At 40.4% G+C, this 57,671-nt stretch carries 61 protein-coding genes and 1 pseudogene (1 of these 62 only partly in view); 58 read left to right on the top strand and 4 right to left on the bottom strand.

The features are described 5' to 3' along the window. The 38 genes and pseudogenes from ypeB to BMZ06_RS03190 form a co-directional block, all read left to right on the top strand. Positions 1-654, top strand: the end of a protein-coding gene (gene ypeB / locus BMZ06_RS03375) for a germination protein YpeB (protein ID WP_089750127.1). Its footprint begins 678 nt before the window's first position; 654 of the gene's 1,332 nt are visible here — the last part of the coding sequence; its start codon lies beyond the left edge, outside the window; its stop codon occupies positions 652-654. A gap of 120 nt (positions 655-774) precedes the next feature. After that, positions 775-1,437 (top strand): flagellar brake protein, encoded by a 663-nt coding sequence (locus tag BMZ06_RS03370; RefSeq protein WP_089750125.1) that lies wholly within the window; start codon positions 775-777, stop codon positions 1,435-1,437. Between the two features lie 160 nt (positions 1,438-1,597). Continuing rightward, positions 1,598-2,281 (top strand): (d)CMP kinase, encoded by a 684-nt coding sequence (gene cmk, locus BMZ06_RS03365; protein WP_089750124.1) that lies wholly within the window; start codon positions 1,598-1,600, stop codon positions 2,279-2,281. Then, the gene (locus BMZ06_RS03360) at positions 2,281-2,862 is read left to right on the top strand and encodes a lysophospholipid acyltransferase family protein (protein WP_089750122.1); all 582 of its coding nucleotides are present in this window, start codon (positions 2,281-2,283) and stop codon (positions 2,860-2,862) included. The genes cmk and BMZ06_RS03360 overlap by 1 nt, the downstream gene beginning before the upstream one ends. A gap of 101 nt (positions 2,863-2,963) precedes the next feature. Further along, positions 2,964-4,106, top strand: a complete 1,143-nt coding sequence (gene rpsA, locus BMZ06_RS03355) for a 30S ribosomal protein S1 (RefSeq protein ID WP_014643535.1) — start codon at positions 2,964-2,966, stop codon at positions 4,104-4,106. 17 nt (positions 4,107-4,123) lie between these two features. Next, positions 4,124-5,152, top strand: coding sequence for a type 2 isopentenyl-diphosphate Delta-isomerase (gene fni / locus BMZ06_RS03350; protein ID WP_089750120.1), 1,029 nt, complete (start codon positions 4,124-4,126; stop codon positions 5,150-5,152). A gap of 85 nt (positions 5,153-5,237) precedes the next feature. Continuing rightward, on the top strand, positions 5,238-5,834 hold the full coding sequence (locus BMZ06_RS03345; protein WP_089750118.1) for a YphA family membrane protein: 597 nt from the start codon (positions 5,238-5,240) through the stop codon (positions 5,832-5,834). Beyond that, a complete protein-coding gene (locus BMZ06_RS03340) occupies positions 5,831-6,712 on the top strand; it encodes a YIEGIA family protein (protein WP_089750116.1) in 882 nt (293 codons plus the stop codon). The genes BMZ06_RS03345 and BMZ06_RS03340 overlap by 4 nt, the downstream gene beginning before the upstream one ends. Positions 6,713-6,715: 3 nt before the next feature. Then, positions 6,716-6,901: a capping complex subunit for YIEGIA gene (locus tag BMZ06_RS03335; protein ID WP_089750113.1), complete on the top strand. Its 186-nt coding sequence runs from the start codon at positions 6,716-6,718 to the stop codon at positions 6,899-6,901. A 245-nt stretch (positions 6,902-7,146) separates the two neighbouring features. Next, on the top strand, positions 7,147-8,457 hold the full coding sequence (gene der, locus BMZ06_RS03330; protein WP_089750111.1) for a ribosome biogenesis GTPase Der: 1,311 nt from the start codon (positions 7,147-7,149) through the stop codon (positions 8,455-8,457). A 27-nt stretch (positions 8,458-8,484) separates the two neighbouring features. Next, complete coding sequence (locus BMZ06_RS03325; RefSeq protein ID WP_089750109.1) at positions 8,485-9,525, top strand: NAD(P)H-dependent glycerol-3-phosphate dehydrogenase; 1,041 nt, start codon at positions 8,485-8,487, stop codon at positions 9,523-9,525. A 61-nt stretch (positions 9,526-9,586) separates the two neighbouring features. Then, positions 9,587-9,847: a stage VI sporulation protein F gene (locus BMZ06_RS03320; RefSeq protein ID WP_089750107.1), complete on the top strand. Its 261-nt coding sequence runs from the start codon at positions 9,587-9,589 to the stop codon at positions 9,845-9,847. A gap of 272 nt (positions 9,848-10,119) precedes the next feature. Continuing rightward, positions 10,120-10,317, top strand: a complete 198-nt coding sequence (locus BMZ06_RS03315) for a DUF2768 domain-containing protein (protein WP_089750105.1) — start codon at positions 10,120-10,122, stop codon at positions 10,315-10,317. An 18-nt stretch (positions 10,318-10,335) separates the two neighbouring features. Next, positions 10,336-11,064 carry a hypothetical protein gene (locus BMZ06_RS03310; RefSeq protein ID WP_089750103.1) on the top strand — a complete coding sequence of 243 codons (729 nt, stop codon included), beginning with the start codon at positions 10,336-10,338 and terminating at the stop codon, positions 11,062-11,064. A 243-nt stretch (positions 11,065-11,307) separates the two neighbouring features. Continuing rightward, complete coding sequence (spoIVA, locus tag BMZ06_RS03305; protein ID WP_089750101.1) at positions 11,308-12,786, top strand: stage IV sporulation protein A; 1,479 nt, start codon at positions 11,308-11,310, stop codon at positions 12,784-12,786. 359 nt (positions 12,787-13,145) lie between these two features. Beyond that, complete coding sequence (locus tag BMZ06_RS03300; RefSeq protein ID WP_014643523.1) at positions 13,146-13,418, top strand: HU family DNA-binding protein; 273 nt, start codon at positions 13,146-13,148, stop codon at positions 13,416-13,418. A gap of 145 nt (positions 13,419-13,563) precedes the next feature. After that, positions 13,564-13,791 carry a trp RNA-binding attenuation protein MtrB gene (mtrB, locus tag BMZ06_RS03295; RefSeq protein WP_089750099.1) on the top strand — a complete coding sequence of 76 codons (228 nt, stop codon included), beginning with the start codon at positions 13,564-13,566 and terminating at the stop codon, positions 13,789-13,791. Between the two features lie 94 nt (positions 13,792-13,885). Further along, complete coding sequence (locus BMZ06_RS03290; protein ID WP_089750097.1) at positions 13,886-14,686, top strand: heptaprenyl diphosphate synthase component 1; 801 nt, start codon at positions 13,886-13,888, stop codon at positions 14,684-14,686. Positions 14,687-14,688: 2 nt separating this feature from the next. Continuing rightward, positions 14,689-15,396 carry a demethylmenaquinone methyltransferase gene (locus BMZ06_RS03285; protein ID WP_089750095.1) on the top strand — a complete coding sequence of 236 codons (708 nt, stop codon included), beginning with the start codon at positions 14,689-14,691 and terminating at the stop codon, positions 15,394-15,396. A 16-nt stretch (positions 15,397-15,412) separates the two neighbouring features. Continuing rightward, complete coding sequence (gene hepT, locus BMZ06_RS03280; protein ID WP_089750093.1) at positions 15,413-16,384, top strand: heptaprenyl diphosphate synthase component II; 972 nt, start codon at positions 15,413-15,415, stop codon at positions 16,382-16,384. Positions 16,385-16,474: 90 nt separating this feature from the next. After that, positions 16,475-16,921, top strand: a complete 447-nt coding sequence (gene ndk, locus BMZ06_RS03275; protein WP_089750091.1) for a nucleoside-diphosphate kinase — start codon at positions 16,475-16,477, stop codon at positions 16,919-16,921. A gap of 137 nt (positions 16,922-17,058) precedes the next feature. Continuing rightward, a pseudogene (locus BMZ06_RS03270) lies at positions 17,059-17,837 on the top strand (CheR family methyltransferase). Positions 17,838-17,974: 137 nt separating this feature from the next. Continuing rightward, a complete protein-coding gene (gene aroC / locus BMZ06_RS03265) occupies positions 17,975-19,141 on the top strand; it encodes a chorismate synthase (protein WP_089750089.1) in 1,167 nt (388 codons plus the stop codon). Further along, positions 19,142-20,221, top strand: a complete 1,080-nt coding sequence (aroB, locus tag BMZ06_RS03260) for a 3-dehydroquinate synthase (RefSeq protein ID WP_089750087.1) — start codon at positions 19,142-19,144, stop codon at positions 20,219-20,221. After that, positions 20,218-20,580 carry a chorismate mutase gene (gene aroH, locus BMZ06_RS03255; RefSeq protein ID WP_089750085.1) on the top strand — a complete coding sequence of 121 codons (363 nt, stop codon included), beginning with the start codon at positions 20,218-20,220 and terminating at the stop codon, positions 20,578-20,580. The genes aroB and aroH overlap by 4 nt, the downstream gene beginning before the upstream one ends. 15 nt (positions 20,581-20,595) lie before the next feature. Continuing rightward, entirely contained in the window at positions 20,596-21,690 is a 1,095-nt protein-coding gene (gene hisC, locus BMZ06_RS03250) for a histidinol-phosphate transaminase (RefSeq protein WP_089750083.1), read from the top strand. Further along, on the top strand, positions 21,690-22,790 hold the full coding sequence (locus tag BMZ06_RS03245; protein WP_089750081.1) for a prephenate dehydrogenase: 1,101 nt from the start codon (positions 21,690-21,692) through the stop codon (positions 22,788-22,790). The genes hisC and BMZ06_RS03245 overlap by 1 nt, the downstream gene beginning before the upstream one ends. Before the next feature lie 12 nt (positions 22,791-22,802). Then, positions 22,803-24,092, top strand: coding sequence for a 3-phosphoshikimate 1-carboxyvinyltransferase (gene aroA / locus BMZ06_RS03240; RefSeq protein ID WP_089750079.1), 1,290 nt, complete (start codon positions 22,803-22,805; stop codon positions 24,090-24,092). A 65-nt stretch (positions 24,093-24,157) separates the two neighbouring features. Continuing rightward, positions 24,158-25,030, top strand: a complete 873-nt coding sequence (locus BMZ06_RS03235) for a hypothetical protein (protein ID WP_089750077.1) — start codon at positions 24,158-24,160, stop codon at positions 25,028-25,030. Positions 25,031-25,048: 18 nt separating this feature from the next. Then, the gene (locus BMZ06_RS03230) at positions 25,049-26,305 is read left to right on the top strand and encodes a tetratricopeptide repeat protein (protein WP_089750074.1); all 1,257 of its coding nucleotides are present in this window, start codon (positions 25,049-25,051) and stop codon (positions 26,303-26,305) included. Between the two features lie 30 nt (positions 26,306-26,335). Continuing rightward, positions 26,336-26,896 carry a ReoY family proteolytic degradation factor gene (locus BMZ06_RS03225; RefSeq protein ID WP_014643508.1) on the top strand — a complete coding sequence of 187 codons (561 nt, stop codon included), beginning with the start codon at positions 26,336-26,338 and terminating at the stop codon, positions 26,894-26,896. A 95-nt stretch (positions 26,897-26,991) separates the two neighbouring features. Then, a complete protein-coding gene (locus tag BMZ06_RS03220; RefSeq protein WP_089750072.1) occupies positions 26,992-27,447 on the top strand; it encodes a YpiF family protein in 456 nt (151 codons plus the stop codon). A 130-nt stretch (positions 27,448-27,577) separates the two neighbouring features. Further along, positions 27,578-28,084: a QcrA and Rieske domain-containing protein gene (locus tag BMZ06_RS03215; protein ID WP_089750070.1), complete on the top strand. Its 507-nt coding sequence runs from the start codon at positions 27,578-27,580 to the stop codon at positions 28,082-28,084. A gap of 3 nt (positions 28,085-28,087) precedes the next feature. Beyond that, on the top strand, positions 28,088-28,762 hold the full coding sequence (gene qcrB / locus BMZ06_RS03210) for a menaquinol-cytochrome c reductase cytochrome b subunit (RefSeq protein ID WP_014643505.1): 675 nt from the start codon (positions 28,088-28,090) through the stop codon (positions 28,760-28,762). 28 nt (positions 28,763-28,790) lie between these two features. Then, positions 28,791-29,681, top strand: coding sequence for a menaquinol-cytochrome c reductase cytochrome b/c subunit (locus BMZ06_RS03205; RefSeq protein ID WP_089750068.1), 891 nt, complete (start codon positions 28,791-28,793; stop codon positions 29,679-29,681). 58 nt (positions 29,682-29,739) lie between these two features. Beyond that, entirely contained in the window at positions 29,740-30,321 is a 582-nt protein-coding gene (lhaT, locus tag BMZ06_RS03200; protein ID WP_089750066.1) for a lipoprotein heptaprenylglyceryl N-acetyltransferase LhaT, read from the top strand. Positions 30,322-30,379: 58 nt separating this feature from the next. Beyond that, positions 30,380-31,090 carry a sporulation protein YpjB gene (locus BMZ06_RS03195; protein WP_089750064.1) on the top strand — a complete coding sequence of 237 codons (711 nt, stop codon included), beginning with the start codon at positions 30,380-30,382 and terminating at the stop codon, positions 31,088-31,090. A gap of 71 nt (positions 31,091-31,161) precedes the next feature. Next, a complete protein-coding gene (locus BMZ06_RS03190) occupies positions 31,162-31,836 on the top strand; it encodes a zinc metallopeptidase (RefSeq protein ID WP_089750244.1) in 675 nt (224 codons plus the stop codon). 60 nt (positions 31,837-31,896) lie between these two features. Here the strand turns inward: BMZ06_RS03190 and BMZ06_RS03185 are convergent, their stop codons facing one another. Further along, entirely contained in the window at positions 31,897-32,766 is an 870-nt protein-coding gene (locus BMZ06_RS03185) for a YitT family protein (protein ID WP_089750061.1), read from the bottom strand. Between the two features lie 158 nt (positions 32,767-32,924). Here BMZ06_RS03185 and BMZ06_RS03180 point away from each other — a divergent pair, with 158 nt between their 5' ends. From BMZ06_RS03180 to nth, 16 genes are all read left to right on the top strand, one after another. Continuing rightward, on the top strand, positions 32,925-33,266 hold the full coding sequence (locus tag BMZ06_RS03180; RefSeq protein WP_089750059.1) for a nucleotide pyrophosphohydrolase: 342 nt from the start codon (positions 32,925-32,927) through the stop codon (positions 33,264-33,266). Then, complete coding sequence (gene dapB, locus BMZ06_RS03175; protein WP_089750058.1) at positions 33,259-34,062, top strand: 4-hydroxy-tetrahydrodipicolinate reductase; 804 nt, start codon at positions 33,259-33,261, stop codon at positions 34,060-34,062. The genes BMZ06_RS03180 and dapB overlap by 8 nt, the downstream gene beginning before the upstream one ends. 15 nt (positions 34,063-34,077) lie before the next feature. After that, a complete protein-coding gene (locus tag BMZ06_RS03170) occupies positions 34,078-34,494 on the top strand; it encodes a methylglyoxal synthase (RefSeq protein ID WP_089750056.1) in 417 nt (138 codons plus the stop codon). Positions 34,495-34,498: 4 nt separating this feature from the next. Next, on the top strand, positions 34,499-35,626 hold the full coding sequence (bshA, locus tag BMZ06_RS03165) for an N-acetyl-alpha-D-glucosaminyl L-malate synthase BshA (RefSeq protein WP_089750055.1): 1,128 nt from the start codon (positions 34,499-34,501) through the stop codon (positions 35,624-35,626). Then, on the top strand, positions 35,619-36,830 hold the full coding sequence (locus tag BMZ06_RS03160; protein ID WP_089750053.1) for a CCA tRNA nucleotidyltransferase: 1,212 nt from the start codon (positions 35,619-35,621) through the stop codon (positions 36,828-36,830). The genes bshA and BMZ06_RS03160 overlap by 8 nt, the downstream gene beginning before the upstream one ends. Then, positions 36,806-37,798 (top strand): biotin--[acetyl-CoA-carboxylase] ligase, encoded by a 993-nt coding sequence (locus BMZ06_RS03155; RefSeq protein ID WP_089750051.1) that lies wholly within the window; start codon positions 36,806-36,808, stop codon positions 37,796-37,798. Before BMZ06_RS03160 ends, BMZ06_RS03155 begins: the two co-directional genes overlap by 25 nt. Continuing rightward, positions 37,791-38,612: a 3-methyl-2-oxobutanoate hydroxymethyltransferase gene (gene panB / locus BMZ06_RS03150; protein ID WP_089750049.1), complete on the top strand. Its 822-nt coding sequence runs from the start codon at positions 37,791-37,793 to the stop codon at positions 38,610-38,612. Before BMZ06_RS03155 ends, panB begins: the two co-directional genes overlap by 8 nt. Positions 38,613-38,624: 12 nt before the next feature. Then, entirely contained in the window at positions 38,625-39,482 is an 858-nt protein-coding gene (gene panC / locus BMZ06_RS03145; RefSeq protein WP_089750047.1) for a pantoate--beta-alanine ligase, read from the top strand. Positions 39,483-39,507: 25 nt separating this feature from the next. After that, the gene (gene panD / locus BMZ06_RS03140; protein ID WP_014643491.1) at positions 39,508-39,897 is read left to right on the top strand and encodes an aspartate 1-decarboxylase; all 390 of its coding nucleotides are present in this window, start codon (positions 39,508-39,510) and stop codon (positions 39,895-39,897) included. A 106-nt stretch (positions 39,898-40,003) separates the two neighbouring features. Next, on the top strand, positions 40,004-42,796 hold the full coding sequence (gene dinG, locus BMZ06_RS03135) for an ATP-dependent DNA helicase DinG (RefSeq protein WP_089750046.1): 2,793 nt from the start codon (positions 40,004-40,006) through the stop codon (positions 42,794-42,796). 101 nt (positions 42,797-42,897) lie between these two features. Beyond that, entirely contained in the window at positions 42,898-43,068 is a 171-nt protein-coding gene (locus tag BMZ06_RS03130; RefSeq protein WP_065814010.1) for a YpmA family protein, read from the top strand. Continuing rightward, positions 43,034-43,555 carry a cell wall elongation regulator TseB-like domain-containing protein gene (locus BMZ06_RS03125; protein ID WP_245755940.1) on the top strand — a complete coding sequence of 174 codons (522 nt, stop codon included), beginning with the start codon at positions 43,034-43,036 and terminating at the stop codon, positions 43,553-43,555. The genes BMZ06_RS03130 and BMZ06_RS03125 overlap by 35 nt, the downstream gene beginning before the upstream one ends. A gap of 17 nt (positions 43,556-43,572) precedes the next feature. Continuing rightward, positions 43,573-44,757 carry a pyridoxal phosphate-dependent aminotransferase gene (locus tag BMZ06_RS03120; protein ID WP_089750042.1) on the top strand — a complete coding sequence of 395 codons (1,185 nt, stop codon included), beginning with the start codon at positions 43,573-43,575 and terminating at the stop codon, positions 44,755-44,757. 21 nt (positions 44,758-44,778) lie between these two features. Next, positions 44,779-46,071 carry an asparagine--tRNA ligase gene (gene asnS / locus BMZ06_RS03115; RefSeq protein ID WP_089750040.1) on the top strand — a complete coding sequence of 431 codons (1,293 nt, stop codon included), beginning with the start codon at positions 44,779-44,781 and terminating at the stop codon, positions 46,069-46,071. A 78-nt stretch (positions 46,072-46,149) separates the two neighbouring features. Next, the gene (locus BMZ06_RS03110; protein WP_089750038.1) at positions 46,150-46,854 is read left to right on the top strand and encodes a DnaD domain-containing protein; all 705 of its coding nucleotides are present in this window, start codon (positions 46,150-46,152) and stop codon (positions 46,852-46,854) included. A 10-nt stretch (positions 46,855-46,864) separates the two neighbouring features. Further along, on the top strand, positions 46,865-47,527 hold the full coding sequence (nth, locus tag BMZ06_RS03105; protein WP_089750036.1) for an endonuclease III: 663 nt from the start codon (positions 46,865-46,867) through the stop codon (positions 47,525-47,527). Between the two features lie 1,161 nt (positions 47,528-48,688). Here nth and BMZ06_RS03100 read toward each other — a convergent pair. Continuing rightward, a complete protein-coding gene (locus BMZ06_RS03100; RefSeq protein ID WP_089750033.1) occupies positions 48,689-51,385 on the bottom strand; it encodes a transglycosylase domain-containing protein in 2,697 nt (898 codons plus the stop codon). Then, positions 51,386-51,997: a Holliday junction resolvase RecU gene (gene recU / locus BMZ06_RS03095; protein WP_089750032.1), complete on the bottom strand. Its 612-nt coding sequence runs from the start codon at positions 51,995-51,997 to the stop codon at positions 51,386-51,388. Between the two features lie 485 nt (positions 51,998-52,482). Between recU and BMZ06_RS03090 the strand changes: the two genes are divergently transcribed. Beyond that, positions 52,483-52,743 carry a hypothetical protein gene (locus BMZ06_RS03090; protein ID WP_089750030.1) on the top strand — a complete coding sequence of 87 codons (261 nt, stop codon included), beginning with the start codon at positions 52,483-52,485 and terminating at the stop codon, positions 52,741-52,743. 58 nt (positions 52,744-52,801) lie between these two features. Beyond that, positions 52,802-53,158: a YppE family protein gene (locus tag BMZ06_RS03085; protein WP_089750029.1), complete on the top strand. Its 357-nt coding sequence runs from the start codon at positions 52,802-52,804 to the stop codon at positions 53,156-53,158. Between the two features lie 306 nt (positions 53,159-53,464). On the opposite strand, the gene BMZ06_RS03080 is transcribed toward BMZ06_RS03085, so the two are convergent. Next, a complete protein-coding gene (locus tag BMZ06_RS03080; RefSeq protein WP_089750027.1) occupies positions 53,465-56,539 on the bottom strand; it encodes an efflux RND transporter permease subunit in 3,075 nt (1,024 codons plus the stop codon). Positions 56,540-56,736: 197 nt separating this feature from the next. Between BMZ06_RS03080 and BMZ06_RS03075 the strand changes: the two genes are divergently transcribed. Continuing rightward, positions 56,737-57,144: a cytidine deaminase gene (locus BMZ06_RS03075; RefSeq protein WP_089750025.1), complete on the top strand. Its 408-nt coding sequence runs from the start codon at positions 56,737-56,739 to the stop codon at positions 57,142-57,144. 214 nt (positions 57,145-57,358) lie between these two features. Further along, a partial coding sequence (locus BMZ06_RS21020) for a CotD family spore coat protein (RefSeq protein WP_245755939.1) occupies positions 57,359-57,671 on the top strand: 313 nt, incomplete at its 3' end.

The following is a 57,671-nucleotide window of genomic DNA, read 5'->3' as shown; positions in this document are numbered from 1 at the left end:
GCCAGTCAATGGCTTGAGAAGGTTGATGTTAATAAACTTACTCTGACTAAATCAGGTAAGGGAGCTGATGTACCGACTTACACTGCATCGTTTGATAATGGGAAGCGTAATGGTTATATGGATTTAACTGTAAAGGGAGGGCACCCTTTAACCATTATGATCAGCCGTAAAATGGGGGAGGCGGAAATTAGTCTTCACGAAGCCTCCAAGAAAGCAGAGAAGTATATAGAAGGACTTGAGGCAGAAGGTTTAGAGCTGGCTGAAACGAACCAGTATAATAATATAGGGATCTTTCGTTATGTTTATACTAAGGATGACATTCGTTATTATCCGGAATCCGTAGTTGTAAAAGTAGGGTTAGATAATGGTGAAGTGCTTGGTTTATCCGCAAGAGATTACTACGATGATCACAAGGATCGTGAAATTGGAAAACCTGAGATAACAGAAGAAGAAGCACGCACCAAAGTAAACCCCGGTTTAGAAATACAGGATAACCGCCTGGCTGTTATTGAAAATGACTTAAAAGAGCTCGTATTATGTTACGAATTTTTAACTACTAAAGAAAATACTACGTATAGAATATTTATAAACGCTCAGAATGGACAGGAAGAAAAAGTGGAAACATTAAAAAAAGCTGAAATCAAATTTAATTAGTTTTGAAAAACCGCCATAGTCTGGCGGTTTTTTGATTCTCAAGACCTATATACTTTCCAAATTTATATAAAAATGAGATAATATAATTAATGCAAAAGTCATGTATCATTGGGGGATAATATGAAGAGCTTAAAAATAGGTATGCCATTCACCTTAGAAATTAACTCGAAGGATAATGAAGAACAAGAGAAATATAAGTGTAAACTTGTTGACCACGCGAAAGGGTATATCTATATTGATTATCCTATTAACGTAAAGACAGATAAAGCGGCTTTTATTATGGAAGGCACTGAAATCCAGGCGAGCTTTATTACTGAAGATCAATCTGTATATTGTTTTAAGACGGAGGTAGTAGCACGAAAAAAGTTAAACATTCCGGTGCTCGTACTGACATTTCCTCCTCAAAAAGATCTTATTCGGATACAGCGCAGAAAGTATGTGCGTGTAGACGCTTCCATAGATGTTGCGGTTCAGTTTGAAACCCAATCTTTTACGGCAGTGACCCAGGATATTAGTGGTGGCGGAGCGGCAATTTTAGAACCTTTTCATGTACAGATGTACAAGTACCAGCGCGTAAACTTAACGTTAGTTCTCCCTATGAATTCCGGCGAGAACCGGTACGTGGAGTCCGAGGGAATCGTAGTAAGAATAATTCAACAAGACAACGGAAAGAGAAATCAAGTATCCATACAATTTGAAAATATTTTTGAAAAACAGCGTCAGCTGATTATTCGATATTGTTTTGAACAACAGATGAACATGCGTCGAAAGGCACTAAAGTAGCTACATAATAATGGATTTTCTCCAATTAGGTATGTTATTCTGTACAGAGTAATTAAGAGTCTCTCATGGTGTGTTTAGCCATCTGAGGGCTCTTAGGCGCGCTTTCATTATTTAAGTGCGCTTTTTATATGTATAAGGTAAATTGGAGGAAACTGAATTCATGGATACTATGACAATTGCAATCGACGGTCCAGCTGCTGCCGGAAAAAGTACTGTAGCAAAAAGAGTAGCTGAAAAATTATCTTTAATATATGTAGATACAGGGGCAATGTATCGTGCATTAACATGGAAAGCCTTAAATAATGGTGTCTCACTTGAAGATGAATATGCTTTGGCACATTTATTGAGGGACACGGATTTACAATTAGTGCAGAGGGAGAATGGACAGAGAGTTCTTCTTGATGGTGAGGATGTTTCGGATGATATAAGGACAAGCGATGTTACGAACCAGGTATCTATTGCATCCAAACATAAAGACGTCCGGGAAGAAATGGTAAGCCGCCAGCAGGAACTTGTTAATCAACAAGGAGTAGTGATGGATGGCAGAGATATAGGGACTCATGTACTGCCTAATGCTGATGTAAAGATATTTATGATTGCCTCTGTGGATGAAAGAGCAGAAAGACGTCATAAAGAAAATCAGTCTAAAGGGTATGACTCAAACTTGGAAGACCTTAAGGAAGAGATCCGCAGGCGTGATGAAATAGATTCAAACCGTGAAGTCGCTCCGCTGGTAAAAGCTGACGATGCCGTTATTGTAGACACCACCTCTTTAACAATAGAAGAAGTAGTAGCGCAGATAATTAAAGTAGTTAATGAGAAGAAGGAGAGGGGGAATAAATAATGAGCTTGTATAAGCTGGGTAAATGGATTTGTGCTATCATCTTTTACCCTTTATATCGGATTAAAGTTATTGGTAAACACAATATTCCGAAAGAAGGTCCAGTTATTGTCTGTTCCAATCATATATCTAATGCAGATCCACCTGTAGTAGGTATTACAAACAGCAGGGATATCTACTTCCTTGCCAAAGAAGAATTGTTTAAAAACAGGCTAATTGGGGGAATTCTTAAAGGAGTCCATGCTTTTCCAATAAAAAGAGGCATGCGTGATCGTAATGCGCTCCGTCAAGGTCTGGAAATTCTTAATAATAATCATGTACTCGGTCTTTTTCCAGAAGGAAGAAGGCAAAAAAATGGCGAAATTGGAAAGGGCTTGGCTGGTGCAGGTTTCTTTGCTCTACGTTCAGAAGCCTATATTGTTCCCTGCGCTATAGTAGGACCTTATAAGAAGTTTCAGCGGTTAAAAGTCGTTTATGGTGAACCCATTGATATGAGTGGATACCGTGAGGAAAAAGCTTCTGCACAAGTCGTAACAGATCGAATTATGGAAGAAATCAGAAAACTGCATAAAATTCACAGCTGATGGAGCGTAATCACTTGACAAAAAGCTCTAAATATTAGAAGTTAGAAAAAAGGGCATTTCTGTTTCAAGGTTGTGTCGGAAATTGAAGGAGGTAGCTTGGTATGGATGAAATGAATCAAGAAGTATCTGGAATGCAAGAATTCTCTGCCGGGGACATTGTTACTGGTAAAGTTGTTAAAATTGAAGAAAAACAAGTCCTCGTAGATGTTGGATATAAAGTTGAGGGTATTGTACCTATTAGTGAATTATCCAGCCTTCATGTTGAAAAAGCTTCAGATGCAGTTAGTGAAGGGGACGAGTTGACCCTGCAAGTGAAAAAGGTAGAAGATGATGAAATCGTCCTATCTAAAAGAGCTGTTGATGCAGATAAAGCATGGCAGGACTTGGAAGACAAGTATGAGAGTGGAGAAATTTTTGAAGCTGAGGTTAAAGACGTTGTAAAAGGCGGTCTTGTAGTAGACATCGGTCTTCGAGGATTTATTCCTGCATCACTAGTAGAAACTTACTATGTTGAAGATTTTGAAAATTACAAAGGTAGAAACCTTTCTCTTAAAGTTGTTGAACTGGACCGAGAACAAAATCGTGTCATTCTTTCTCATCGGGCAGTAGTGGAAGAGGAAGAGTCAGCGAAAAAGCAGGAAGTACTGCACTCTCTTGAAGATGGCCAGGTGATTGAAGGCACTGTTCAAAGATTGACAGACTTCGGTGCGTTTGTAAACCTTGGAGGTATTGACGGATTAGTACATATCTCCCAACTATCTCATCAGCATGTAGAAAAAGCATCTGATGTAGTTGAAGAGGGGCAGACGGTTAAAGTTAAAGTACTATCTGTTGATCGCGATAATGAGAGAATATCACTATCCTTGAAAGCCACTCAGCCTGGTCCGTGGCATGATATCCAGGAAAAAGTGAAACAGGGAGAAGTGTTAGAAGGAACAGTTCGCCGTTTAGTAAGCTTCGGAGCATTTGTAGAAGTGTTCCCAGGTGTTGAAGGACTCGTTCACATTTCTCAAATCTCCAATCGCCACATTGGTACTCCTGGTGAAGTCCTGGAAGAGGGACAGCAGGTGCAAGTTAAAGTGTTAGACGTAGATGGAGAAGCTAAACGTCTTTCCTTAAGTATGAAAGAACTTGAAGCTGAACAAACTAGAGAAGAGTACCAGCAGTATGAGAAAGAAGAAGATAATTCCGGTTTCTCACTGAGTGATATGATTGGCGATAAACTGGATAAATACAAAAAATAATTGATTGGGTGTTGGATATGACAAGGTCTGAGAGGAAAATTGATCATATCCGCCATGCATTAGGTCACGAACGAGCTTCTCACAATCATTTTGACGATGTGGAAATCGTTCATCAAAGTCTGGCCCGTCTGGACTTTAATCAATTGAGTATAGAGACACAAGTAGGGGAACTTCATTTGAGTTCCCCTCTTTTTGTTAATGCAATGACCGGTGGTGGTGGAGAAGAAACTAAAGAAATTAATCGGAACCTCGCTTTAGCCGCAAGTAAAACCGGTATTGGGATGGCGGTAGGTTCACAAATGTCAGCCATTAAAAATCCCGAGGAGAGATCTACCTATGAAGTTGTGCGGGAAGTAAATCCTGAGGGAGTTATTTTTGCAAACGTGGGGAGTGAAGCGACCGTTCCTCAGGCAGAAGAAGCTGTCGATATGCTTAAAGCGGATGGGCTGCAAATTCATATTAATACACTTCAGGAATTAATAATGCCTGAAGGAGACAGAGACTTCTCCCACCGTCTTCGTCGAATAGAAGAAATTGTATCTAAATTATCTATTCCTGTCATAGTAAAAGAAGTAGGTTATGGAATGTCGAAAGAGACAGTAAAAACCTTATATTCTATGGGGGTTCGTTACATTGATGTAGGAGGCCAGGGGGGGACAAATTTCTCTAAAGTTGAGAATATGAGAAGAGACAACCCCCTATCATCATTTAATAACTGGGGAATCCCTACCCCTATTTCCATTTTGGAATCTTCTTCTGTGTCCCCGGATCTTCATATTATTGCATCCGGTGGCGTTCGCCACGGGCTGGATGGAGTGAAAGGACTCATTTTAGGAGGGAAGGCATTTGGAATGGCCGGAGGGTTGCTTCGTGTCCTGGTAGAAGAAGGTAAAGATGCTCTGGTCAATGAAATTTGTCATATCCATGAAGAGATTAAAATTGCGATGATGCTGGTGAATGCATCCAGTATTCACGACTTGTCCCATAACCCTTATATACTATTTGGCCGGACTAAAGAATGGTCAGACCAAAGACTTGACCCATGATTATTATCATGGGTTTTTTGTATGGGCAGATGTTTAAAGAAAGGGATAGTGATCCATAATAAAAAGAAGGAAGGGGTGGAAAAGTTTGGCGGCTATTTATTACTGGTATGCTTGGTTCCTTGCTCTCATCATCTTTTTTTTCATTCCACCTTCTAAATTGAGAAGTCGATTGTTACTTTTTATTTGGATCATAATGTGTACATATACACTCGGTGATAATCAGTTCATTAACTTTCAGCTTTACTTTGTTTTGCTATTAGGCATTTTTGGCACTTATTTATGGAAGATCACTCGTAAACATATGATCCAGCATTTCTGGCCAATTGTGCTTAGTATTGGTTATACAGCTGTGCAGCTTTTTCTGCTGGTGCAGCCAGTTTGGTCCAGACTCCCAGGTGTTTACCTGGGAGTAATGTTCTTCTTATTTGTTCTTCATAAAATGTTTCAGGACCTCCCTAGTTTAATGGGGGCTTGGCTGCTTATTAATGCGTTTGGTACATTATGGTCTTATTTGGTACTTTCCATTTACATATTGGAAGAACCCTTTTTCAATCAACAAACGATAATTTTTGTGTTAAAAGGTATGGTCGTTTTATTAATCATGTATGGGATTCACCGATTAAAGTACTCTTTGCAACAGAAGAAAATTAAAACAATTAAAAAACGAGGTGTGTATGTGTGAATGAATACACGTATCCAATTATTGCGGGCATTACGGTCGGTACGGCTTTAAGGGTCTTTATGCTTCGAACCGACTATCGTCAGTATCCTACCTATTTACACGGGAAAATTATTCATTTATCGCTGGGTTTTATAGCTGCTTCCCTCGGGACTATAGCCATTCCCTCAATAATGGAAAAAGAATTTACAGCTGTTACCTTTTTAACGCTAGCTGCTTCCCAGTTTAGAGAAGTTCGTAACATGGAAAGAAATACGTTAACAGAAATGGATTCTTTTGAACTTGTACCACGCGGAAACACTTATATTGAAGGAATTGCTGTCGCATTTGAAAGTCGAAACTACCTCGTTATATTTACTTCCTTCGTTGTTACGCTGTGCTATTTAGCAATAAATGGCTGGGCAGCTGTTGGCGCTGCTTTAGTGTGTTTTATTATTTCTTCCCTGTTAATGAGTGGTTCCAAGCTTTCCGATATCGTAACGGTAGAACTCTCAGAACTTAGCTTTGAAGGGGCGGGTTTGTATGTAGATAACATTTATATCATGAACATAGGACTTCCTGAACGTCAGGACGAAATATTAAAGTATGGGATGGGATTCATACTAACTCCTAAGTCTTTTAGTGTTCGCTCTACTATAGCTAATCTTGGCCAGCGTCAAGCAATTTTACATGATGTCTCCGTCACCCTTGGAGTTTTTAGAGACTCTGGAACCCCTGCACTTGTTCCGTTAATTAAACGTGATCTTAACGATGGGAGAATTGGGGTTTTTATATTACCTCAGGAAAAAGACCCTGTTAGAGCCAAAGAAATTATTTCTTCTGTGCCGGTACTGGAAAATGCCATACAAATGCCGTCAAGGAAAAGAAACAGGGAGGGCTAAAATATGAAGATGGAAAAAGCAATTCTAGCAGCGATTACAACTCAATCAGAAAAAGTAACCGGGAGCACGGCCGTTTTTCATTGTGACACCAAAGAAGAAATGGAAGCCGTAGCTGCTAATCTTGAGGCTATCCTTGATGGAATTGCTCACGCCCTGAGTGATCGATTATATATCATTGTAAAGCATTGATGAAAGCGGATCAGTAATTGTTTATTTTATGAATGTCTGCTAAAATATTAGAGTTAAAGGATTTCTGCTGTTCTGCGGGAGGAAAGCTGCGCATCGGCTATCCGCGGAAGAGCAGTATTTTTATGTTGCGTGGTACAGATGAATAGAAAACTTAGGTAGAATTCTGTTTCTTGTACCTCGGTATTTTAAAGTTGAAGAAAACGTGGAATAAGTAAAAATAGAAAAGAAGAAAGGAAGATCCTTTCATGAGAAAATCTGTCATGGCTATTGTTGGACGGCCGAATGTGGGGAAATCAACCATATTTAATAGGCTTGTCGGGGAAAGAATTTCGATCGTAGAAGATACACCTGGAGTGACGAGAGATCGTATTTATGCAGAGGGAGAGTGGTTGAACGAACGGTTTAATGTCATTGACACGGGCGGCATAGAACTTGGTGATGAGCCTTTACTTGTTCAAATGAGAGAGCAGGCTCAAGTAGCTATCGATGAAGCGGATGTTATTGTTTTTATGGTTAACGGCCGTGATGGAATTACGGGTGCTGATGAAGAAGTTGCGAAGATACTTTACAAATCAAACAAACCTGTGGTGCTCGCCGTAAATAAAGTTGATAATCCAGAAATGAGAGAAAACATCTATGAATTTTATTCTCTTGGGTTTGGAGAACCTCACCCTATATCCGGTACGCATGGTTTAGGGCTTGGGGACATGCTGGATGAAGTGGTAAAACACTTCCCGGATAAAATGATAGAAGAAATCGACGACGATATTATTCGTTTTAGTGTCATTGGCCGTCCTAATGTTGGGAAATCTTCATTAGTAAATACTCTTTTGGGACAAGAGCGAGTCATTGTAAGCGATATAGCTGGAACTACTAGAGATGCTATAGATACCCCGTTTTCAAAAGATGACCGAGATTACGTTATAATTGACACGGCAGGTATGAGAAAGCGTGGAAAGATTTATGAGGCTACTGAAAAATACAGTATAATGAGAGCGCTGAAAGCTATAGAGCGATCCGATGTGGTTTTATCCTTGATTGATGCAGATACAGGTATTCAGGAACAGGATAAAAAGATAGCCGGCTATGCTCACGAAGCCGGTAAAGCTGTTATCATTGTGGTAAATAAATGGGATACAGTAGAAGTGGAAGAGAAAACGATGAAAGAATTCGAAGACAAGGTTCGTTCCAACTTTCGCTTTTTGGATTATGCTCCTGTTGTATTTTTATCAGCAAAGACTAAAAAGCGTGTTCATACCTTACTTCCAAGAATACTGGAGGCAAGTGAGAATCATGCCAAACGTGTTCAAACAAATATATTAAATGAAGTGATTATGGATGCTTTGGCTATGAATCCATCACCTTCCATAAAAGGGCAAAAGTTAAAAATCTTTTATGCCACGCAGGTATCTGTGAAACCACCAAGCTTCGTAGTATTTGTAAACGAACCGGAACTGATGCACTTCACTTATGAGCGTTTTCTTGAAAATCGAATTCGCGAAGCTTTCGGTTTTGAAGGTACGCCTATTAAAATCTTCGCCAGAAAGCGGAGTTAAGGGAATTTCAAGAAGGGAGCAGGTATCATGGGGAAAGTAGCCGTTTTAGGGGCAGGAAGCTGGGGAACAGCTCTTGCCATCGTCCTTGCAGATAATGGTCATGAAGTAGCTCTTTGGGCTCACCGTAAAGAGCATGCAGATGAGATAAACGAAACACGTGCAAATGAGAAATATTTAAAGGGTGTTACCATACCTGAACGGATAGTCGCTGATAGTCAGTTGGATCGGGTTGTGGGTGGAGCTGACCACATCCTGCTTGTTGTACCAACGAAAGCTATGCGTGAGGTATGCCAGAACCTTAGAGAGCTCATCGACCATAAAGTAACCATCACACATGCATCGAAAGGGATTGAACCTGAGACTTTTAAACGAGTTTCAGAAGTCATTCATGAAGAGATCCCTGAAGAATTATATGAGGATATTGTTGTATTATCAGGACCTAGTCACGCTGAAGAAGTAAGCTTACGACAGCCGACAACAGTGACGATCTCCTCGAAAAAGCTAGAGGTAGCAGAAAAGGTCCAGGACCTTTTCATGAATCGCCAATTCCGTGTTTATACTTCTCCTGACCTCATCGGTGTGGAGCTGGGTGGCGCCCTGAAAAACATTATAGCTTTGGGGGCTGGAATATCAGACGGTTTAGGTTATGGTGATAACGCTAAAGCTGCTTTAATTACAAGAGGGTTGGCTGAAATTGCACGTTTAGGAACGTCTATGGGAGCTAACCCCCTCACATTTTCCGGTCTTACGGGCGTGGGGGATTTAATTGTTACGTGTACCAGTTCTCACAGCCGTAATTGGCGTGCCGGATACAAATTAGGACAGGGAAATGATTTGGATGAGGTACTTGAAGAAATGGGAATGGTGGTAGAAGGAGTCCGAACAACGAAAGCGGCTTATCAGCTTTCCCAGACGCAGGATGTAGAAATGCCTATAACTTCTGGTATTTACAGAATATTATTTGAAAAAGCCCATGCAAGAGACGTAGTGGACCAGTTAATGACCAGGATCCGTCGTCATGAAATGGAGGATCTCACAAATATTCTTGATGAACAAATGAATGACTGACACATATAGAACCTCGTGCATATACTATCCAGAACCTAACGCACGAGGAGGTCAATTGTTTATGAGTGATTTTCAAAAGAATATCTTTGATCATTTGAAAAAGAAAGCTAATATTGACGCAGAAGATGTTTTTAACGTGGCAAATTCTGTTCAAAATGCTGATTTTAAAGATGAGAAAACGGTGCGGCGTTTAGTGCGTCAATTGGCAAAAATAGCAAACAAACCGGTTTCTAAGCAAAAAGAAGATAAAATTGTTGAAGCTATTACGAAGCAGAATATGCCTTTGGATATGAATACTTTAGGTAAGTTTTTAAAAGGATAGTTAACGAGTGGGCGTCTGAGGAGGCGGCCCTTCGAAAAAATGCATATGATAACACGCAGCAATTATTTCACATGAGCGGGATAGGGAATTATTTAGTCAAACCGGAGCATAGCTGCTCCGGTTATTTTCTTTGAAAAAATGGAAATTAATGAACCTTACATAAATTCTGGTTAGGATATTTTCTTGTGCTCGAAATAGGAAGGCGTGTTTCCGCTTAATGGCAAGCGTGTGGTATAATATCAAAAGCAATTTGTGTACAAAGGAGGACAACCATGTCTGAATCAATGCTCAATATGTACATCTCCTTTGCTGGGATTTTATTCTTGTTTCTGGCGATTGGATTGATTTTATTAAGCAGGTATAAATTAAAAGGTGTGCTCTCTGGGATTGTGGCCTTTTTAGCCTATGTGTTTATGATTCTAGGAGGTTTTATTATATTTTACATCGTATTTAGTGGACCGACAGCTTAAGGGAATGGAGGGCTCAACATGAAAATGCTAAAACTATGGACTGTGCCATTTCTTCTTGTAATTTTGACGGGCTGTCTTTATCCAAGCAACGAGCTGCAGAAGAACCAGGTACCTAATCAGGTACAGTTAGACTCTATCCAAAATGCCGTGGAGACCTATCAGGAAAATACTAACGGACTCTTACCCATTAAGACTAAACCTCAGGAAACACCTATTTTTCAGAAATATCAGCTGGATTTTGAAAAGTTGAAGCAGCAAAACCTAATTGGCGAACCTCCTGGTACGGCTTTTGAGAACGGAGGATATTATCAGTATGTTATCATTCATCCAGAGGACAACCCTACAGTAAAAGTTCTCGATTTAAGAACGACCGAAACACTTCGCTCGTTACAGGTGAAAGTAAAATTTTTCAGGGATAATAATCGTTATCCACCATTTGGAGATCAAATTGCTAAAGGTGTCTACGCCCTTGATTACGAAAAAATAGGTCTAGATGAACCTCCTATGATTGATAGTCCTTATTCTCAGCAAATGCTGCCCGTTTATTTAAATTCAGAAGGAAAACTGTTTATAGATTATCGAAAAGACTTATATGAATATCTTAACAATAAGGATCATTCCTATGAATCTGGTGAAGATATCCGCTATTTACTTACAGACCATGCCCCGTTTGTACCAGGTTATTCTGAACCCTACACCATACGGGATGGTGAACCCATATTTATGAGCGAATATAAGTCATCTTGAAAAGAGCCGTTCCCGGATAAGGGAGCGGTTTTTTTGCGTGCTGAATGTGCTTAAAAGGATGAAGAATGATCTGTCCCCGTGCTCATAAGCTTTAAAGAGCTAGTTCAGAACGTTTACAGAAGCACGGTTCATTTAATTATATTACGAAGTTATTAATTTCTGGCATATTTCACTTAGATGATGTCATAGAATTAGATTGTCTAGGCTTGTATGATGGTGAAATTTTATTTGGGAGGGGATCCTTTGGAAAAGGTAGATATCTTTAATGATATTTCCAAACGGACGAATGGTGATATTTATCTGGGAGTAGTGGGGGCTGTACGGACTGGTAAATCTACATTTATAAAGAAGTTTATGGAATTAGTAGTCTTACCGAACATGGAAGAGGAGTCTGAAAGGGAACGTGCGTTAGATGAGCTTCCGCAAAGTTCAGCTGGAAAAACTATCATGACCACAGAACCGAAATTTGTTCCTAACCATGCAGCTACAATTAATATTGATGACCATCTGGATATACGTGTCCGTATGGTGGACTGCGTCGGCTATGCTGTAAAAGGCGCTGTTGGTTATGAGGACGAACATGGTCCGCGTATGATCCATACACCATGGTATGAAGAAGCCATTCCTTTTCAAGAAGCAGCGGAAATCGGTACTCAAAAAGTTATCCAGGAACATTCAACCATTGGAATTGTAGTAACTACTGATGGGACGATTGGAGAAATCGCACGTGCCGACTACGTAGAGGCTGAAGAAAAAGTAGTCGAAGAGCTCAGAGAAGTTGGTAAACCTTTTATCATGATAGTTAATTCAGCTCAACCTCATGCCGATAGTACAGAGCGACTGAGAAGTGAACTATCCGAGAAATATGATATCCCAGTTTTGGCGCTGTCGGTCGAAAGTATGAGAGAGCAAGATGTACAAAGTGTTCTTAGAGAGGCATTGTTTGAGTTTCCTGTGCTTGAGGTCAATGTAAACCTGCCGAGCTGGGTAATGGTGCTTGATTCTAGACACTGGTTAAGAAACAATTTGCAAAATGCTATTGAAGACACAGTGAAAGACATTAAACGGCTTCGTGACGTAGATACGGTCATAGGAAACTTTGATCACTATGAATATATTACTGGAGCCCATATTTCTGGAATGGATCTTGGAGAAGGCGTGGCAGAAATTGACCTGCAGGCTCCTGAACATCTTTATGACCACGTGCTGAAAGAGATTGTGGGCGAGGAAATTCGGGGCAAAGATCATCTTTTGGAAATTATGCAGGATTTCGCCATCGCCAAAAGAGAGTATGACCAAGTAGCGGATGCTTTGCAGATGGTGAAACAAACCGGCTATGGCATAGCAGCTCCATCTTTAGAAGATATGTCTCTGGAAGAGCCTGAAATAATCCGTCAGGGTTCAAGATTCGGCGTTCGGTTAAAAGCAGTCGCCCCTTCCATTCATATGGTGAAAGTCGATGTACAGTCTGAGTTCTCGCCAATTATAGGTACAGAGAAACAAAGCGAGGAACTTGTGAGGTATTTGATGCAGGATTTTGAAGAGGACCCATTATCTATTTGGAACTCAGATATATTTGGACGTTCGTTAAGCTCAATTGTTCGCGAAGGCATTCAGGCTAAACTTGCTTTAATGCCAGAAAATGCAAGATATAAATTGCAAGAAACGCTGGGGAGGATTATTAATGAAGGCTCCGGCGGCATGATAGCCATCATCCTATAACGGCTCCCAGTGGGCCGTTTTAATTTTTTTGTACAAATTTTTTTATATAATAAAGGGATTTCTTGCTCCTGTGTCGTAATAACTCGTATGGAATGTTTGAGATAGAGCAAAACCCCTTCACATCAGTGGTTTAGGCTTCTTGCACCTGTGTCAGGTTTATGGTAAGCTACTCTTGAACTGAAGTGGAATTCACTCCTGTAAATCGCTTTGTAACGCGATTGTTAAAGGATTCTCTATTGAATTTCGTTGGAAACTCGTTTAGTATAAGGCTTGTCATCATTTGATGACTGCTACATCAACATTTATAGTGGTTCTTTCCACTTGAATGAGATTAACCCTCTTGAGAGGAGGTGAATGTCATGAACAAAACAGATCTAATCAACGCTGTATCTGAAAAAACAGATCTTTCTAAGAAAGATGCTACACAAGCTGTCGACTCTGTATTCGAATCTATCATGGATTCACTTAAAGATGGTGAGAAAGTTCAGCTTATTGGATTCGGTAACTTTGAAGTTCGTGAGCGTGCGGCACGTAAAGGTCGTAATCCACAAACTGGTGAAGAGATCGAAATCTCTGCTAGCAAAGTTCCTGCTTTCAAACCAGGAAAAGCCCTTAAAGACGCGGTAAAATAAAAAGCTACATAGGGCTTTGGAAAAGGGTGCATTGTGCACCCTTTTTTTCTTATTAACAAACGTTATGTTTAAAAAAGATTTGAATGTTTTGACAACAAAATACTTCTAAGAGATAGTAGTAATTAAAGAAAGGAGATTGTTGCAAATGACAACTTCTAGTAATGACTTTTTTGTTATTAAAGCTTTAGAAGACGGTGTAAATGTTATAGGATTAACGCGAGGAACAGACACAAGATTCCATCATTCTGAAAAACTTGATCAGGGTGAAGTAATGATAGCCCAATTTACTGAACATACTTCTGCCGTTAAAGTTCGTGGCAAAGCCGTCATCCAGACAAGTCATGGTGAAATGACGAACGAAGGGGAAGAATAGGCTCTCAATGCGTATAGAGAAGCTACATAAAAAGCGTTTGAAGGTGAATTGTGCTATAATGGGTATGGTTTATTAGTGTTCACGAAGGGACCAGGTGATCAAGTTGAATTCCTCAGATCATTACATCAAACAACTGAAACAAAAAATTGAATCAAAAGTTCGCCATCCTTTTTTGGCGCGTTTTATACCGGAACCTGCTGTTGATGAGGATAAGCTGGTAATTTTATCTTCGATTATGGATCATACCAGTCTTTCTTCCGTAAAGAAGGAACAGTATATTATTACCACTATGCTGGTTCAAATAGCTTTGGACACACATGATCTTGTAACACTTACAGAAGATGAAGATGACCAGGAAACCATCAGGAACCGACAGTTAACTGTTTTAGCAGGGGACTATTACAGTGGACTCTATTATTACTTATTGTCTCAACTTGAGGATATACCCATGATTCAAACGCTTGCAGGTGCTATTAAAGAAATTAACGAATTAAAAATGGAGCTATACTATAAAGATGTAGAGTCATTTCAAGAGTTTCTTAACGGTCTAAAGAAAATAGAATCGTTACTCATTCAAAGAGTGGCTTCTTATGTTCAAAGGACAACAATAAATGATATGGCAGGAGAATGGCTCCTGGCAAAAAAACTTCTTGAAGAGAAGAAAAGTTATCAGGAAGGTAAATTTTCTCCACTCATCGATGTATTAGTTAAGCGGCCGGGTATTCTGGGGAATAGTGGACAAGTAATCGTAAACATTGAGCAAATACTCCAGAGTCACGTGCATCGGCTGGAAGCAACGGCCTCTCAGCTGCCGATTCATTTTAACTGGCTCAAAACCCATGTCCACTCTGCTATTCATCAATTCAATCAGAGACAGATTGCGGAAGAAGGTTAAATATGGGCTCACAAACTAAAGAAGAACGTGTTCATCATGTATTTGAACAAATATATAATCGATACGATCAGATGAATTCCATTATTTCTTTTCAACAGCATCGTTTATGGCGAAGAGATGTGATGAAAAGAATGAATGTAAGCGAAGGAGACCGAACGCTTGATTTGTGTTGCGGTACGGGAGATTGGACAATGGCTTTAGCAAAAGAGGTCGGTCCAACCGGAAAAGTAGTAGGGCTGGACTTTAGCGTCAATATGCTTTCAGTGGCCATTAAAAAGAAAATGGCGTTAAAAATGAGACAAGTAGAATTTGAGCACGGCAACGCTATGGAATTGCCTTTTGAAGATGATCAATTTGATTACGTTACGATTGGATTCGGTTTAAGAAACGTTCCGGATTATAGGCAGGTTCTTTCAGAGATGCTACGGGTGGTAAAGCCTGGCGGAAAGGTTGTCTGCCTGGAAACCTCGCAGCCGGAAAATCCTGTTTTTAAATCTATTTATTATTTCTATTTTAGAAATATCATGCCTTTATTTGGAAAGCTTTTCGCTAAAAGTTATCAAGAATATAGCTGGCTCCATGAATCGGCTAAAGATTTTCCCGGGAAAAACGAATTAAAAGATCTGTTTGAGGATATCGGTTTTAAAAACGTAATAGTCAAATCCTATACGGGTGGCGTTGCGGCCATGCATATGGGTGAAAAGCAATAATTAAGGATGAAGCACAATGAAATTAGCCATGATCTACTCATTTCTGAAAAACGATTTATCTTCTATAGAAACTGCTGTAAATGAGACCATACAGTCAGATAACCCGGTGCTACGTGAAGCTTCGAGCCAACTGCTCCAGGCTGGTGGAAAGCGTATAAGACCAGTATTTGTTCTGTTAGCCGGTAAATTTGGCAATTATGATATTGAACGTATGAAGGCTGTAGCAGTGTCATTAGAACTTATCCATACTGCTTCTCTCGTTCACGATGATGTAATTGACGAATCAGAACTCCGAAGAGGAGAGCCTACAATAAAGTCACGATGGGATAACCGAATCGCTATGTATACAGGCGATTATATTTTTGCGCGCTCTCTTGAAAACCTATCTACTCTTGAAAACCCGCGGGCGCATCAGATTTTAGCTAACACCATGGTTGAACTTTGTTTAGGTGAAATTGAGCAAATCAGGGATAAATACAATGTTGATCAGAATTTACGTACATATCTTCGTAGAATAAAAAGAAAAACGGCTCTTCTGATTGCAGCTAGCTGCCGTTTGGGAGCTATTGCAGCCAACGTTACCCCCCGTGAAGAAAAAGCCTTATATCAATACGGATATTATGTGGGTATGTCTTATCAGATCATCGACGATGTTCTTGATTTTACATCATCCGAAGAAGAACTTGGCAAGCCAGCGGGGAGTGATCTTCTGCAGGGGAATATTACATTGCCTGTTCTATATTCTATGGAAGAAACCGATTATAGGGAGCGTCTGGAAGAATTATTTAATAGAAAAGATCAATTAACTCCAGAAGATATTAAACCATTGCTCGAGCGAATTAAAGCGAATGATTCTATCCCCCGGGCTCTGCAATTAAGTGACCGGTATTTAAAAAAAGCTTACGAATCCTTGGATAAGCTTCCACCAAATCGCGCTAAACAGACTTTAAAAGGGATTGCTAAATACATTGGAAAAAGAAGGGCATAATGTATTGCCTTCCCTTCCAAACTTTGATAGAATTTGCTATGGCACTTATTAAAAGCGCTTTCACACTATACATAAACTGAGGTGGATGACATGGAAAAGACTTTTTTAATGGTTAAGCCTGATGGAGTTCAACGTAATTTAATTGGTGAAATTACTTCCAGATTTGAAAAAAAGGGGTATAAATTAGCAGGTGCTAAACTCATGGTTATTTCAAATTCGTTGGCAGAGGAACATTATGGCGAACATAAAGACAAACCTTTCTTTAGTGAACTGGTAGAATTTATCACTTCCGGTCCTGTATTTGCTATGGTATGGGAAGGGGAGAATGTAATCGCCGGGGCTCGTCAGATGATGGGGGCCACTAAACCTTCCGATGCAGCACCAGGAACGATACGCGGGGACTTCGGGGTAACAGTGGGAAAAAACGTCATTCACGGATCCGATTCAGCTGATAGTGCTAAAAGAGAACTCGAACTGTTCTTCAACTCTGAAGAAATTTTAAATTATCAAAAAGATAACTTAAACTGGGTTTACTGAGTATAAATCCTTTCTAAAACCGCCTGGATCCAGGCGGTTTTTTAATGTGATAAATTACGGTCGATTATCGTTTACATACAAGTATGGTTCAGCTACTCTATTAGAGAATAGATTAGTTAGGATAAGGAGCCCGAGTTATGAATGAGGATTATGAAGAATTCGTCCAACTTTTACATACTCAAACGGATATTGATCTCTCCATGTACAAAGAAGCATAAATGAAATAAAGATTGACTTCGCTGCGGGATAAACGTGGGTATTCAACTTTTTTAAGTTATTATTCTTCCTTTCATTTCTATCCTCATCTATCGGAAGAGCTATTAGACAGGATGACTATAAACGTTTCAGAATTTTACCGTAATCGAAAGCGGATTGAATTTCTAGAAAAGTAAGTTCTTCCTTGTCTCTTGCAAAATAAAGACCATTTAAAAAGTTTGGAATGCCACGTGTTCTAGGGGGAGATCCTTTTACTCTGGCTATGATTATTAATCACTTTCTCCCTATGCAAAACATCGAGATTATTGCTGCAGATTAGGATAGATAGGCATTGGAGATAGCTAGACAAAGGGTTTATACTGAAAGATCTCTGAAAGAAGTACCTGAAGGCATACAAGGAAAGTACTTTGTAAGGGCTGGGATTTCTTATAATGTTAAAGATGAAGAAACTGTGTGACCTTTAAAAAACACAATTTGTTGGCGGATCCTTTTATATCTTCCTGTGATCTAATGTTTGCAGGAATGTGTTAATCTATTTTACTGAAGAAGCTAAGCACCATATTTACGAGAATTTCAGACGTTTGCTGAAAATGGAGGAATATTTTTTGTAGGTAGCATCGAGCAGATATTTTCGCCCCGAAGATATCAATTAGAAGTATTTGACACATTTTTTTATGAAAAAAACGGAAATCCAAAGTAGGTAAGCGTTTGCAAGGTCTTTTTATAAAAATTCGAACAATTTTGCGACACAAACGTTTATGCGTATGATATAGTAGTACGTAAAATTTATTGCTGAGATTAACTCAGCTCACTATACGATCAGGAGGGATGTTATCCATGCGTTATTTAACAGCAGGTGAATCTCATGGTAAGCAGTTGACAACAATTATAGAAGGGGTACCTTCCCATTTACCTTTGCTAAGCGAACAGATAAATGAATCTTTAATTAGACGGCAAGGTGGGTACGGCCGTGGAAAAAGGATGCAGATTGAAAAAGACTTGGTAGAGATTACTAGCGGGGTGCGACATGGTTATACGATGGGATCACCTATCACTTTGGTTGTCCACAACGACGATTTTAAACACTGGACTGATATCATGGGAGAAGATCCGCTTCCTGAAGATGCGAATATACGTAGAAAAGTAACGAAGCCGAGACCAGGACACGCTGATTTAAATGGTGGAATGAAGTACGGTCACCGTGACATGCGAAATGTTCTAGAACGATCTTCTGCGAGGGAGACAGCTGCCAGGGTTGGCGCAGGAGCCGTGGCAAAAGTATTGCTAAGTGAACTTGGAATCGAAGTTGCAGGATACGTTCGAGAAATTGCTGGCATCGTAAGTGATGTAGATGAAAGTCTGACGTTAAAGGAACGACGGGAAATATCTGAGAATTCACCTGTGCGTACTTTCGATGAAAGCGCAGCTGAAAAAATGAAAAAAGCTATCGATGACGCTAAAAAGGATGGAGACACCATCGGAGGGGTCGCCGAAGTTTATGTAGAAGGTATGCCTCCTGGACTTGGGTCTTATGTTCAGTACGACCGTAAGCTGGATGCTAGAATTGCCGGAAGTGTTATGAGCATAAACGCATTTAAAGGGGTAGAATTTGGAATAGGTTTCGATGCAGCCCGTCGAAACGGCAGTGACGTTCATGATGAAATCCTCTGGAGTGAAGAACGAGGCTATTACAGACGCACGAACCGTCTTGGAGGTTTCGAAGGAGGTATGACCACTGGTATGCCAATTGTGGTTAAAGGGGTTATGAAGCCTATCCCTACTCTTTATAAGCCGCTTCAAAGTGTGGACATCGATACTAAAGAGCCATTTAACGCAAGTATTGAACGTTCAGACTCGTGTGCTGTTCCTGCAGCCTCTGTGGTTATGGAACATATTGTAGCTTTCGAATTGGCTAAGGCTATTACGGAAGAATTTCCATCTGATTATTTTCCAAGGTTAAAACGTGCCATTGATGATTATCGCAAGGAAGTCAGGGAGTTTTAAATGAGCTCTTTGACTATTCATGCAAGCTCTCATGATTACGAAGTCATTATAGAAGAGGGGATTCGGCACGAACTTCTAAATTATATAGCCAGTGACTATCGTAAAGTATTAGTCATAACAGATGACAAAGTTTCTAATATATACTTGGATGACGTGGTCCGTGGACTAGGGAAAGAGCTGGATGTTCACACTTCTATAGTTCCGTCTGGAGAATCATCTAAGAGTATGAGACAGTATGAGCGATTGCTTGATGCGTGTGTAGAAGTTCAGCTTGACCGTCACTCCTTAATTCTCGCGTTAGGAGGAGGGATGATTGGAGATCTGGTTGGGTTTGTAGCTTCTACTTATTTAAGAGGGATTGATTTTATCCAAATGCCTACGACGATCTTGGCACATGACAGCAGCGTGGGAGGAAAAGTAGCGATCAACCATCTTAAAGGCAAAAATCTGATTGGGAGTTTTTATAATCCTGTAAAAGTTATTTATGATACCGAAACATTGTTTACGCTTCCGGCAGAAGAGATACGTTCTGGGTATGGAGAAGTCATTAAGCATGCTTTTCTAAGCAGCGAAGAATGGTGTAGTAACCTTCTTCAAGTTTCACTAGACAATATATCTAGTGAACAGATAAAAGATGACCTTATGAAAGGCATTAAGGTCAAGGCAGGAATCGTAGAGAGTGACGAGCGTGAAAAAGGAATACGAAGGTATCTAAACCTGGGGCATACTCTGGCACATGCGGTAGAGTCTGAGCTTGGATACGGAAAAATCACCCATGGAGAGGCAGTTGGTATTGGGTTATGGTTTGCCTTACGTGTAAGTCAAAGGAAACTGGACGCATCGCTGCCAGTGGACCGCTATCGCGATTGGTTAAAGTCCAATCATTATCCTTTCGATATTCTTAAGGACTTAGAGGTGGATACTTTACTTAAACGAATGAAGTGGGACAAAAAAACGGTTCATCAGAAAATTAATTATGTCCTGTTGAATCAGATCGGAACTCCGTGCGTTGTCGAATTAAGCGACCAGGAAATACAAACAGACTTGAATCTATTTATTAAAGAGGTGAGAGCCACATGATCCGAGGAATCAGAGGGGCTACTACAGTGTCAGTAAATAGATCAGAAGAGATCATAGACAAATCTGTAGAACTAATGCACGATCTTATTCGTCAGAATCAAATTCAGCCAGAGCAAGTTGTATCCGTTTATTTCACAGTTACAGAGGACCTGAACGATGGCTTCCCAGCTAAATCCCTGAGGCAAATAGAGGGATGGACTTATGTCCCTGTTATGTGTATGAGAGAAATTCCGGTTCCCGGGAGTTTACCTAAGTGTATCCGAGTAATGGTAACAGCTGAAACCGATGCAGCACAGCATCATATTAAGCATATTTATCATTATGAAGCCAAGCAGCTTCGACCGGATTTAAAGAGTTGAGAGGAGCGTTCCTGTATGAAAGCTAAAGACATTTTAAGAGATATGAAACCTTACAAACCAGGAAAAGGAATAGAGGAAGTAAAAAAAGAATACGGTCTTGAACGAATCGTTAAGCTAGCTTCTAACGAAAACCCATTTGGATTTTCTCCTAAGGTGAAACAAGAACTACCTGAGTTAATCGCTAACTTAGAAATTTATCCTGATGGATATGCAGCGGCAGTACGGAGAAAGGTAGCTGAATTTATTAATGTGAATGATAATCAGCTTATTTTTGGAAATGGGTCTGATGAAGTTGTGCAGATTATATGCCGCACGTTTTTAGAGCCGGGAGCTAATACGATTATGGCAGCACCTACATTTCCTCAATATCGGCACAACGCTTTGATAGAAGGTGCTGAAGTGAGAGAGGTTCCATTAGTAGACGGCCATCATGACCTTGATGAAATGCTAAGGCAGATCGATGCTCAGACCAGGGTGTTGTGGATTTGTACGCCTAATAATCCTACTGGGGTACATATCGAAAGTGAAAAGCTTAAAGCAGTAATGGATGCTTGCCCCGACCACGTTTTAGTAGTTCTAGATGAAGCTTATTATGAGTATTTGGAAACAGATGACTATTTTGATTCTTTAGCTGCATTGGACAACTATGCCAACCTTATTGTCCTGCGCACATTTTCAAAAGCTTATGGCTTGGCTGGACTTCGAATCGGATATGGAGTGGGGCACCCAGACGTGATCCGCATGCTGGAACCTTCACGTGAGCCGTTTAATACGACGACCGTTTCTCAGGCCGCTGCCATTCTGGCTTTGGATGACCAGCAATTTTTACAGACGTCGCTCGAAGAGAATAAGAAAAATAAAAAAGCTCTCATGAAGTTTTGTGACGAGAATGGCTTATCCTATTATGATTCACAAGCCAATTTTTTGCTTATTCATCTTCCGATCAGCGGGGACGAAATGTTTCAACATTTGCTCGCAAAAGGTTTTATTGTGCGTTCAGGGGAAGCGTTGGGACTTCCTAATACGATCCGTCTAACGATCGGCCGTTCGGAGGATATGGCCGTTATCCAGGAAGAAATGAAACAGAAACTAGTATCAGGAGTAAAGTAATGAAGCAGACAGTATTAATCGTGGGCTTAGGTCTCATTGGCGGCTCTCTTGCAATGAACGTTTCAAAAAAAGAAAATGTTCATGTAATTGGCATTGACCAGGACCCTGAAACGATAAGTATGGCTAAGAAGCAGGGAGTTATCCATAGTGACTCACATGATTTTGCCCATGCCGTGAAGCAGGCAGATGTGTGTGTTCTGGCCACCCCTATTTCAATAACCATCCAATATTTAAAACAATTAGAATCCATCGAGCTTTCTAAATCCCTGCTGGTCACGGATGTATCCTCAGTAAAAAACAATGTACTGGAAGCTGCAAATAACTTAAGTCACTCTAAAGTCTCTTTTGTGGGCGGGCACCCAATGGCAGGTTCTCATAAACAGGGGTACACCGCTGCTAAACCTCATTTATTTGAAAATGCTATATATGTGCTTACGCCTTCGCTTCACGCATCTGTTCATGAAGCAGAGAGGTTGAAGGAATTATTCTCCGAAACGGAAGCAAGGTTCTTGACCTTTTCCACTAAAGAGCATGATGAGATGACTGCTGTAATATCTCATTTTCCTCATCTAATTGCTTCTTCGCTGGTCCATCAGGCAAAACAGTGGCAGGAAACTCATCCTTATATCGAACAACTGGCTGCAGGAGGATTTAAAGATATTACCAGGATTGCTTCTAGCAACCCTAAACTCTGGCAGGATATTTTCTTCCAAAACCGTAATTTGCTAATTTCTATGCTGGATGATTGGATAAAGGAAATGGATAAGGTTAAAAACTTTTTGCAAAATGAAGAGAGTGAACGGACATATAAGTATCTCTTAGACGCTAAGCATTACCGCGATGATTTGCCTGTAAGAGACAGAGGGGCGATCCCAGCTTTTTATGATATTTATGTGGATATCCATGACCAACCTGGTGCGATCTACCATGTGATAGGTTTATTAGCGGATGAAGAAATTAGTATTAAAAACATTCAGATCCTGGAAATTCGCGAAGGGATTACAGGTGTGCTGCGAATTAGTTTCGCTGCAAGTGATGAGCAATGGAAAAGTAAAAAAGTGCTTGAAGCCCATCAATATGAAGTGATGATACAACAATAAGGGGTGTGTAACATGTCAGCCATAGAGTTAGGTCCTCCAACAAAAAGTTTGAAGGGTAGTCTCACTGTGCCCGGGGATAAATCTATTTCCCATCGGGCAGTGATATTTTCATCATTGAGCCAAGGCGTTTCTAAAATTACAAACTTTTTAACAGGTGAAGATTGTATGCGGACGGTGGAAGCTTTTAGACAGCTTGGTGTTCAAATAGAGCAGTCAGGGGATGAGTTGACTGTATATGGGAAAGGGATTCCACATTTAAAAGAAGCTGAATTACCAATAAACTTCGGGAACTCAGGCACTACAGCCCGATTGATGAGCGGAGTTTTGGCTGGACTTCCGTTATTTAGTTCTGCATACGGGGACCCGTCTTTATCTAAGCGTCCTATGGATCGCGTAGTCCATCCTTTGCGTGAGATGGGTGCAAGTATTTCTGGACGTAAGCATGCTTCTGTGCTGCCTCTGGCATTTGAAGGAACGAAATTAAAAGGCACTACACATTATTTACAAGTAAGGAGCGCACAAGTAAAATCAGCTCTTCTTCTGGCTGGCATGCTTGCAGAAGGAAAAACGACTGTTGTGGAACTTGGAATAACAAGAAACCATACCGAGATGCTGATGTCTCAATTTGGAATTAACATCAATGTAGAAGGTTCTAAGATTACTATACAGGGAGGCCAACAGCCTACAGCTTCTAATCTTAGAGTACCTGGGGACATTTCTTCAGCAGCGTTCTTTATTGTTGCTGGTGCCATAAGCTCAGACAGCTCGATCACAATAAAAGACGTTGGGCTTAATTCTACTAGAGATGGAATTATTCAGGTAATGAAACACATGGGGGCTTCTGTGGAGGCTAACATCCATTCTTATGTTGGCGATGAACCCGTCGGTGATATTCAAATTAAGTCGTCTTCTCTAAAAGGTGTCAGAATTGAAGGAGAAATGATTCCAAATTTAATTGATGAAATTCCAATCGTTGCCCTGGCAGCTACGCAGGCAGAAGGGACTACTGTTATAAAAGATGCTCGTGAATTAAGGTTTAAAGAAACCGATCGAATTGCAGCAGTTGCGAATAATCTAAGAGCAATCGGGGCTCATGTAGAACCACAGGAAGATGGAATGATTATCCATGGGCCGACTCCTCTAAAAGGAGGAAAAGTCGATTCATTCGGGGACCATAGAATCGGCATGATGGGAGCGATCGCATCCCTCGTTTGTGATGCCCCAGTTACGATTGAGGACAAAGAGTGTATTAATATCTCTTACCCGACTTTTTTTGACCATTTAAATCAACTGACCAATTAAATAGTTTTCATAGTTTTCAGTAAGCTCTCATACGATATAAAAAGCCTGATGGAGGTTTGAATCGTATGGGAGCTTATTCGTTTAGTGCTTATGTAGAGAAAGAGGGTGGAGGAGAGGTAGAGGAACGGCTGGTTTATGGAGAGAAGTTTGTTCGTAATCATTCAGGAAGCAAACCTTATGTTCATATGAATACGGATGGATTCTTTGTAACCCCTGGGTATGTAATGCTTGATAACTTTGAGCCAATTTCCTTTAGTTCTACTCCGGAAGAAACAGCTGGGAATTACATAAAAAGAGGGTGTTCACTACTTCTTATTCAACACCTAGTGACTAGCATACGCCACTATCGTCAGCTTTATGACGAATTTCTAAATAAATTATCCGGAATTCCAGTAAACTATATGGTAGTGCCAGTCATAAACGCTAAGCTTATAAAAGCTGAGATGGTTCGATTTTTTGCTAGGAAAGGTTGCCCCTTTTTATGTATTGAAGTGGATTTAATCAATGACTTGAAAAATGTATCCTGGGAATGGCTGGTCCAGGCTCAGGCGTACAAGAGAATTCCGCTGACTATCCGTGTCAAAGATTCTGAAAATACGTCGAACAACTATTCAGAATTATGGTCTTCACTTAGTAAACAGTATGGTATCATTAAGTTATCAGAGTTACAGGATGATGAAATAGTTTCGTTTCAAAATCTAAAGGATAGTGGGATTTTTCCTAGTCGCGGTCGTTTTACATCAGGTGGGCAGGCTGATTATAATTTGTTTTGGAAGATTCAACATTCTTTAATTGATGAACAGGAGAAATTCATTTATCATAACCCTGTTCCAAATGTAACGATTATGAATGGGCAGGTTAAACAAGTCAATCAAACCTTGGTTGACCGTAAACCAGGCACACATATTCAAGTGAAACTTCACAAGCATTTTGTTTAACAGAGAAAGGATGTCATCATGGAGGAAATACAAAAAGCAATTCGTCAGATGGAAGCCCATAAGACGGAAGATGCAATAGAAACTCTAACACAATATTTACCACATGCGGATGAAGAAGAGCGCTTCACCATTGCAGAACTCTACATTCAATGGGGAATGATGGATGAAGCGAAAATGGTTCTTCAAGAGCTAATTCAACGCTATCCAAAAGAGCAGGAATTGAAAGTGATGATGGCAGAGATTCATATCGACTTAGGGGAAGATGATGAAGCGATAGAACTACTGAATCAATTCGGTCCTGAAGATGAAGATTATCTGCAAGTACTCGTTCAGTTAGCTGATTTATACCAGGCTCAAGGATTGTACGAAGTAGCTGAGCAAAAGTTATTAACTGCTAAGCAAGTAGAACCTAATTCGGCCATTATCGACTTTGCTTTAGGCGAACTGGCTTTTTCAAACGGAGAATACTCAAAATGTGTCCCTTACTACGAGAACGCTATGCATCATCAGCCGGTAATAGGGGATATAGAAGTAGCAACACGTTTAGCAGAAGCATATGCAGCCAATGGTGAATTTGAACAATCTCTCGAATACTACCAAAACGTGGAAGAAGAGAATCCAGATGTAATGTTCCGCTATGGCTTTGTTGCTTTTCAAGCTAATCGTAATGATATAGCCATTAAGGTCTGGGAACAGTTGATTGATAAAGACCCATATTTTCATTCCGTTTACCCTCACCTGGCACAGGCTTATGATTCGGAAGGCATGCCACAGGAAGCTCTGGATATGGCCAAAAAAGGCTTGGCAAAAGATGAATTTAATAAAGAACTCTATCATCTAGCTGGTACATTAACTCATAAACAAGGAAACAAAGATGAAGGTTACAGGCTGATGAGAGAAGCAGTAGCACTGGACCCAGGCTATAAGGAAGCGGTTTTATTTCTGATAGAGAACTTTAAAGAAGATGCTGACTATGAAGCGGTTATTGAACTTATTAATCAGTTGATCTCTCTCGGTGAGGAAGACCCCAATTATCTTTGGGAACTTGCCCAGGCTTATGAAGAGGAAGAGCAGTTTAAAGAAGCTTACGAGCAATATCAGCAGGCCTACCCTTCATTAAAAGAAGATACAGCATTCTTAAAAGCCTATGGATACTTCCTGATTGAAGAAGGCCGTATGGAGGAAGGACAGGAAGTATTTAGAGAATATTTAGCAATTGACCCCGCGGATACTGAAATTGAAGACTTTTTGGCGAGGCTTATGGAGCAAGAATGATTTGAATAATGAGGCGCGGGAGGGGCGCATATGCAAACACCTATATCTGTTGATGAAAAAAAAGACTTCGTCCGGTGGTTTCTAAATCATTATCAATTAAAAAAACGTGAAAGTGTATGGATCCTTAATTATTTGATGAATCATGAATCCTTACTTTCCAGTGTTCATTTTGTCCAGGAAGTGAAGTTCTGTCCCAGAGGTATGGAGATAAGTGCTCAAGGTGTATCCGATCCCCCATTTCGATTTTATAAAGGGCAAGTCATGACTAATGATGCAGAGAAGTCGTTCCACGATTTGAGAATGAATCAAGATGAACCCGTCTACATTCAAATGAATTTCGATAATGCTCAGCAAAGTTCTAAATATGCTCTTGTATTAGAGGAAAACCCTTACCTTCCTAAAGATTATTATTTGAATGAGCGGGATAAAAACGAAGCAGAACGCTTGTTATCATTAAGTCTTCTCAAACACAGACAGAAAGAGTTGGAAGGGAAAATTGATGCTGCTTTAATTGATGGTGAAAGAAATAAATTCAAAGAATTGTGTAATGAATTAAGCAGTCTGAAACAGGATTTAAATACTTTCTTATAATATGCACTAGTCAGGAGCATTTTTTATCGCTCCTGACTTTTATTTTTTCGACAATCTAGTACAATAGAGAGGAGAAAGGCAGGAGATGATGGCCCGTGCGATGGACAGAGAAAGATATTAAACAATACTTACCTGAGAAAGAATATATTGATACTTTGTTAATTCCAATGATTCCTTTTGACCCAGCTTCTGATCAAATGATGGGGAAACAAGCGTTCCAAAGGGAAATCAATCAGATCTTTACCAGTCTAATTGAAAAAGAATATAAAGGACGTATATTTTTAGCTCCAGAGTATTATTACATAAGCGGAGCGGCAGAGACAGAAGTATCACGATTGAATAGCTGGATCAGTCAGTTTAGAAAACAGCCTTTTACACACGTGTTTCTTCTAACCTTTGATGCCAAATGGAAAAAACACGAAGATGAACTTACAGGAAAATTGGTATGGGTCCCCGCTATTCAAAGTGGCAATATCCAATCCACAGAAACGCAATCGTTTGTGAAAGAACAAGCCGGACAAATCAGTGAACTAATCCAGGCATACTGGTAACAGAAAAGTTACGATAAGGCTTGATAATTTATTGACCGCGCCTTTAGATTGCGCTATCATGGTAATGTCCTAGTAAACTGTGTGTAAAATATCCATGTCATATGGATTACAGCATAGAGGGGGGAAAAGAATGAGCGATAAAAAACGAGTATCCCGTCGTCAATTTTTGAACTACACACTGACTGGTGTAGGCGGCTTCATGGCAGCCGGAATGCTTGCACCAATGGTTCGGTTCGCAATTGATCCAGTATTGCAAACCAAAGAAGGCGGAGAAATGCACTCCGTTGCATCTGTTGATGAGATTACTAATGAACCAACAAGGGTGGAATGGACCATTGACCAGGTTGATGCTTGGTATGAATCAGAGGTTCAGAAAACAGCCTGGGTGTACAGAAATGAAAATGATGAGATTGTGGCACTTTCTCCGATCTGTACCCATTTAGGCTGTACGGTAGACTGGGCTTCTAACGAGGAATACCCAAACCAATTCTACTGTCCATGTCACGGTGGACGTTATACCAAGGATGGAGTGAACGTTAAAGGAACACCTCCTACAGCGCCACTTCCAGTGTATGAACACAAAGTTGAAGAAGGCATGCTTTACCTTGGAGAAGCACAATCTAGAAAGGGGGCGTAACTCATGCTGCAAAGACTTTATGACTGGGTGGACGAGCGTGTAGATATAACACCATTGTGGCGTGATATCGCCGACCACGAGGTTCCAGAGCATGTCAACCCAGCCCATCACTTTTCAGCTTTTGTTTATTGTTTTGGTGGACTGACTTTTTTCATTACAGTCATTCAAATTTTGTCAGGTATGTTTCTGACCATGTACTACGTACCAGATATTGAGAATGCTTGGAAATCCGTTTATTATTTACAAAGAGAGGTAGCATACGGTCAAATCGTCCGCGGCATGCACCACTGGGGAGCGAGTCTTGTTATCGTAATGTTATTCTTACATACGTTACGGGTATTCTTCCAAGGCGCATACAAGAAACCTCGAGAGCTAAACTGGGTAATCGGAGTTCTGTTATTCTTCGTAATGCTTGGTCTTGGTTTCACAGGGTACCTGCTTCCATGGGATAACAAAGCATATTTCGCTACTCAAGTAGGTCTTGAGATTGCGGCTGCAACACCATTTATAGGAGATGCGATACGAACGTTACTTGCGGGTGATCCATCGATCGTTGGGGCGCAAACCCTTACACGTTTCTTTGCGATCCACGTTTTCTTCTTGCCGGCCGCTTTGTTCGGATTAATGGCCTTTCACTTTATCCTAATCCGTAAACAAGGAATTTCCGGTCCACTATAAAATGTAAGTTAAAAAAGGAGGGAAAGCTGTGCATAGGGGAAAAGGGATGAAGTTCGTCGGTGACTCTAGAATTACCGCCGAATCTAAAGCCAATTTACCAAAAGACTACTCAGAGTATCCAGGCCGTACCGAAGCGTTCTGGCCTAACTTCCTTCTTAAGGAATGGCTCGTAGGTTCCGTGTTTCTAATCGGTTTCCTTATTCTGACTGCTGCTCATCCGTCACCTTTAGAGCAACAGGCCGATCCAACTAACGCAGGTTATATTCCATTGCCTGACTGGTATTTCTTATTTTTATACCAATTTTTGAAATATGAATTTGCGGGTGGAGAGTTTATTGTACTTGGTGCAATCGTTATGCCAGGGCTGGCTTTCGGAGCTTTATTACTTGCTCCGTTTCTTGATAGAGGGCCCGAACGCCGTCCGCATAAAAGACCGATTGCTGTTGGATTAATGCTCCTTGGATTTATTGCTACTTTCTGGCTGACATACGAATCTGTTCAACACGCTGATTATGAAACCCGTGCTGAAAAATACGGGGTTAATGTCGAAGCTGTAGAATCAGAAATCGACAAATCAGGCGAAGGTTATGCTTTATATGAAGCGAACTGTTTAAGCTGTCATGGTGACTCTTTACAGGGCCAAGGAAATTATCCATCTTTAATTGACTCTGAAAAATCTGTAGATGAAATTAAGGACATTGCTGTAAATGGAGTCGGACAGATGCCTTCAGGTATCTTTGGCGGCTCTGATGAAGAATTGCAAGTGTTAGCTGAATTTATTGCTAACGCCGGCTCAGGCGGAGGCGAAGGGTCCGGTGAAGGTTCAGGAGAAAGCTCTTCTGAAGGCGAAGGATCTGGTGAAGGCTCTTCTGAAGGTGAAGGATCAGGAGAAGGCTCTTCCGAAGGCTCAAGCGAATAAGTTTTAATTATAGCCGCGCTCTCGGAGCGCGGCTTAATTTATATAGGGGGAACCAAAGTTGAAAGAATTAGTTTCCTACATACTCACAAATCGTGGGTTTTTGATCTTACTATTTATCGTCAATCTACTTGGGACAATCTATGGATATATTTGGTATGGTAGTCAGTTAGCGGTTACAGAACCTAAATTTTTAATATTTGTGCCTGACAGTCCTACAGCCAGCCTGTTTTTTACAATTTTCTTAGGTTTTTATATCTTTAATCGGAATGTCCCATATATTGAGGCACTTGCTCTTATAACTCTTCTAAAATATGGACTATGGGCAGTGGTTATGAATGGGTTAACTTTTGCTGAATTTGGCACTCTCCCTTGGACAGGATATATGCTTATCGTATCTCATGCTGCTATGGCATTTCAGGGGCTATTATATGCTCCTTTTTATTCTATACGGATGAGACATGTCCTTGTTGCAGCCATATGGACACTGCATAATGATGTCATTGACTACGTATTTGAACAGATGCCTGTGTACCCTGCGATTATGAAGTATATGGATCAAATCGGGTATTTTACATTTTGGTTAAGCCTGGGATGCATAGGGGTGGCCTATATCGTTTCACAAAAGACTCACTCGGTCTAAATTATGCCCCTTCATCATAGACTCTCTATAAGACTTTTTAAGAGAGGGGAGAAGTGGAATGGGACGGGCAATATTGATCTTACTATGTTCCGTTATTTTCACACTCACACCGATGAATAAGCATCTTTACCTATCTGGGCATTCAGAGGATTGGACAGTCTTTTTCTTGCAGTACAAGCTTCTTATACAGGATGGAAAATACGAGTTAGCAAGCAAAGCATTGAATAACCGCAGGACCGAATTGGAAAACTACCTTGAAAGCCTCTCTCCTCAAAAAGAGGAGATTGGGAAAGAGTTACTCCAATCAGTGGTAACTAGTGAGCAAGGAGCTAATTCAGCTGATGCTGACCGATTGTTTATATTTATTGAAACGGTAAATCCAACGAACTATTTGGAAAATATAAATAACCTCGTCTTTAACTATAAAAAGAATCTGGATGCTGATTCCTACCTTACAGATGAAGAACTTCAAAATGAATGGGAGAAAGTTGTCCCAAGCCTTTTAACGTATTATTCATATGAACAGTTAATCCCGATTGGTGAACAACTATCGCAACTATCAGATGGAGATTCCTATCAAATCCGTGAAACCATGGCAGTGGAATTGGATCAACTGCCTGAAGCCTTGCCTGCTTTAAGTGGGGAAGCATTATTATGGACGGTATTGCTTATTGGAGGTACAATATTAATAACGCTAGCTTATGTAGCTGCTAGGAAATATCAAGCCATTGCCATTGTAAAAGGACCAATTAAGAGAGAAAATAGTTGATTTTTTTTACTAGTTTGACTAAAATTGACCTAAGAACTTTATTTACATCCAAGACGGAGGAATGAACCATGATGAGTTTTATTCTTTACTTCGCCCTGATTTTGATTATCCCGATATGGGCTCAGTCAAAAGTAAAGAGCACCTACAAAAAGTATTCAAAAGTAGCTATCTCCTCATCCATGTCAGGAGCGGAAGTAGCTAGAAAAATATTAGATGATAATGGTCTGTTTAATGTAGATGTAGAAGAAGTCAGAGGGCAGCTATCTGACCATTACGATCCTCGCTCTAAAGTTGTACGCTTATCTACAGATAATTTCCACGGGCGTTCAGCTGCCGGAGCTGCCGTTGCCGCTCACGAAGTAGGCCATGCGATTCAAGATGCTCAGGACTATGCGTTTTTACGTTTCCGCAGTGCGCTTGTACCTGTTGCGAGCTTCGGGTCAAACATCTCAATTTTCTTAATTATTGGTGGAGCTCTTCTTCAAATGACCGGCTTAATTTTTGCAGGGATTGTATTCTTTGCCTTTGCTGTGCTTTTCCAGCTGGTAACTCTGCCCGTTGAGTTTGATGCTTCTAATCGAGCAATGACTCAGTTGGTGTCTACTGGAGTTATTAGAAATGAGGAAGAACGTCCGACGAAGAAAGTATTGAATGCTGCGGCTATGACTTATGTAGCTGGTGCACTTGTAGCTCTAGCTGAACTGCTTCGCTTCATTTTCATGTTTTTTGGAATGGGAGAAGAATAATATAAAGTTATGCCCCGCCTCTCAATAGAAGCGGGGCATTTTTTTGGAGTGATTTACAACCTAGTCCCTGATTGGGTTTTTGTTTTCATCCAGCGTGAAACCTTCGCCCATTACGTCATGAACGTGACTGACTGCTACAAAGGCATGGGGGTCTATGTGATCAATAATGGTTTTTAAGCGAACAATTTCGTTCTTGCCAATCACACAGTAAAGAACGTCTCTTTTTTCACCTGAGAAAGATCCACGTCCTTCGAGAATAGTGATGCCGCGATCCATTTCCTGCATAACTTTTCTAGAAATTTCATCACTTCTACCAGAGATAATAGTTGTACCGCGTGCGGCGTAGGCTCCTTCCTGAATAAAATCGATAACCTTAGCTCCGATAAAAACGGCTACGAGTGTGTACATACCTTTAATCGGGTTTAAATAAGTAATAATAGAAACAAAAATAACGATCGCATCAAATACAAACATGGCTCGTCCCATGCTCCAGCCTAAGTATTTATTGATGAGGCGGGCGATAATATCTACGCCTCCTGTCGTTCCGCCGTACCGAAAGATAATGCCTAAACCTACTCCAATAAAAACACCTGCAAATAATGAAGCTAACGTGAGGTCAGATGATAAATTAAATTCAATCATATATATCTGGGAAACTCTGATAAATAAGGATACGGCTAGGATTCCAATTAATGAATAAAGGAATGTATTACGGCCGAGTATCCTCCAGCCTATGATTAAAACTGGGATATTGAGAATGATATTCATAAGGGCTGGATCCCAGTTAAATAAGTATAAAAGCAATAATGTAATACCAGTAAATCCTCCCTCACCGAGTTCATTTTGAATGTTAAAATGAACAAGACCAAATGAAAAAATAGCAGAACCAATTAAAATGAATAAAATGTTTTTAAGACGCAATCCGAAGATTTTAATACCTGCTCACCTCCATAAATGTCATACGTTTCTCATTATAGAGTTTTCTTAATGAACAGGCAATTCTAAGTCTTTAGTTAAAAAATTTGTCAAATCGCCCCCTTTTGGCTACCATTTATAGAGATACTACAGTAAAAAGGGGAGCGGATAACGTGAATTACACTACAGAAGATATCCAAAAGCGCGTGGACAAATACATATCCCAGTTTAAGGAGGGCTATTTTTCTCCATTAAGTTTACAAGCCAGGCTTACTGAAGAAGTTGGGGAAATGGCTCGTGAAATTAACCATCATTATGGGGAGAAGCAAAAGAAGGCGACAGAGAAAAACAAGGCATTAGAAGAAGAATTAGGCGACGTTCTTTTTGTCTTAACATGTTTTGCTAATTCTTTGGACATGGATTTATCGGAAGCATTCGAACAATCGATGAGTAAAATTGAAACACGAGACAAAGACCGTTGGACACGGAAAGAAGGAGAGAGTTCAAATGAGTAATAATATTAAGGTAATAGTAGCTGGGCCTCGAGGTAAAATGGGGACAGAAGCTCTGAAATTAATTGAAAAAGAAGAGAACTTAACGCTCGTTGCCTGTTTAGACCGTAAAAACGGAGGAAAAAATGTCGGTGAAATAGATAATCTCCCAAACCTGGATGCGCCTATTTTTGAGGATCCTGAGAAGTGTCTGAGTGAAATAGAAGCTGATGTACTCATTGACTTAACAACTCCTGAAAATGGATATAAGCACACAAAACTTGCCCTGGAACATGGTGTGCGTCCTGTTGTAGGTACCACAGGATTTACACCTGAGCAATTAGAGGAATTGAAACAGCTCGCGGAAGAAAAACAAATTGGCGCTGTAATCGCTCCTAATTTCGCGGTAGGGGCTGTCCTGATGATGCAATTCTCTAAATGGGCTGCTAAACATTTTCCAGATGTCGAAATCATTGAAAAACACCACGATCAGAAATTAGATGCTCCTTCTGGTACAGCTATAAAGACCGCTGAGCTAATTAGGGAAGTGAGAGAAAGTCATCATCAAGGTCACCCTAATGAAACTGAAAATTTAACTGGTGCCCGCGGTGCAGACTCTGATGGAATGAAAATCCACAGTATGCGTCTTCCTGGATTAATTGCTCACCAGGAAGTTGTTTTTGGAGGACTTGGTCAGACACTTACGATTAAACACGATTCCCATCATCGTGAGTCATTTATGAGTGGTGTTAAATTAGCCGCTGAAAAAGTCATGCACCTCGAAGTGCTGGTGTATGGCCTTGAACACTTATTAGACTAAAAGGGAGACGGAACGATGAATATTGCGTTAATCGCTCATGATAAGAAGAAAACAGATATTATACAGTTTGCTATAGCTTATAAAGAAACATTACAGAACCACCAGCTGTTTGCTACAGGGACGACCGGAAAACGCATAGCTGATTCATCAGGCCTTCCCATTACTAAGTTTTTATCAGGCCCTTTAGGAGGAGATCAGCAAATTGGAGCGAAAATTGCTGAAGACAAAATGGATATGGTTATTTTCTTTCGTGATCCTTTAACTGCCCAGCCTCACGAGCCGGATATCAGTGCCCTGCTTCGCCTATGTGATGTTCATCAGATCCCGCTTGCCACTAACCTGGCTGGAGCTGAAATACTCATTCATGCTCTCGATCGCGGTGATTTGGAGTGGCGGAAGATCATTAGAGAACAGAAGAAAGAGCAGGAGTGATCATATGGCTAAAATAGGAATTACCTGCTACCCTACAGTAGGGGGCTCAGGCGTGATCGCGACAGAACTTGGTAAACTTCTTGCAGAAAAAGGGCATGAGATTCATTTTGTAGCTTCCCAAGTTCCTTTTCGGTTAAATCGAGTTTATCCAAATATCTATTATCATGAAGTAGAAGTCAGTAACTATCCGGTTTTTCAGCATCCTCCTTATGATCTAGCGCTAGCTAATAAAATGGCTGAGGTCATAAACAGAGAAGAACTGGATATTCTCCATGTGCACTATGCCATGCCTCATGCTATCTGTGCTATTTTAGCTAAACAAATGGCTAAACGTGATGTGAAAATTATTACAACTCTCCATGGTACGGACATTACCGTGCTGGGTATTGATTCGAGCTTAAAGCAAATGATCAAATTTGGTATTGAACAATCTGATAAGGTTACAGCAGTCTCTGAAAGTTTAGTTCAGCAAACTCAAGATCAGCTTTCGACTGATAAACCGATAGAAGTCATCTATAATTTTGTAGATGAGAGAGAATATTATCAAAAGCCCTCTTATTCACTAAGAGAAGATTATTGTATTAAAGAAGAGGAAAAAGTAATTATTCATATTTCAAATTTCCGCAAGGTGAAAAGAGTGCCTGAGGTTGTACATGCTTTCTCTAAAATTGCCGCTGAAGTGCCTGCAAAGCTTCTCCTTGTAGGGGATGGTCCTGAATATTCTGATGTCCATCAGCTTGTAAAAGATCTGGATCTCGAGGGACAGGTGCTTTTTCTTGGGAAACAGGAAAATGTCAGCGACCTGCTGTCCATCTCGGATTTAAAGTTACTGCTATCTGAAAAAGAAAGCTTTGGTCTTGTTCTTCTAGAAGCTATGGCTTGCGGGGTGCCGTGCATAGGCTCTAATATCGGAGGCATTCCAGAAGTTATTGATCACGGTGAAACCGGCTATATTGCTGAATTGGGTAACATCGATCAGGTTGCTTATTTTGCCCTGAAGATGCTGACTGATGATGATTTAATGGACAGGCTTTCTGTTAATGCAAAGCAGGTGGTAGAAACAAAATTTGCCTCGGGAACAATTCTTAACCAATACGAAGAGCTTTATGAACGGGTGCTGAATAATGACTGAAAGCAACGAAACAAAATTGGAAGCGGCCTTTGAATTATTAGCAAAAATAGAGAAGGGAGGAGGAGAAGCTTATATTGTAGGTGGAGCGGTGAGAGACTATCTTTCCGGCCGGCCACTTGGAGATATAGATATTGCTACTTCTGAGCCTCCCTCACATATACAGAAGATGTTTGATAAAGTAATTCCTGTAGGCATTGAACATGGAACCGTAATTGTCCGTTTTCGCTCAGTTTCTTACGAAGTGACCACCTTTCGCACAGAAGAAGGATATGAAGATTACCGCCGCCCGGATGAGGTTACATTTGTACGTAACATAAAGGAAGACCTTGCTAGGCGGGATTTTACGATCAATGCTATGGCTATGGATCGATTTGGGACTATAATAGACCCTTATTATGGACTAGAAGCGATTGAAAAACGCCAAGTAAAAGCTGTGGGTGATCCTTTTGATCGGTTTACCGAAGATCCTTTACGAATGATGAGAGCCGCACGGTTTTCAAGCCAGCTAGAATTTGAAATTGAAAAAAATACGAGACAGGCGATCTTAGCTAAGTCCAGCCTGCTTAGTTATATATCCATGGAAAGAATTGCAGTGGAAACATTGAAACTCTATCGGGGCCGGGGATACAAAAAAGCTATTTCACTGGTGAGTAATACTAATCTGATTACTTACTTGCCAATCTTTAATACAATACCTTCCTTTCCAAATGTTGTGCCGCTTGTACGGTTATTTTCCTGGCCTGAACTGGTCACCTATTACATGGCTTATACACCTTCGTTTGCTATTAAAGAATGGATGAAAAGGTGGAAGCTTTCCAATAAAGAGAGACGTGAAACGGAAGAATTGCATAATGCGTTGAACGAATATTCGGTTAAGAATCGTGTTACCCCCTGGCTTTTGTATGTATTACCTGAATCCTTACAAAGAGCTTTTGCTAGAGTTTTACAGGCTAAAGGACTCGCAGATGAGTCTATTCTTGTGCAATTGAAAGAAGGATGTAAGAACTTACCCATTCTTTCGAGCAAGGAGCTTGCATTTCAGCCGCAGGACCTTATTTCTTTATATCCTGATAAACAAAAAGGGCCTTGGATTTCTGAATACATGAAGGAAATAGAGTATCAAGTCGTTGAAAGACATTTAGCCAATGATTATGAAAAGATAAAGGAGTGGGCATTACTGTGGAATCCACCCGAAAACAACTGATTGATTTATTGGAAAAGGAAAAGGGTTATGTATCTGGACAGCAGTTATCAGACTCATTAAATATTTCTCGTACGGCTGTGTGGAAGCATATGAACGAATTAAAGAAAGATGGCTACCAAATTGAAGCGGTTCGGAAGAAAGGATATAAGATTCTTTCATCCCCAGATAAGATTAGCGGCAATACACTTCAGTGGGGGCTTGAGACTAAATGGCTGGGACAGAAGCTTCTCCACTTCGATCAAGTTGAATCCACTCAGGAAATCGGTCATCAATTAGCCAGCCAGGGTAAACCGCATGGCACGGTTGTAATAGCAGATGCACAAGGAAAAGGAAGAGGTAGAATGGCAAGGAACTGGCATTCCCCAAAAGGAAAGGGAATATGGATGAGTATTTTGCTGCGTCCTGACCTTCCTCCTATGAGGGCGCCTCAACTTACATTGCTTGCTGCTACCGTGCTGGCTAAGATGGTAAGAGAGAATACTAATCTTCACCCCCAGATTAAATGGCCCAACGATTTGCTTATTGATCATAAAAAAGTCTCAGGAATCTTAACAGAAATGCAAGCTGAACATGACCAAATCCAATATGTTGTGTTAGGAATCGGTATGAACGTAAACCAGCAGTTGAATGAAATCCCGCAAGATATCCGCCATAAGGCTTCTTCTTTAAAGATTGAGTCCGGTCAAGAATGGGATATCCAACAAACCATTCAATCGATCCTGCGTCTATTTGAAAATACATATGATAGTTACGTAGAGCGAGGCTTTGAACAAGTAAAGAAGGAATGGGAGTATTTTGGTTATCGGATTGGAGAAGAAGTCACCATATCGACTATGAGGCGGAAATGGCAGGCTACCCTTATTGGGATAGAGCCAGATGGAGCACTTCGAGCCAGAGATAAGGAAGGGAACGAAGAGAAACTATATTCAGCCGAGATTCAGTGGGGGGAAGGAGGTTACCATGCTTAATAAAAGTCAGTTTATAAAAATGAAGCAGGATAAAGATAAAATAGCCATGATTACGAGTTATGATTATCCATCGGCTAAAATTGCTGAACAAGCAAAAGCAGATATGATTTTAGTGGGGGACAGTCTTGGAATGACGGTGCTTGGGTATGATTCCACCATTCCAGTTACAATCGCTGACATGATTCATCACGGCAAAGCTGTGAAAAGAGGGGCTCCTGATACCTTCACGGTCGTAGATATGCCATTTATGTCTTACCACGTGTCCACCCAGGATTCTTTATACAACGCAAAGAAACTTTTTCAGGAAACGGGAGCGCAAGCTTTGAAACTGGAAGGAAGCGGAGAAGTCATTCAAACGATGGAAAAACTTGTTCACGCAGGTATACCTGTGTTCGGACATATAGGTTTAACGCCACAATCAGTTCATGTTTTAGGAGGTTATAGAGTTCAGGGGAAAGATAAGGCAACAGCAGCCCGCTTACTTCAAGAAGCAAAAGCGATTGAGGCTGCAGGAGCCATCGCCATTGTACTGGAATGTATCCCAAGACAATTAGCAGAGGTGATCTCTAGAGAATTAGTTATTCCTGCGATTGGTATAGGAGCAGGGGCAGAATGTGATGGACAAGTCCTCGTTTATCACGATATATTAAAATATGGAGTCGACCGCTTACCGAAATTTGTGAAACCTTACCTTGATAGCAATCACATACTGGGAGAAGCTGTTCAAACATACGTGAATGAAGTTAAATCAGGGGAGTTCCCGGAAGTTAAACATACGTTCACGATGGATCCTGACAGTCTGCCAGACCTTTAAGGGGCATGAAAAATGAAAGTTATAAAAGAGATAAAAGAAATGCAAAAAACTACTGCTGATCTCAACCGGGCAGGGAAATCGATCGGGTTTGTACCAACAATGGGTTATTTACATGAAGGACACGAGCGTCTGCTACAGGAAGCACGGAAAGAAAACGATTATGTTATATTAAGTATCTATGTTAATCCTCTTCAATTTGGGGAACACGAAGACCTGGATCATTATCCTAGAAATATTGATCATGATCTGTCTGTAGCAAGAAGAAATGATATCGACTTTATTTTTCTGCCTGAAAATAAAACGATGTACCCGGCCCCATTATCTATAGAAATGGCTGTCACTAAAAGAGCACACGTCTTATGCGGGCGGAGCCGCCCAGGACATTTTGAGGGCGTAGTGACTATTTTGACCAAATTATTTAATATATGCCGGCCGACAAAGGCTTATTTTGGTCAAAAAGATGCCCAGCAGGTGGCCGTGGTGGACGCTCTTATCCAAGATTTCAATTTTCCTGTTGAATTAGTTTCTGTACCAACTGTAAGAGAGGAAGATGGTCTGGCTAAAAGCAGCCGCAATATTAATTTATCTCCACAGGAAAGATCGGAAGCACCGTCTATCCAGAAAGCTTTACAAAAGGGGAAGAGCCTCATGCAGACTCATAACCCTGACATACAGGAAGTTATACAAGAAACCCGGCAGTTTCTTGAAAGGGAAACTCGTGGTAAAATAGATTATATTGAGTTATTGTCATATCCTGAGCTGGAGCCAATAGAAATCTTCGATCGGCAAGTAATTCTTGCTGCTGCTGTTTATTATGAGAATGCCCGATTAATAGACAATTTGGTTTTCCGCCCAGGTGAGATATCTTAATGAAGAGGTTCGAGGAGGACTGAACATGTTCCGTACGATGATGAAGTCGAAAATTCATCGCGCTCGCGTCACTGAAGCTAATTTAAATTATGTGGGAAGTATAACTATTGATCAAAATATATTAGATGAGGTAGGAATTCTGCCGCATGAAAAAGTCCAGATTGTTAATAACAATAATGGAGCTAGATTAGAGACTTACGTAATTGCTGGAGAAAGAGGAAGCGGCGTCGTATGCTTGAACGGGGCTGCAGCTCGACTTGTACAACCTGATGATATTGTTATTATAGTGTCTTATGCTATGGTAAGTGAGAATGAATTGGCGGACTTTAAACCTAAAATTGCGTTAATGAATGATCATAATCAGATTGCCGAATTGCTGGAAGAAGAACCACCGCTTACAGCTTTACCTTTTTAGTAAGTTTATAGAGCTGCATTAGTACAAAGGGGATCTTTGCCAGGGCATCATATAAGGCGGGATCCTTCCTTTTTGCTATTAAGTGAAGTTTGAAAGAGGGATATTGATGACTACATTTGCGATTGTGGATTTAGAAACGACAGGAAACGCTAAAGAAGATCGGATCATTGAGATAGGGATCGTGATTACGAAAGAGACAGGCTCCGTCATCAAAGAGTTCTCTTCTCTTATTTACCCTGACAGGGGTATCCCTCCGTTTATTACCTCATTAACAGGGATAGAGGAAGAGGACGTATTGGATGCTCCCTTTTTTTCAGAAATTATAGATGAGGTTTATCATCTTATTAAAGACAGCTATATTGTTGCCCATAATATTGAATTTGATCTTGGGTTTCTTAATGGTGAATTTAAACGATGCGGATACGAACCATTACATAATCCTGTTATTGACACCGTAGAACTCGCACGAATTTTAATACCTACTTCCCCTACTTTCAAACTGGGACAGCTGGCAGAGCTTTTAGGGATGGGACATGACCGTCCTCATAGAGCCTTATCAGACGCCCAAGTGACAAGAGATTTGCTGATTTATTTGCTTAATCGAATGAGTCGTCTTCCTGAGCGCACCTTGTTTCATTTACTGAAGGTAGAAGACAAGCTTAAAAGTGAGCTGCGTCCTTTTATAACAAAAATAAGGGACGACAAACGTTACTCTCTTGAGAAAGAAGAGGGCTACACGTTAATACATGGAATTCCAGTAAAAAAATCCAGCCATCCTCAAGCGGAAAGTTCTGCTCAACTTCCTTCTTTTAGTAAATGGATAGAAGAAGCTTATGAAGATGAGGAAGGCATGAAGAAAGTCATGAAGCATTATGAATCCCGTACGGGGCAAAGGGATATGACTGAACTGGTGTTTAACTCATTAGACAAATCAAAGCATGCCCTGATTGAAGCGGGAGCAGGGACAGGAAAGTCCATCGCTTATTTATTAGCCTCCTTATATTATGCCGTCCAAAACGGTCAGCGGGTTCTTGTAACGACTCATACCACCAGCTTACAGCAACAGCTGCTTGAAGAGGAGATTCCAAGTTTAGAGCATTTATTTAAACGTCCTATTCGTACAGTTCTTTATAAAGGAAGAAGTCATTATATCAGTTTGATTCACTTTAGTTATGAACTTGAACAATCCCGGCAGGACAACTATGATATTGCCCTTACAAAAGCAATTATTCTAGTTTGGCTTACAGAAACAGCCACGGGAGATGTGGATGAAATTCAATTGCCTTCTAATGGCAGGCAATTCTGGCACAAGGTTTCAGCTGAACAATCAACCAAGACGGTTGATTTAGATTTAGGGGAAGATTCTTTCTACCATTGGGCTCAAGAAAAAGCTTCTCATGCGGATCTTCTAATTACGAACCATGCTTTGTTCTGTATGGACTTAGTAAGTGAAGAACAAAGACTGCCAGCCTATGATCGTGCCATTATAGATGAAGCTCATCACCTTGAACCTGTAGCCAGTCGTTATTTTGGAATAAGGATGAATTATAAGGAACTGCAAAGACAGCTCAGTCAGTTTAGTGATATGTTTAAAAAAAGTACCTACCGCCAATGGGTTTTTCGTGAATCCTTTTACAAAGAGGCGAAAAAGTGTCAGGCAACAGTGGATGAAGCAAAAGAAGAACTGAATCAACTGTCCAAGTATATTTTTCAAAGCATCAAAAGGGAAAACAAAGGGGACAGAAAAAAAAGTGATGTGGGCCGCATTCAGTATGCATTAAAAATGGGAGAGTCATCAGGGTTCCAGTCAACTGCCAGGGAGATGTCACTCCGTTTTACTGCTTTATTATTCAAGTTAATTACAGGAATGGATCACATGCGTGAACAAATGCGATTGGCTGTCAGTATGGCAGAGGATCACTCGTTACCAATTTTAATAACTAGACTCGATAGACACATTGAACTTTGCCATCAGATCCGAAAGCAATTAATGGATTACTTTGACTCTAATACTGAAGAACTGGTGAAATGGATAGAAATAGAGGGAGAAGGGGCAAATAATTCGATTTACCTGTTTAGTGAACCACTCAACATTGCAGATTTACTGAGAGAGGAATTATTCCATAAAAAAGAGAGTGTAGTGCTTACGAGTGCGACTCTATCTACAGATGGTTCTTTTTCTTATATGAAAGAACTATTGGGTATAGATCAGGAGGACTTGGTGGAATCAATTATTCCTTCACCATACTCTTATGATCGGCAGGTACAGGTAATGGTGCCCAATGATTTTCCGGATATTAAACGTAATCCAGATGAATATATCGATGCCATTAGTGAAGCGATCTATTCCATTGCCGAAGTGACCAAAGGAAGAATGCTTGTCTTGTTTACTTCGTATGATATGCTTAGAAAAACCTACAGCTTGCTGAAGGAGATTATTGATCCGGAAGAATTCATGATATTCGCTCAAGGGGTGTCAAGCGGGAGCCGAGATCGACTAAAGAAGAATTTTCAGTCGTTTGAGCAATCCATTCTATTAGGAACAAGTTCATTCTGGGAAGGAGTGGATATTCCAGGTGAGGACCTTTCCTGTTTAGTAATGGTGCGTCTGCCATTCCAACCGCCAGATCAGCCGGTTCAGTCCAAGAGAGACGCTCAAATGAAAGAAAGTGGCCGAAACTCTTTTATGGAGAGGTCACTTCCCCAAGCCATTATCAGGTTTAAACAAGGATTTGGAAGACTCATTCGGTCCAGTACGGATCGAGGAGTTGTTTTCATATGTGATCAGCGGCTTATGGAAGCAAGATATGGGAAGTACTTTTTAAATTCCATTCCAGAAGTTCCGGTCAGCTATCGGTCTACCCGGGAGCTTATCAATCAAATGGAACAATGGTTGTAATCCAAGGTAATTTCAATCAACATGGCCCTTCTAACCTGTTATACTAGGAAGGGCTTGATTAAAAGATAAAAAAATTATTTCTGAATCATGGAGGGAATCATGTGGAAAATAAAGTAGAAACCCTTTCAACGGTCCGTATTCAAAAATCTGACGACCTATATAAAATTGTGGATACTTTAAACCGTACCTTGAAGGATAAAAATCTAATGTTTGGGTTGGCACTTGATGATGAGGACAATGAAACCGCAGTCTTCACCATTTACCGTACCTAGCTGGCTGAAGTGGAGCTTTATCATTATAGGAGCTCTCTTCTTTCTCGGCGGGGCTTTGGCTGTATGGATGTACGTAAGTATTAACAAGGATCTTCACGCTGGAGAGGAAGAAGCCCGTGAAATGGCGCTTAACCAGACGGAGATTGCTACAGTTGAAAAAGTAAGCATCTATCACGGTAAAAGTAAGGTACATATTGTGAAAGGAAAAACTCAAAGTGGTGAAGAAGGGATTCTTTTCATCGATTTGTCCAACCACAAGATCTTGAATGAACAAATGAACCTGGAAATTATAGCTGAGCAACAGCTGAAGCAGAACTGGAGAACTGAGTGTCAAAATTGTATATTTAAAAATATCCAATTAGGTTACGAAGAAGAACAGCCGGTTTATGAAATTACGTATGTAGACTCGCAGAATCGATATGTATTTGATTACTATAATCTAAATGGAGAACGATTTGATCAGCGATTTGCATTTAAACAAAATTAAAAAAGGAGTGGATAATAATGGAATTAGCTAACCGTGTTCAATCCCTTACCCCTTCTAGTACCCTGGCGATCACAGCACAGGCTAAGGCTTTAAAAGCAGAGGGTCATGATGTGATAGGTCTAGGAGCAGGAGAACCTGACTTCAATACACCTGCCCATATTTTAGACGCAGCTAAAAGAGCGATGGATGAAGGTTTAACAAAATATACACCAGCAGGCGGAATACCTGAGTTAAAGAATGCCATAACTGCAAAATTAAAACGAGATCAAAACTTAACCTATACGAATGAGCAAATCATTGTTACTACTGGTGCAAAACACGCTCTTTTCACCCTTTTTCAAGTGTTATTGAATAAAGATGATGAGGTTATCGTTCCTGCTCCTTACTGGGTGAGCTATCCCGAGCAGATTAAATTAGCGGAAGGGAAGCCTGTCATCGTCCCGGCTGATGAATCAAATAACTTCAAGATTACGCCTGAACAATTGAAGGCTTCTATTTCTGAGCGAACGAAAGCCATTGTAATAAATTCACCAAGTAATCCCACTGGGATGATGTATTCGGAAAAAGAACTGAAAGCCCTGGGTCAAGTTTGTCTTGATCATGATATTTTAATTATTTCGGATGAAATTTATGAGAAGCTTGTTTATACGTCCGAAGAACATGTTTCCATTGCTCAATTATCCGACGAGCTTTATAACCAGACCGTCATCATAAATGGAGTTTCTAAATCTCATTCGATGACAGGGTGGAGAATAGGGTTTGCTGCCGGTAACAAATCCATTATTAAAGCTATGTCTAACATGGCGTCTCACTCAACTTCCAATCCGACTTCCATTGCTCAATATGCCGCTCTTGCTGCCTATATTGGAAGTAATGAGGAAGTAAATGAAATGAGAGAGGCATTTAAAGAGCGACTGGAGGTTCTTTATGAAAAACTTACATCAATTCCAGGCGTAGATTGTGTAAAACCTTCAGGTGCCTTCTACTTATTTCCGAATGTACAAAAGGCGGCTGAAGCAGGTGGTTTTTCAAATGTAGACGAATGGGTAAAAGCCCTTCTTGATCAGGAAAAGGTAGCTTTAGTTCCTGGTTCAGGATTTGGAGCTCCACAAAACGTTCGTTTATCCTACGCCACTTCGTTAGATCAACTTGAAAAGGCAGCAGATAGAATTAAACAATTTGTACACAACCATCAATCTTAAAGTTAAGCTGGAGGTATAAGCGTGAAAACAACAATTTCTCAAGTTTCAAAACATCTTAATGAAGAAATTACTATAGGAGCTTGGCTTGCTAATAAGCGTTCAAGCGGAAAAATTGCTTTTCTTCAGTTACGGGATGGAACTGGATTTATGCAAGGAATCGTAGTAAAAGCCGATATTGGAGAAGATAAATTTCAGGAGGCAAAAGCACTTACCCAGGAATCCTCCATGTATGTAACAGGCACGATTGTTGAGGATACCAGGTCTCCATTAGGGTATGAAATGCAAGTGACGGACTTCGAGATCATTCACGAAGCTGTGGACTACCCAATCACACCTAAAGAGCACGGCACTGAATTTCTAATGGATCACAGACATTTGTGGTTACGTTCTAAACGCCAGCATGGAGTCATGAAAATCCGGAATGAAATTATTCGGGCAACTTATGAATTCTTTAATGAAAATGGGTATGTAAAAATTGATCCCCCGATCTTAACCGGATCTTCGGCTGAAGGAACAACAGAACTTTTCCATACCAAATACTTTGAAGAAGACGCCTATTTGTCTCAGAGCGGTCAGTTATATATGGAAGCTGCAGCGATGGCCTTTGGTAAGGTGTTCAGCTTTGGACCAACATTCCGAGCTGAGAAATCAAAGACCCGAAGGCATTTAATTGAATTTTGGATGATTGAGCCGGAAATGGCGTTTATGGATCACGAAGATAGTCTCGAAGTTCAGGAGCAGTATGTGTCTCATGTTGTACAATCTGTACTCAAGAACTGTAAGATTGAACTGGAAGCGCTCGGACGTGACACCGGGCAGTTAGAAAAGATTCAAGCTCCATTTCCTCGCATTAGTTACGATGAAGCCATCCAGCTTGTGAAGGAAAAAGGATTTGATGACATTGAATGGGGAGATGATTTTGGAGCTCCCCACGAAACAGCTATAGCTGAAAGTTATGATAAACCTGTTTTTATCACGAATTATCCAGCAGAGATTAAAGCCTTTTATATGAAGCCTGACCCAGCTAGACCAGAAGTGGTCTTGTGCGCTGATTTGATAGCCCCTGAAGGTTATGGTGAAATTATCGGAGGGTCTCAGCGAATTGATGATTTAGAACTTATGAAACAACGCTACGAGGACCACGGGTTGACGGGTGACGCTTATAATTGGTACTTGCAGCTTCGAGAATACGGAAGTGTACCTCATTCTGGATTTGGGCTTGGATTGGAACGAACAGTAGCCTGGATCGCAGGTGTAGAGCACGTGCGTGAAACTATTCCATTCCCTAGATTGTTGAATCGACTGTATCCTTAAGTACGGGAAAAACACCGATTACCCGCCTCATGGCGTTATCGGTGTTTTTCTTTGAAATCATAATCGGGAGTGAAACGTATGGCTAAGTATCAAAGCTTTCAAACAATGATAGACAATCAAATGATGATACCGAAGCAGCTGCTAACGGATTACCAAAAATTGGGTATGGGAGAAAGAGAACTTCTTTTACTTCTTCAGCTTCACCGTTTCCGAGCGGAAGGGAATTTATTCCCTACTCCCGAGGAAATAGCCCAATACCTATCCGTTTCCAGTCAAGAATGTTCACGCATTCTTCGCAGCTTGATTCAAAAGCAACTGCTGCAAATTGAGCAGCAGCAGAACGAGCAGCAGGTCTTGACGGAATGTTACTCTCTTGAACCTCTTTGGGATAAGCTGTTCAGCTACACACCAAGGCGAAGGGAAGAATCCCAGGAGTTTAATGAGAATATTTTTCCATTATTTGAGCAGGAGTTCGGAAGACCATTATCTCCTTTTGAGATAGAAAATATTAATATATGGCTCGATGAAGAACAGCAATCCCCTGCTTTAATTAAAGCTGCCTTACGGGAAGCGGTATTAATGAGCAAACTAAATTTCAAGTACATTGACCGCATTCTAAGGGAGTGGAAGAGAAAAGGTGTTCATACAGTCGAGCAGGCACGCGAGCAGGGAAAACAGTTCCGCCAGGGCGGAAACAACAGTTCAAGAAAGAAAGAAGAAGAAAACAAGCAAAAAAAACGTGATGTATCTTTATACTACAATTGGTTAGAGGAGGATTCATAAAAAGCCTACTATGCTGAATAAAACACAAATACGTTATTGTTTAGACGTTTTTAAACAGATGTTTCCTGAGGCAGAGTGCGAATTAAACCATTCGAATCCCTTCGAATTGCTCGTAGCTGTTGTGTTATCCGCTCAAGCCACAGACTCACTTGTTAATAAAGTCACACCTGGATTGTTTCAAAAATACAGGACACCCTTTGATTATATTGAGGTACCTCTTGAAGAATTACAGAATGATATTAAGCGAATTGGTCTTTATCGTAATAAGGCTAAAAATATTAAAAAGCTTTCTCAAACGTTAGTGGATCAGTTTGACGGTCAAGTTCCACCTACCAAAGAGGAGTTAGAAAGCCTGGCAGGAGTAGGTAGGAAGACAGCCAATGTCGTAGCATCAGTAGCATTTAATGAACCCGCAATTGCTGTGGATACTCATGTTGAGCGTGTTTCCAAGCGATTAGGCATATGCCGCTGGAAAGATTCCGTTCTGGAAGTGGAAAAAACGCTGATGAGAAAAGTTCCAAAAGATGAGTGGAGCGTTACCCATCATCGTATGATTTTTTTTGGCCGCTACCACTGTAAAGCCAAAAGACCAAATTGTGAAGAATGCCCTCTCTTGGTTTTATGCAGAGAAGGGAAAAAGCGAATGAAAAAACAAGAAACAAGAGAGCAGTAAAAAAATTAAAAAGCGAACTCCGAAATGGGAAGCCACTGAAAACCCCTTTCTATCAAGATGAGTTATTAAAGGTTGTTGTTGATTCTCACGAATCGCTTGTCGATGGATGCCTGCCGCAGGCGTCACCATCGAACGCTCAAAGTGGCATCAACAGTGGTCTATCTAAAAATAGTGATTTTCTTTGATCTATAAAAGAAAATCACTATTTTTTTGTACTATGAAAGGAATACATAAAAGTGAAGGATTCCATGTTAGACCGTCAATTATCCATGAATTTAAGTCAGTATGAGGGGATTTACGATAAGGTGGTCCCTAAGGACCACCTTATTCGGAAAATCAGCGACCCTATAGATTTATCCTCCGTTTAAGACGAACTGAAGGACAAATACTGTTATGATAATGGCTGGAATGCTATTCATCCCATTCGTATGTTCAAATCTCTCCTCCTGAGAACTTATCTATACGCTGTCTCACGCGGAAGTCGTAGAACGAGTTTTAAATCGACATGACCTTCTAAATACTCTTTGAACTGCCCCAGAGGATGACGCCATTAATCCGAGCCTATTAGCTTATTTCCGTCGCAGACGTCTAAAAGACGAAAATCTTTTAGATCTATTGATCGGAAAAAAACGTGGAGGTTGCTTGAAAAAAGGCATGATTCAACCCAAGCTCTCACCCTTGAAGCGGCGACACGAAAGTTCGATACAACCAGACATCTCATTAAGAAGTATTGCGTACCCGTTCCAAGAACGTCCGTAAAATGATTTATTCCGTGGATGAATCGATGGAGAAAAAGTTTCCTGAGAAACTAATATTAGGGATTCCGCAAGCTAAACTGGACTATGGTCGAATTTATTGAAAAGAAACCGAATCTTGGCTTTGCGGTATAAGATTGAAGCGAAAAATAGTGAATTAAAGCATAGGGAAGAATATGAGATTGCCTCATCTTCGGGTCTTGAAAGAAGGCGCCCGCAAGGCGCCAAGGCAATTGTTACAACGATTGTGAGAGAATCGTGAAACTAATGAAGGAATAAAGAGTACAAGCCTCATGAAAATATAAGAAAAGCGGATTGTATGGAAAAATATTCCATGCAATCCGCTTTTCTGAATTCTACCTTTCATAAACCTTCAGTTTTTCAGTGGCCTTCCGAAATTCCTTTTTTAAGCAGCTTCGTCTGTAGGTTCTTGTTCGTCTGTATTAGGCTGCTCAGGGGCAGGCTCTTCAGGGGTTTCTTCATTATTGCTGTCTTCAGAACCTTCAGCATCCCCGTTTTCACTGTTATTCCCGGAATTATCAGAGCCTTGATTCCCGTTTTCCTGATTGTTTCCTTCTCCGCTGTTTTCCTCCTGGTCATTCTCATTACCTTCTTCATTGCCTTCCCCAGGGGCAGGAGGTTCTTCATCTGTATTTTCTTCAGGCGGAGTGCCTTCTTCATTTGATGGGGTATCTTCATTATTTTCTTCTGGAGCTTGTTCTTCAGGATTCTCCTCCGTAGAAGGCTCTTCATCAGGAGACTCCTCTTCAGGAGTTTCTAATGGATTTCCTTGGACTCCAGGTACTTGAACTCTTTCTCCTGTGGATTCACTGCTTTCGGCTTCACCACTTTCACTTACAGCTTTGACTGCAAATTGATAGGTTGCCCCTTGCTGAACATTAGAAACGCTGGCGCTTTTATCTTTTGTCGTAGTTAATTCTCTATAATCCCCACCATCAATCGATACGGAGACCTGGAATGAAACATCTTCTGTATCGCCGTAGGACCAGTTTAAATCAATGGAATTTGAGCCTTCGTTATATTTTCCTGTCAGAGAATCTACAGGGTCCAGCTGTTTAAATGTCTTAGAAACCTTTGATGGCTGGTTATCGACGTGGAAAAGCTCCGTTACAACCCGGCTCTGCGGTGTATTCGAACTAGGGAGCTTAGCTGGACGAGATCCTTCTTCAACTTCGACTTGTACAACAGATTCTGGCTTATTGAAGTCAGCTGTTTCTTTACCTTCTGATAATTGAGTCATCAGGGGTTTGAAAATCTGTTTCGGTATATCTTTTCCGGCCTGTGATAAACCTTTCATGTCATTATAGCCGGTCCATATGGATATAGAGTAGTTGGTTGTATAACCATTAAACCAGGAATCTGGTGCACTATCCCCGCGGTTTGTCGTTCCGGTTTTTCCGGCTTCAGGGAGACCGGAGACATTAGCTGCCTGACCTGACCCTTCAGACATGGTGGTCTGCAGCATGTCACTGATCATATAAGCGGTATAACTGTCCATGGCTGATTTTGGTTCCGATTTCGTATCTAGTGTATCTTCGCCAGGAACTTCAATTTTTCTTACTGTATAGGGTTCATTATAAACACCTTCATTCCCAAAGGCAGCGTAAGCTCCTGCCATTTGTACAGGGTTTACGCCAATGTTTCCACCAATTGCATCTACTGGGACTATATTCGAATTATTGTAGGAAATACCTAGACCTGAGGCGAATTCTTCTGCTTTGTCCATCCCTACTTCCTGCATGGTTTTCATAGCCGGAATATTGAGGGAACGACTTAATGCATATCTTGCAGAGACCCATCCTCTAAAACGGTTATCAAAATTATTAATTTCTTTTCCGTTAATTTCATATTCTTCATCTTTAATCTGGTGATAAGTGGAGATTTTGTCATATTGAATGGCAGGACCATAAGCCATTATAGGTTTAAAGGTAGAACCAGGCTGTCTCGTGATTTCAGTAGCATAGTTTAGATCGCTTCCCTGATAATCACGACCACCACCGATGGCGCGGATGGCTCCAGTTTTTGTATCTGTGACGGCCACACCTGTTTTCAGTTCATCATCCGGCCAGGAGATTGGGCCATCACTGCTCAATAGCTCTTCCACTGAATCTTGTGCCTTAGGGTCAAGAGTGGTATAGATTTTTAATCCATCTTTGAAAATATCTGCCCCGTCCATTTTCGCTTCAACTTCTTTTTTAACTTTTTTAATAAAAGCATCATAGGGGGTTTCTTTTTTTTCTGTTTCTGTTTTATCTATCATATCCTCTATACTTGTTTTTCTGGCTTCCTCGGCTTCTTCTTCTGAAATTTTCCCATGCATAACCATCAAATTAAGCACCGTATTGATTCGATCTTTCGCAAGATCGGGGTTTTCAAGTGGATTATAGCCTGACGGACGCTGAGGCAGACCAGCTAACAGAGCTGCCTGCGGTAAAGTTAACTCACTTAAGTCTTCTTTTCCAAAGTAAGTTTTAGCAGCTTCCGCAACGCCATAAGCACCTGCTCCGTAATAGATTTTATTCATATACATTTCCAGGATTTTTTCTTTCGAATACTCCTGGTCAAGTTTGATAGCTAAATACTGTTCCTGTACCTTTCTTTCGATCGTCTTTTTGCTCGTTAGAAATGACCTCTTTACAACCTGCTGAGTAATGGTACTTGCACCTTCTGCGCCGAACCCGCTCGTAATGTTAGCTCCGACCGCTGCTACTATTCTTCTGAAGTCAATACCAATGTGATCGTAAAATCTTGAGTCTTCTGTAGCGATCACCGCGTCTTTGAGGACTGGTGGCAGGTCGTCATAAGTTACTTTGGTTCTTCGTTCTGCTCCTGCTAAATCTGTAATCAGGTTATCATTCATATCGTAAACTTTTGAAGAAAAAGGAGTGGATAATTGCGATTCATCTAATTTAGGTGCACTTGAAATATAATAAGCGAACAGTCCTCCGGTACCGATCATTAATACAAGACCGACGATGAGGATGGTTAATAATATTTTCTTAAACAACGGCTTTCCTTTCTTTTTCTTAGAAGCCTTCATCTGATTTCTTCTTGCTGTACGTGATTGGCTTTCGTTTGCCATTTAGTTCTCCTCCAATTCAGAAATAAGCTTATCCAAAGCAGCAGCGTAATCAACTCGTGCCTGGAAATGGAAAGGAATGTGGTAACCTTCCTTTTTAATAAAAGCGTAGGGAATTGATTTTCTTCCGCCTTTCCACTGCTCATCCCAAAATATAAATAGTTGCTTGGAAGGAAGTAAATACACTTCCTCCAACGGAGCAAACTTGATGATCATAAAACAGATACCACCTTGTTGATCCACTGCTTTCATATGGTCAATCTGGTGTTGATGAACGTTGCTTAACGGGAATGACGTCTTATTTCTTGTTTCTTTCGCTTCGAAATCAATATACTTACCGCGATAAACCCCATTAAAATCTGTGGTAGAAGCTTGCTTAAAATAGGCTTCTTTTATTACAGCAGCACTTCTTTTGGGATAATCCACGTTTACGATCTGGACGGGGGTTGGTTTCTTATGAACTACTGCGATTTGAGAGTCTAAGTAGTATTTGTTCGTTAAACTGATATCTTCTTCCAGCGTCATTCCACGATTGCTAAATGTAGTCTTTTTTTGCTGTTTAGGTGCGGAAAATTTTTTTGCATTAGCCGACCGTTTTCCATTGGGATATTTCATTCACTATACCTCCCTGCAGCCATGAGAGTATCATACCAAAAATTAACCTCCAAGGATATATGTGAAGGCTTCAATTTTTTAGACGTATGGACAACTAAAAGGTTTCATTTATTTTAAGCATTCGACAAAAAGTTCAAATCATGGACAATTATACCATTTATTTTCCGAACTAATTATTCTATTCGAAAAAAAGAACTTGTTTAAGGGGGATTAAAAAAGGCTGCTGCTAATTTATTCAGCAGCAGCCCTCTTATTAAGTGGATGGACGGTTTTCACCAGCAAGCTTCGGGTTATCCGTTTTTGCAGGTTCGGGTTTTTTAGGTTTTTGATCTTTCTTTTTTGGCATAAAGAGTCCTCCTTTACTGTCGAAGGTATTTGTTCAATTTGACTTGTTTTGTAGCATTAGTTCTAGTCTTGTCATTGGGGAAGGAGTTATACATTAACAGGAGAATTAAAAGGGTATCAGGGTAGAGGAGGAGATGAATGTGCAAATATATCGCACTTCTTCAGAATTCGAGGAGCAGCTGCTTAAATTGAAAGATAAAATGTCAGGTTTAAAGCAGCAGGTAGCCACAAGAACGGATGAGACTGTATTTAGTATGGCTGTAGCCCATAGAAAAGAAATGGATGACCTTTATGATGGATTATTTCATTTAAAGCAGCAGATTGAAGAAGTAAGGCTTGGGAAGGAAGATCAGGTTAGAGAGAAGTATCATCACCCAAAGGACCAGGTTTCAGCTATATGATTCATTGATATAAAAGAGATAATCATGGTAAGGTAAACTAAAAAGGTGTGAACATATTTTGGCGTTAGAAAAACATACAAAAGATTTAAAGCAACTGATCGATCACCTCCATACTCAATTTCTGGAAACTGAGGGTCCCGTCGATAAAAAAAATCACGCTTTTTTTGAAAAAGTGAAGGAAGAAACCTCGCCCATGTTTGAACTTAACAGTTTGTGGAGTGAAGAGGCTGAGGAGTATGTGAAAAACCGAGGGGCAAGCGTACATCCAAATCAGATTAAATCTACGAATGAAAATATCGAGATGATTATTTTGCACAGCTACTATGTGGATGTGCATCGGAAAAGGTTTAAGGAATTATATCAATCCGTTCATTACGTTCTGGATATGATATTAAGTGATATAAAAAACAGGTAGTAAATAGCTAGAAACCTCAGTGTAGCCACTGAGGTTTTTTTGTTGATCTTCTATGATTTCTCTGAAGAAATTTCTCATAAGAGGCTTATTACGCAATAGGGCCATAGGAAAGCGAGTTATTTCCCCACCAACCCTCATCCCCATTTTAGTAACGGACCCATTTATCTCGAAACTGAGTCTTCAACAAACGGGAGCTTTACCTTAAAATCAGCACGGAATAACAGAGCCTAAGTTAAAAAAGCTGCCGGATTTACCGGCAGCTAAGTTTATATAGAACTGTTAATTCTTTTTAAAAGCATAGGAGGTTTATTCGTGTGTCGTTTTCTTTCCCGTAATTTTTACGATAATTAAATAGAATGCAGGTACAAGTAACAGGGTGAGTATAGTTGAAAATAACAAGCCAGACACAATAGATACTGCAAGTGGCTTAAACAAGACATCACCTGTAAATATAATCGGTGTCAGAGCTGCAATTGAAGTTAGAGAAGTAAGGACAATCGGCCTTACTCTGGCACGCCCTGCTTCTATTACGGCTTCAACCGTAGATGAGTAGGTTTCTTTATTCTGCTCGATAAATTCAATCAATATTACAGAATTACGAACAACAATACCAGATAATGAGACAATTCCAAGAACTGCTAAGAAACTTAGTGGCTGGCCGGAGACGAATAGACCAATAATAGCTCCTGTAACTGCCAAAAATACAGTTCCGGTTATTAATACTGGCATTAATAACGAGTTAAATTGGATGGCGATAGTCAGATAAATCAGGAACAAGACGATCACAAACAGTTTAGCAACTTCAACAAAGAACTCTGTTTGAGCGTCTGTCTCCCCGCTTTCTACAAGAGAATAACCCTCTGGTAAGTCTTCTTTAATTGCAGATACAACATCATTGGACTTACTTGTAAATGCTTCTTCGGCACCCTCTTTTGGATAAGCTTCGACCGTAATCGTACGTTTGCCATTCAGATGAGGAATAGCCCCAACTTGTTCAACCTCTTCCTGAGAGATGAGTTCATCTAAGGAGAAGGAAGCAGGTGGTTGACCTTCACTTGGATTCTGCTGGCTGACTACCGTTAAATTTTCTAAATTAACCCCATTTGGATCTTCGTCATCAAGTATAATTTCCAGAGGAAGACGTTCCACCCCATTATCAAACGTTCCAAGAGGCACTCCAGTGTTAGCAAGCTGAAGCTGAGAGGTAATTTGACTGATCGGAATATTATTTTCAGCGAGCTTATCACGGTCTGGATTAAACTGTGTGAATGGCTGCCCGGATCCTGCATTAATGGTGGCAATTTCTGCTTCATCGATGTCAGCCAGTTGATCCCTTGCACTTCTAGCTTCCTGAATGAGCGGCTCTAATTCTGGACCTTGAATCTTTACTTGAACCGGCGGGGACGGAGGTGGACCCGATACAATGGTTTCAAGAAATACTTCTGCATTGGAAAATTCTTCTCTTAATGGCTCTTCCCAATTGTTAATAAAGGAAGAAGCGCTGGTTTCATCACGGTCTATTCTCACTAAGAGCTGTCCTGTATTTTCACCTGAACGATTCAGGGAGGAATTGAATATGTTAGGAAGACCTGTACCCGTATATATAGCGGATTCAGTAATGTTCTCTTCCTGCTCTGTTAAAAAGTCTTTCATTGCTTCCAGTTGTGATTGAGTTTCTTCAATTGGCGTTCCCTGTGGGTATTCTACTGAAATAGTAACTTCAGGGCGGTCCGCAGAAGGAAAGAACTCAAAAGGAATGCGAACAACCAGTGTGGCAAGCAGAGCACATAAAATTAAACCTGTAAGAGCAGTGAGCCACGGTTTTTTAGTAGTCTTTGGCAGAATGGAATCGGCATAAACACGTTCGATCCAATTAAAGAACCCGCCAAGGAGACCTGCTTTTGATTTATTTTGCTTTTTCTGCCGGCGTTTTCTTGCATATTGAACGGTTGGTATAAAGGTTAACGCAATGATAGTTGAAGCAAGGATCGTAAAGATGAGCACGGTTGGCAAAGCCCTTATAAAATCACCGTTTGAACCTGACAAGAAAGTTAATGGGAAAAAGCTGAAGATAATCATAAGAGTTGAGGTAACAATCGATTTTCTTACCTCTTTAATCCCGCGTATAGTACCTTCTAAAGGACCATCTCCAAGCTGGAATCTTCGCTGAATATTATCATTAACCACAATGGCGTCGTCCACGAGTATTCCAATGGCAATAATCATTCCAATAATGGATATCTGGTTTAAATCTACTCCTACGTAGGGGAGTGGAATAAGTCCAATAATAATGGAAATTGGAATTGACAAAGCTACCAGAATAGCAGAAGAAATAGGTAAACCCAACACCATAATTACGATTACTGCAAAAAATGAGATGGAGAACGAAGTGATTAGATTTGTGAAGACTTCTTCTATAATTGTACTTTGAGTGTAGAATTGATCCACCTCAATAGCAGCCGGTAATTCACTAGAGAGCGTATTAATTCTAGAGGTGATACTATCCTGTAAAGCAGATATATTTACTCCTTCCTTGGCTAGTATTGTCACAGATAACGCTGCTTTTCCATCATAAGAGATCAGGTCATCTACTTCTTCATTGATTACATTTATGGACCCGATATCTTCAATAGTTAAACTTTCACCTTCATTATTTTGACCGATTGATAATTGCGATAACTCATCAATATTTGAGTATTTATCAAGGATAAGCTGATAAATTTTGTTATCTTCCTGTTCCGTTCCTATTGCTGCAGGTGCAATTTCGTTCTGTATGGATGAGATGACCTGTGAGGGAGATAATTGATTTTCTTTAAGCTGGGTATTATCTAAGCTGACGGAAACTTTTTGCCCAGGTAAGCCTTTAATAAGAATAGATTCTACGCCAGTAATTTCAGTTAATTCGGCCCGCCATGTTTCTAATGTATCTCTAAGATTATAAAGGTCTTCATCATTGTCAGCGAGTAAGTGATAGGAAGCTACAGAAGAGGAATTAAGGTCTGTATTTACATCAGGATCTTGTACCTCTTCGGGGAATCCGCGAGAAACGTCAGAGACCACCTGACGAATTTTTGAATTCACTGTATTCGGCTCAGCATCCCCAGTAAGTGTAGTGGTAATGGAACCAAAACCTGTGGTTGATGCTGAGGTGACTTGGTCTACCCCCTGGATGTTTAATAATTCTGTTTCCAATGGATTAATGACGGTTCTTTCTACTTCCTGAGGAGTTGCCCCTGGGAATACGGTAGAAATCGATGCTACATTAACATTAATCTCGGGGATTTCTCTTTTTGGGAGCTGAAGATAAGTAAAGATACCTGTGAAAATCAGCAGAATTATGAAAACCCAAATGATCTTATTGAATTGAAGTATTTTGGACATCTCTGTTCCTCCTTTATTACCATTGAAATTAAGCAGCTATTTAATGATTACATCAAGTATAAACTTTTTTTTGACACATGTGTCAAATATTAATGTCCTGAATGTGTTTTTAGATGAGATTATTTCATTTTGTAATCGCTTTACATATATATGGAATTGTTTTATAATTATCATCCCAATAAAAGGGAGGTTATAATATGAACCAGGAAGAGTTAATTCAACATGCTAAAGATAGTCGGGAAAAGGCTTATACTCCCTATTCAAAATTTCCTGTAGGAGCAGCACTTCTAACAGCGGATGGAACTCTGTACACCGGATGTAATATTGAGAATGCCGCTTATCCGGTAGCGTGCTGTGCAGAAAGAGTGGCCATTTTTAAGGCCATTTCAGAGGGGCACGTTAAATTTCAGGAACTCGCTGTAGTCGCAGATACAAAACGTCCCGTTCCACCTTGTGGTTCATGCCGTCAAGTAATGAGTGAATTCTTTGACTCGAGCGTGAAGATTCATGCTTCTAATCTCTCAGGAGATTATAAAACGTTGTCTATGGATGAATTACTGCCTTTTTCTTTTTCATCCGCCGATCTGCCGGAGGAATCTTCTTAAGTAATAGCTTTACATAGAAGGAGGGATGCAATCCTTCCTTTTTTCTTTTCTTTAGCAGGAATAACGTGAATTTAATCTTGACTACTTTGTAAGCTTCTTTTTTTCTTTTATGATCGATGGGAAAGTTCTTATTAATATGATAATTTCGCCCAGTACATCTTGCAGATGCATGACATACGCTGATAAGGAATAGACGATAAGGAGTGAAAGTTGTATGCATCACCATTCAATGCAAGGTCAAGGCGCTCATTCCTGCGACAGGCGTCCGATCGTTTGCCCGGTACAGCAATGTGTAGTAGACAATTACTTTGTAGAAAATCAAGACTATATTCATCCGACGCACATATTAGTTCAAAACCATCATTTACTAAATAATTTTCATTATTTCCCTTATATGACTTCGGAGGCTAATTCTTTCCAAACTCAGGATTACGCCTTCCCGCAAGGATCTTCACCAGATTATAACTGGATGGATTACATGTCTCAAAACCAAATGGGTCAGGGCCAGATGCCGATGATGCCTCAGG

Source organism: Halobacillus alkaliphilus (assembly GCF_900113125.1).
GTDB lineage: Bacteria > Bacillota > Bacilli > Bacillales > Halobacillaceae > Halobacillus > Halobacillus alkaliphilus.
This window is presented reverse-complemented; position numbering and strand designations above follow the sequence as displayed.

Coding starts and splice junctions, on each gene's coding strand:
- BMZ06_RS03370 (WP_089750125.1), top strand. CDS start 775: ATGAAGAGCTTAAAAATAGGTATGCCATTCACCTTAGAAATTAACTCG.
- cmk (WP_089750124.1), top strand. CDS start 1,598: ATGGATACTATGACAATTGCAATCGACGGTCCAGCTGCTGCCGGAAAA.
- BMZ06_RS03360 (WP_089750122.1), top strand. CDS start 2,281: ATGAGCTTGTATAAGCTGGGTAAATGGATTTGTGCTATCATCTTTTAC.
- rpsA (WP_014643535.1), top strand. CDS start 2,964: ATGGATGAAATGAATCAAGAAGTATCTGGAATGCAAGAATTCTCTGCC.
- fni (WP_089750120.1), top strand. CDS start 4,124: ATGACAAGGTCTGAGAGGAAAATTGATCATATCCGCCATGCATTAGGT.
- BMZ06_RS03335 (WP_089750113.1), top strand. CDS start 6,716: ATGAAGATGGAAAAAGCAATTCTAGCAGCGATTACAACTCAATCAGAA.
- der (WP_089750111.1), top strand. CDS start 7,147: ATGAGAAAATCTGTCATGGCTATTGTTGGACGGCCGAATGTGGGGAAA.
- BMZ06_RS03325 (WP_089750109.1), top strand. CDS start 8,485: ATGGGGAAAGTAGCCGTTTTAGGGGCAGGAAGCTGGGGAACAGCTCTT.
- BMZ06_RS03320 (WP_089750107.1), top strand. CDS start 9,587: ATGAGTGATTTTCAAAAGAATATCTTTGATCATTTGAAAAAGAAAGCT.
- BMZ06_RS03315 (WP_089750105.1), top strand. CDS start 10,120: ATGTCTGAATCAATGCTCAATATGTACATCTCCTTTGCTGGGATTTTA.
- BMZ06_RS03310 (WP_089750103.1), top strand. CDS start 10,336: ATGAAAATGCTAAAACTATGGACTGTGCCATTTCTTCTTGTAATTTTG.
- BMZ06_RS03300 (WP_014643523.1), top strand. CDS start 13,146: ATGAACAAAACAGATCTAATCAACGCTGTATCTGAAAAAACAGATCTT.
- mtrB (WP_089750099.1), top strand. CDS start 13,564: ATGACAACTTCTAGTAATGACTTTTTTGTTATTAAAGCTTTAGAAGAC.
- BMZ06_RS03285 (WP_089750095.1), top strand. CDS start 14,689: ATGGGCTCACAAACTAAAGAAGAACGTGTTCATCATGTATTTGAACAA.
- hepT (WP_089750093.1), top strand. CDS start 15,413: ATGAAATTAGCCATGATCTACTCATTTCTGAAAAACGATTTATCTTCT.
- ndk (WP_089750091.1), top strand. CDS start 16,475: ATGGAAAAGACTTTTTTAATGGTTAAGCCTGATGGAGTTCAACGTAAT.
- aroC (WP_089750089.1), top strand. CDS start 17,975: ATGCGTTATTTAACAGCAGGTGAATCTCATGGTAAGCAGTTGACAACA.
- aroB (WP_089750087.1), top strand. CDS start 19,142: ATGAGCTCTTTGACTATTCATGCAAGCTCTCATGATTACGAAGTCATT.
- aroH (WP_089750085.1), top strand. CDS start 20,218: ATGATCCGAGGAATCAGAGGGGCTACTACAGTGTCAGTAAATAGATCA.
- hisC (WP_089750083.1), top strand. CDS start 20,596: ATGAAAGCTAAAGACATTTTAAGAGATATGAAACCTTACAAACCAGGA.
- BMZ06_RS03245 (WP_089750081.1), top strand. CDS start 21,690: ATGAAGCAGACAGTATTAATCGTGGGCTTAGGTCTCATTGGCGGCTCT.
- aroA (WP_089750079.1), top strand. CDS start 22,803: ATGTCAGCCATAGAGTTAGGTCCTCCAACAAAAAGTTTGAAGGGTAGT.
- BMZ06_RS03235 (WP_089750077.1), top strand. CDS start 24,158: ATGGGAGCTTATTCGTTTAGTGCTTATGTAGAGAAAGAGGGTGGAGGA.
- BMZ06_RS03230 (WP_089750074.1), top strand. CDS start 25,049: ATGGAGGAAATACAAAAAGCAATTCGTCAGATGGAAGCCCATAAGACG.
- BMZ06_RS03225 (WP_014643508.1), top strand. CDS start 26,336: ATGCAAACACCTATATCTGTTGATGAAAAAAAAGACTTCGTCCGGTGG.
- BMZ06_RS03215 (WP_089750070.1), top strand. CDS start 27,578: ATGAGCGATAAAAAACGAGTATCCCGTCGTCAATTTTTGAACTACACA.
- qcrB (WP_014643505.1), top strand. CDS start 28,088: ATGCTGCAAAGACTTTATGACTGGGTGGACGAGCGTGTAGATATAACA.
- BMZ06_RS03195 (WP_089750064.1), top strand. CDS start 30,380: ATGGGACGGGCAATATTGATCTTACTATGTTCCGTTATTTTCACACTC.
- BMZ06_RS03190 (WP_089750244.1), top strand. CDS start 31,162: ATGAGTTTTATTCTTTACTTCGCCCTGATTTTGATTATCCCGATATGG.
- dapB (WP_089750058.1), top strand. CDS start 33,259: ATGAGTAATAATATTAAGGTAATAGTAGCTGGGCCTCGAGGTAAAATG.
- BMZ06_RS03170 (WP_089750056.1), top strand. CDS start 34,078: ATGAATATTGCGTTAATCGCTCATGATAAGAAGAAAACAGATATTATA.
- bshA (WP_089750055.1), top strand. CDS start 34,499: ATGGCTAAAATAGGAATTACCTGCTACCCTACAGTAGGGGGCTCAGGC.
- BMZ06_RS03160 (WP_089750053.1), top strand. CDS start 35,619: ATGACTGAAAGCAACGAAACAAAATTGGAAGCGGCCTTTGAATTATTA.
- panB (WP_089750049.1), top strand. CDS start 37,791: ATGCTTAATAAAAGTCAGTTTATAAAAATGAAGCAGGATAAAGATAAA.
- panC (WP_089750047.1), top strand. CDS start 38,625: ATGAAAGTTATAAAAGAGATAAAAGAAATGCAAAAAACTACTGCTGAT.
- panD (WP_014643491.1), top strand. CDS start 39,508: ATGTTCCGTACGATGATGAAGTCGAAAATTCATCGCGCTCGCGTCACT.
- dinG (WP_089750046.1), top strand. CDS start 40,004: ATGACTACATTTGCGATTGTGGATTTAGAAACGACAGGAAACGCTAAA.
- BMZ06_RS03125 (WP_245755940.1), top strand. CDS start 43,034: ATGAAACCGCAGTCTTCACCATTTACCGTACCTAGCTGGCTGAAGTGG.
- BMZ06_RS03120 (WP_089750042.1), top strand. CDS start 43,573: ATGGAATTAGCTAACCGTGTTCAATCCCTTACCCCTTCTAGTACCCTG.
- BMZ06_RS03110 (WP_089750038.1), top strand. CDS start 46,150: ATGGCTAAGTATCAAAGCTTTCAAACAATGATAGACAATCAAATGATG.
- nth (WP_089750036.1), top strand. CDS start 46,865: ATGCTGAATAAAACACAAATACGTTATTGTTTAGACGTTTTTAAACAG.
- BMZ06_RS03100 (WP_089750033.1), bottom strand. CDS start 51,385: ATGGCAAACGAAAGCCAATCACGTACAGCAAGAAGAAATCAGATGAAG.
- recU (WP_089750032.1), bottom strand. CDS start 51,997: ATGAAATATCCCAATGGAAAACGGTCGGCTAATGCAAAAAAATTTTCC.
- BMZ06_RS03080 (WP_089750027.1), bottom strand. CDS start 56,539: ATGTCCAAAATACTTCAATTCAATAAGATCATTTGGGTTTTCATAATT.
- BMZ06_RS03075 (WP_089750025.1), top strand. CDS start 56,737: ATGAACCAGGAAGAGTTAATTCAACATGCTAAAGATAGTCGGGAAAAG.